The sequence below is a fragment of the Uliginosibacterium aquaticum genome (assembly GCF_012972705.2).
Classification (GTDB): Bacteria; Pseudomonadota; Gammaproteobacteria; order Burkholderiales; family Rhodocyclaceae; genus Uliginosibacterium; species Uliginosibacterium aquaticum.
In genome coordinates, this window is record NZ_JABCSC020000003.1 from 57,672 (window position 1) to 111,974 (window position 54,303).

General features: G+C 64.3%; 59 protein-coding genes (2 of these 59 running past the window's edge). 36 read left to right on the forward strand and 23 right to left on the reverse strand.

Annotation, left to right across the window (positions count from 1 at the left end; genetic code table 11):
• Window positions 1–618 carry the 5' portion of a DNA polymerase III subunit beta gene (dnaN, locus tag HJ583_RS11545; protein ID WP_101940509.1) on the reverse strand. 486 nt of this gene lie to the left of the window's left edge, so the window shows 618 of its 1,104 coding nt (coding positions 1–618); its start codon is at window positions 616–618; its stop codon lies off the left edge, out of view.
• Window positions 619–1,259: 641 nt separating this feature from the next.
• Window positions 1,260–2,684, reverse strand: a complete 1,425-nt coding sequence (dnaA, locus tag HJ583_RS11550; RefSeq protein WP_216821615.1) for a chromosomal replication initiator protein DnaA — start codon at window positions 2,682–2,684, stop codon at window positions 1,260–1,262.
• 272 nt (window positions 2,685–2,956) lie between these two features.
• On the opposite strand from dnaA, the gene rpmH reads away from it, so the two are divergent.
• The 14 genes from rpmH (at window position 2,957) to HJ583_RS11620 (ending at window position 14,117) form a co-directional block, all read left to right on the forward strand.
• Window positions 2,957–3,091, forward strand: coding sequence for a 50S ribosomal protein L34 (gene rpmH, locus HJ583_RS11555; RefSeq protein ID WP_018604832.1), 135 nt, complete (start codon window positions 2,957–2,959; stop codon window positions 3,089–3,091).
• Window positions 3,092–3,093: 2 nt separating this feature from the next.
• Window positions 3,094–3,495 carry a ribonuclease P protein component gene (rnpA, locus tag HJ583_RS11560; RefSeq protein ID WP_328824879.1) on the forward strand — a complete coding sequence of 134 codons (402 nt, stop codon included), beginning with the start codon at window positions 3,094–3,096 and terminating at the stop codon, window positions 3,493–3,495.
• Window positions 3,492–3,701, forward strand: a complete 210-nt coding sequence (gene yidD, locus HJ583_RS11565) for a membrane protein insertion efficiency factor YidD (RefSeq protein WP_101940510.1) — start codon at window positions 3,492–3,494, stop codon at window positions 3,699–3,701. Before rnpA ends, yidD begins: the two co-directional genes overlap by 4 nt.
• A gap of 42 nt (window positions 3,702–3,743) precedes the next feature.
• Window positions 3,744–5,471, forward strand: coding sequence for a membrane protein insertase YidC (gene yidC, locus HJ583_RS11570; RefSeq protein WP_170022672.1), 1,728 nt, complete (start codon window positions 3,744–3,746; stop codon window positions 5,469–5,471).
• Window positions 5,446–6,798 carry a tRNA uridine-5-carboxymethylaminomethyl(34) synthesis GTPase MnmE gene (gene mnmE / locus HJ583_RS11575; protein ID WP_170022081.1) on the forward strand — a complete coding sequence of 451 codons (1,353 nt, stop codon included), beginning with the start codon at window positions 5,446–5,448 and terminating at the stop codon, window positions 6,796–6,798. The genes yidC and mnmE overlap by 26 nt, the downstream gene beginning before the upstream one ends.
• A 1-nt stretch (window position 6,799) precedes the next feature.
• Entirely contained in the window at window positions 6,800–7,132 is a 333-nt protein-coding gene (locus tag HJ583_RS11580; protein WP_170022082.1) for a hypothetical protein, read from the forward strand.
• Window positions 7,133–7,156: 24 nt separating this feature from the next.
• Window positions 7,157–7,909: a sulfite exporter TauE/SafE family protein gene (locus HJ583_RS11585; protein ID WP_170022083.1), complete on the forward strand. Its 753-nt coding sequence runs from the start codon at window positions 7,157–7,159 to the stop codon at window positions 7,907–7,909.
• 140 nt (window positions 7,910–8,049) lie between these two features.
• Entirely contained in the window at window positions 8,050–9,957 is a 1,908-nt protein-coding gene (gene mnmG, locus HJ583_RS11590; protein ID WP_170022084.1) for a tRNA uridine-5-carboxymethylaminomethyl(34) synthesis enzyme MnmG, read from the forward strand.
• Window positions 9,954–10,580: a 16S rRNA (guanine(527)-N(7))-methyltransferase RsmG gene (gene rsmG / locus HJ583_RS11595; protein WP_170022085.1), complete on the forward strand. Its 627-nt coding sequence runs from the start codon at window positions 9,954–9,956 to the stop codon at window positions 10,578–10,580. Before mnmG ends, rsmG begins: the two co-directional genes overlap by 4 nt.
• Window positions 10,581–10,584: 4 nt before the next feature.
• The gene (locus HJ583_RS11600) at window positions 10,585–11,355 is read left to right on the forward strand and encodes a ParA family protein (protein ID WP_170022086.1); all 771 of its coding nucleotides are present in this window, start codon (window positions 10,585–10,587) and stop codon (window positions 11,353–11,355) included.
• Between the two features lie 13 nt (window positions 11,356–11,368).
• Window positions 11,369–12,223: a ParB/RepB/Spo0J family partition protein gene (locus tag HJ583_RS11605; RefSeq protein ID WP_101940517.1), complete on the forward strand. Its 855-nt coding sequence runs from the start codon at window positions 11,369–11,371 to the stop codon at window positions 12,221–12,223.
• Window positions 12,224–12,546: 323 nt separating this feature from the next.
• Entirely contained in the window at window positions 12,547–12,879 is a 333-nt protein-coding gene (locus HJ583_RS11610; protein WP_170022087.1) for a cupin domain-containing protein, read from the forward strand.
• A 30-nt stretch (window positions 12,880–12,909) separates the two neighbouring features.
• On the forward strand, window positions 12,910–13,308 hold the full coding sequence (locus HJ583_RS11615; RefSeq protein WP_170022088.1) for a hypothetical protein: 399 nt from the start codon (window positions 12,910–12,912) through the stop codon (window positions 13,306–13,308).
• On the forward strand, window positions 13,305–14,117 hold the full coding sequence (locus tag HJ583_RS11620) for a polysaccharide lyase family 7 protein (RefSeq protein ID WP_170022089.1): 813 nt from the start codon (window positions 13,305–13,307) through the stop codon (window positions 14,115–14,117). Before HJ583_RS11615 ends, HJ583_RS11620 begins: the two co-directional genes overlap by 4 nt.
• 96 nt (window positions 14,118–14,213) lie before the next feature.
• On the opposite strand, the gene HJ583_RS11625 is transcribed toward HJ583_RS11620, so the two are convergent.
• From HJ583_RS11625 to HJ583_RS11635, 3 genes are all read right to left on the reverse strand, one after another.
• A complete protein-coding gene (locus tag HJ583_RS11625) occupies window positions 14,214–14,705 on the reverse strand; it encodes a GNAT family N-acetyltransferase (RefSeq protein WP_170022090.1) in 492 nt (163 codons plus the stop codon).
• A 99-nt stretch (window positions 14,706–14,804) separates the two neighbouring features.
• Window positions 14,805–16,010, reverse strand: coding sequence for a radical SAM family heme chaperone HemW (gene hemW, locus HJ583_RS11630; protein ID WP_170022091.1), 1,206 nt, complete (start codon window positions 16,008–16,010; stop codon window positions 14,805–14,807).
• 4 nt (window positions 16,011–16,014) lie between these two features.
• Window positions 16,015–16,881, reverse strand: a complete 867-nt coding sequence (locus tag HJ583_RS11635) for a spermine/spermidine synthase domain-containing protein (protein WP_170022092.1) — start codon at window positions 16,879–16,881, stop codon at window positions 16,015–16,017.
• Between the two features lie 89 nt (window positions 16,882–16,970).
• On the opposite strand from HJ583_RS11635, the gene HJ583_RS11640 reads away from it, so the two are divergent.
• The 3 genes from HJ583_RS11640 to HJ583_RS11650 are packed head-to-tail and all read left to right on the forward strand — an operon-like array spanning window position 16,971 to window position 20,149.
• Window positions 16,971–17,324, forward strand: coding sequence for an STAS domain-containing protein (locus tag HJ583_RS11640; protein ID WP_328824907.1), 354 nt, complete (start codon window positions 16,971–16,973; stop codon window positions 17,322–17,324).
• 22 nt (window positions 17,325–17,346) lie between these two features.
• The gene (locus tag HJ583_RS11645; protein WP_170022093.1) at window positions 17,347–19,086 is read left to right on the forward strand and encodes a chemotaxis protein CheA; all 1,740 of its coding nucleotides are present in this window, start codon (window positions 17,347–17,349) and stop codon (window positions 19,084–19,086) included.
• 7 nt (window positions 19,087–19,093) lie between these two features.
• Window positions 19,094–20,149: a protein-glutamate methylesterase/protein-glutamine glutaminase gene (locus HJ583_RS11650; RefSeq protein WP_170022094.1), complete on the forward strand. Its 1,056-nt coding sequence runs from the start codon at window positions 19,094–19,096 to the stop codon at window positions 20,147–20,149.
• A gap of 12 nt (window positions 20,150–20,161) precedes the next feature.
• On the opposite strand, the gene HJ583_RS11655 is transcribed toward HJ583_RS11650, so the two are convergent.
• On the reverse strand, window positions 20,162–21,163 hold the full coding sequence (locus tag HJ583_RS11655; RefSeq protein WP_170022095.1) for a sodium-dependent bicarbonate transport family permease: 1,002 nt from the start codon (window positions 21,161–21,163) through the stop codon (window positions 20,162–20,164).
• A 94-nt stretch (window positions 21,164–21,257) separates the two neighbouring features.
• Here HJ583_RS11655 and HJ583_RS11660 point away from each other — a divergent pair, with 94 nt between their 5' ends.
• Window positions 21,258–22,175: a LysR family transcriptional regulator gene (locus HJ583_RS11660; RefSeq protein WP_170022096.1), complete on the forward strand. Its 918-nt coding sequence runs from the start codon at window positions 21,258–21,260 to the stop codon at window positions 22,173–22,175.
• Between the two features lie 56 nt (window positions 22,176–22,231).
• On the opposite strand, the gene HJ583_RS11665 is transcribed toward HJ583_RS11660, so the two are convergent.
• Entirely contained in the window at window positions 22,232–23,791 is a 1,560-nt protein-coding gene (locus HJ583_RS11665) for an amino acid permease (RefSeq protein ID WP_217423399.1), read from the reverse strand.
• 151 nt (window positions 23,792–23,942) lie between these two features.
• The gene (locus tag HJ583_RS11670; protein ID WP_170022098.1) at window positions 23,943–24,374 is read right to left on the reverse strand and encodes a copper chaperone PCu(A)C; all 432 of its coding nucleotides are present in this window, start codon (window positions 24,372–24,374) and stop codon (window positions 23,943–23,945) included.
• An 89-nt stretch (window positions 24,375–24,463) separates the two neighbouring features.
• On the opposite strand from HJ583_RS11670, the gene crcB reads away from it, so the two are divergent.
• The 6 genes from crcB (at window position 24,464) to HJ583_RS11700 (ending at window position 28,229) form a co-directional block, all read left to right on the forward strand.
• Complete coding sequence (crcB, locus tag HJ583_RS11675; RefSeq protein ID WP_101940534.1) at window positions 24,464–24,847, forward strand: fluoride efflux transporter CrcB; 384 nt, start codon at window positions 24,464–24,466, stop codon at window positions 24,845–24,847.
• Between the two features lie 67 nt (window positions 24,848–24,914).
• Window positions 24,915–25,232 carry a DUF190 domain-containing protein gene (locus HJ583_RS11680; RefSeq protein ID WP_170022099.1) on the forward strand — a complete coding sequence of 106 codons (318 nt, stop codon included), beginning with the start codon at window positions 24,915–24,917 and terminating at the stop codon, window positions 25,230–25,232.
• 66 nt (window positions 25,233–25,298) lie between these two features.
• Window positions 25,299–26,342 (forward strand): permease, encoded by a 1,044-nt coding sequence (locus HJ583_RS11685; RefSeq protein ID WP_170022100.1) that lies wholly within the window; start codon window positions 25,299–25,301, stop codon window positions 26,340–26,342.
• Between the two features lie 12 nt (window positions 26,343–26,354).
• Entirely contained in the window at window positions 26,355–26,585 is a 231-nt protein-coding gene (locus HJ583_RS11690; protein ID WP_170022101.1) for a thioredoxin family protein, read from the forward strand.
• Between the two features lie 19 nt (window positions 26,586–26,604).
• A complete protein-coding gene (locus HJ583_RS11695; RefSeq protein WP_170022102.1) occupies window positions 26,605–26,946 on the forward strand; it encodes a hypothetical protein in 342 nt (113 codons plus the stop codon).
• A 125-nt stretch (window positions 26,947–27,071) separates the two neighbouring features.
• On the forward strand, window positions 27,072–28,229 hold the full coding sequence (locus tag HJ583_RS11700) for an HPP family protein (protein WP_170022103.1): 1,158 nt from the start codon (window positions 27,072–27,074) through the stop codon (window positions 28,227–28,229).
• Here HJ583_RS11700 and HJ583_RS11705 read toward each other — a convergent pair.
• On the reverse strand, window positions 28,214–29,137 hold the full coding sequence (locus HJ583_RS11705; RefSeq protein ID WP_170022104.1) for a DMT family transporter: 924 nt from the start codon (window positions 29,135–29,137) through the stop codon (window positions 28,214–28,216). The two genes, HJ583_RS11700 and HJ583_RS11705, sit on opposite strands and share 16 nt — an antisense overlap.
• A gap of 190 nt (window positions 29,138–29,327) precedes the next feature.
• On the opposite strand from HJ583_RS11705, the gene HJ583_RS11710 reads away from it, so the two are divergent.
• Together HJ583_RS11710 and HJ583_RS11715 are read left to right on the forward strand one after the other, a co-directional pair.
• Window positions 29,328–29,840, forward strand: a complete 513-nt coding sequence (locus HJ583_RS11710) for a disulfide bond formation protein B (protein ID WP_170022105.1) — start codon at window positions 29,328–29,330, stop codon at window positions 29,838–29,840.
• Between the two features lie 21 nt (window positions 29,841–29,861).
• On the forward strand, window positions 29,862–30,770 hold the full coding sequence (locus HJ583_RS11715) for a LysR family transcriptional regulator (RefSeq protein WP_170022106.1): 909 nt from the start codon (window positions 29,862–29,864) through the stop codon (window positions 30,768–30,770).
• Between the two features lie 96 nt (window positions 30,771–30,866).
• Here HJ583_RS11715 and HJ583_RS11720 read toward each other — a convergent pair whose 3' ends face one another.
• Together HJ583_RS11720 and HJ583_RS11725 are read right to left on the reverse strand one after the other, a co-directional pair.
• Window positions 30,867–31,970 carry an NADH:flavin oxidoreductase/NADH oxidase gene (locus HJ583_RS11720; RefSeq protein WP_170022107.1) on the reverse strand — a complete coding sequence of 368 codons (1,104 nt, stop codon included), beginning with the start codon at window positions 31,968–31,970 and terminating at the stop codon, window positions 30,867–30,869.
• 75 nt (window positions 31,971–32,045) lie between these two features.
• A complete protein-coding gene (locus HJ583_RS11725; protein WP_170022108.1) occupies window positions 32,046–32,747 on the reverse strand; it encodes a type 1 glutamine amidotransferase domain-containing protein in 702 nt (233 codons plus the stop codon).
• A 100-nt stretch (window positions 32,748–32,847) separates the two neighbouring features.
• Between HJ583_RS11725 and HJ583_RS11730 the strand changes: the two genes are divergently transcribed.
• The 3 genes from HJ583_RS11730 to HJ583_RS11740 all read left to right on the forward strand — a co-directional run bounded on the left by HJ583_RS11730 (window position 32,848) and on the right by HJ583_RS11740 (window position 35,243).
• Window positions 32,848–33,717: a LysR family transcriptional regulator gene (locus tag HJ583_RS11730; protein ID WP_170022109.1), complete on the forward strand. Its 870-nt coding sequence runs from the start codon at window positions 32,848–32,850 to the stop codon at window positions 33,715–33,717.
• Between the two features lie 144 nt (window positions 33,718–33,861).
• Window positions 33,862–34,374, forward strand: coding sequence for an SRPBCC family protein (locus tag HJ583_RS11735; RefSeq protein ID WP_170022110.1), 513 nt, complete (start codon window positions 33,862–33,864; stop codon window positions 34,372–34,374).
• Window positions 34,375–34,376: 2 nt separating this feature from the next.
• A complete protein-coding gene (locus HJ583_RS11740; protein WP_170022111.1) occupies window positions 34,377–35,243 on the forward strand; it encodes an NAD(P)-dependent oxidoreductase in 867 nt (288 codons plus the stop codon).
• On the opposite strand, the gene HJ583_RS11745 is transcribed toward HJ583_RS11740, so the two are convergent.
• Window positions 35,230–35,943 (reverse strand): winged helix-turn-helix domain-containing protein, encoded by a 714-nt coding sequence (locus HJ583_RS11745; RefSeq protein ID WP_170022112.1) that lies wholly within the window; start codon window positions 35,941–35,943, stop codon window positions 35,230–35,232. The two genes, HJ583_RS11740 and HJ583_RS11745, sit on opposite strands and share 14 nt — an antisense overlap.
• On the reverse strand, window positions 35,940–37,334 hold the full coding sequence (locus HJ583_RS11750) for an ATP-binding protein (protein ID WP_217423400.1): 1,395 nt from the start codon (window positions 37,332–37,334) through the stop codon (window positions 35,940–35,942). Before HJ583_RS11750 ends, HJ583_RS11745 begins: the two co-directional genes overlap by 4 nt.
• Before the next feature lie 152 nt (window positions 37,335–37,486).
• On the opposite strand from HJ583_RS11750, the gene HJ583_RS11755 reads away from it, so the two are divergent.
• The 3 genes from HJ583_RS11755 to HJ583_RS11765 are packed head-to-tail and all read left to right on the forward strand — an operon-like array spanning window position 37,487 to window position 43,263.
• Entirely contained in the window at window positions 37,487–38,653 is a 1,167-nt protein-coding gene (locus HJ583_RS11755) for an efflux RND transporter periplasmic adaptor subunit (RefSeq protein ID WP_170022114.1), read from the forward strand.
• Between the two features lie 12 nt (window positions 38,654–38,665).
• Window positions 38,666–41,800 carry an efflux RND transporter permease subunit gene (locus tag HJ583_RS11760; RefSeq protein ID WP_170022115.1) on the forward strand — a complete coding sequence of 1,045 codons (3,135 nt, stop codon included), beginning with the start codon at window positions 38,666–38,668 and terminating at the stop codon, window positions 41,798–41,800.
• On the forward strand, window positions 41,797–43,263 hold the full coding sequence (locus HJ583_RS11765; protein WP_328824881.1) for an efflux transporter outer membrane subunit: 1,467 nt from the start codon (window positions 41,797–41,799) through the stop codon (window positions 43,261–43,263). The genes HJ583_RS11760 and HJ583_RS11765 overlap by 4 nt, the downstream gene beginning before the upstream one ends.
• A gap of 19 nt (window positions 43,264–43,282) precedes the next feature.
• On the opposite strand, the gene HJ583_RS11770 is transcribed toward HJ583_RS11765, so the two are convergent.
• From HJ583_RS11770 to HJ583_RS11805, 8 genes are all read right to left on the reverse strand, one after another.
• A complete protein-coding gene (locus HJ583_RS11770) occupies window positions 43,283–44,599 on the reverse strand; it encodes a hypothetical protein (RefSeq protein ID WP_170022116.1) in 1,317 nt (438 codons plus the stop codon).
• Window positions 44,592–45,155 carry a sigma-70 family RNA polymerase sigma factor gene (locus HJ583_RS11775; protein ID WP_170022117.1) on the reverse strand — a complete coding sequence of 188 codons (564 nt, stop codon included), beginning with the start codon at window positions 45,153–45,155 and terminating at the stop codon, window positions 44,592–44,594. Before HJ583_RS11775 ends, HJ583_RS11770 begins: the two co-directional genes overlap by 8 nt.
• Before the next feature lie 50 nt (window positions 45,156–45,205).
• A complete protein-coding gene (arsC, locus tag HJ583_RS11780; protein ID WP_170022118.1) occupies window positions 45,206–45,625 on the reverse strand; it encodes an arsenate reductase (glutaredoxin) in 420 nt (139 codons plus the stop codon).
• Between the two features lie 129 nt (window positions 45,626–45,754).
• Complete coding sequence (gene arsB / locus HJ583_RS11785) at window positions 45,755–46,780, reverse strand: ACR3 family arsenite efflux transporter (RefSeq protein ID WP_170022119.1); 1,026 nt, start codon at window positions 46,778–46,780, stop codon at window positions 45,755–45,757.
• Window positions 46,781–46,906: 126 nt separating this feature from the next.
• The gene (locus tag HJ583_RS11790; RefSeq protein WP_170022120.1) at window positions 46,907–47,401 is read right to left on the reverse strand and encodes an arsenate reductase ArsC; all 495 of its coding nucleotides are present in this window, start codon (window positions 47,399–47,401) and stop codon (window positions 46,907–46,909) included.
• Between the two features lie 19 nt (window positions 47,402–47,420).
• Window positions 47,421–47,831, reverse strand: coding sequence for a VOC family protein (locus tag HJ583_RS11795; RefSeq protein WP_170022121.1), 411 nt, complete (start codon window positions 47,829–47,831; stop codon window positions 47,421–47,423).
• Window positions 47,828–48,169, reverse strand: coding sequence for a VOC family protein (locus tag HJ583_RS18980; protein WP_217423401.1), 342 nt, complete (start codon window positions 48,167–48,169; stop codon window positions 47,828–47,830). The genes HJ583_RS11795 and HJ583_RS18980 overlap by 4 nt, the downstream gene beginning before the upstream one ends.
• Window positions 48,166–48,501, reverse strand: a complete 336-nt coding sequence (locus HJ583_RS11805) for an ArsR/SmtB family transcription factor (RefSeq protein ID WP_170022122.1) — start codon at window positions 48,499–48,501, stop codon at window positions 48,166–48,168. Before HJ583_RS11805 ends, HJ583_RS18980 begins: the two co-directional genes overlap by 4 nt.
• Before the next feature lie 77 nt (window positions 48,502–48,578).
• Between HJ583_RS11805 and ybaL the strand changes: the two genes are divergently transcribed.
• The 3 genes from ybaL (at window position 48,579) to HJ583_RS11820 (ending at window position 51,301) form a co-directional block, all read left to right on the forward strand.
• The gene (gene ybaL, locus HJ583_RS11810) at window positions 48,579–50,267 is read left to right on the forward strand and encodes a YbaL family putative K(+) efflux transporter (RefSeq protein WP_170022123.1); all 1,689 of its coding nucleotides are present in this window, start codon (window positions 48,579–48,581) and stop codon (window positions 50,265–50,267) included.
• A 223-nt stretch (window positions 50,268–50,490) separates the two neighbouring features.
• Entirely contained in the window at window positions 50,491–50,904 is a 414-nt protein-coding gene (locus tag HJ583_RS11815; protein ID WP_170022124.1) for a helix-turn-helix domain-containing protein, read from the forward strand.
• Between the two features lie 103 nt (window positions 50,905–51,007).
• Window positions 51,008–51,301: a hypothetical protein gene (locus tag HJ583_RS11820; protein WP_170022125.1), complete on the forward strand. Its 294-nt coding sequence runs from the start codon at window positions 51,008–51,010 to the stop codon at window positions 51,299–51,301.
• A gap of 6 nt (window positions 51,302–51,307) precedes the next feature.
• On the opposite strand, the gene gcvA is transcribed toward HJ583_RS11820, so the two are convergent.
• Window positions 51,308–52,252 carry a transcriptional regulator GcvA gene (gene gcvA / locus HJ583_RS11825; RefSeq protein ID WP_170022126.1) on the reverse strand — a complete coding sequence of 315 codons (945 nt, stop codon included), beginning with the start codon at window positions 52,250–52,252 and terminating at the stop codon, window positions 51,308–51,310.
• A gap of 108 nt (window positions 52,253–52,360) precedes the next feature.
• Between gcvA and HJ583_RS11830 the strand changes: the two genes are divergently transcribed.
• Window positions 52,361–52,645 (forward strand): DUF2917 domain-containing protein, encoded by a 285-nt coding sequence (locus HJ583_RS11830; protein ID WP_170022127.1) that lies wholly within the window; start codon window positions 52,361–52,363, stop codon window positions 52,643–52,645.
• Window positions 52,646–52,754: 109 nt separating this feature from the next.
• On the opposite strand, the gene pta is transcribed toward HJ583_RS11830, so the two are convergent.
• On the reverse strand, window positions 52,755–54,303 hold the 3' portion of the coding sequence (gene pta, locus HJ583_RS11835; RefSeq protein WP_170022128.1) for a phosphate acetyltransferase. 503 nt of this gene lie beyond the right edge of the window; only the last 1,549 of its 2,052 coding nucleotides appear in the window; the start codon falls outside the window, past its right edge; the stop codon is at window positions 52,755–52,757.

The following is a 54,303-nucleotide window of genomic DNA, read 5'->3' on the forward strand; positions in this document are numbered from 1 at the left end:
GCGGGTGAGTTCCAGCACTGTCTTGCGCGGCAGGATCACCTCGGTTTTCTGGAATTCCTCTTCGAGTGTGTTGGACGACAGGGCCAGGCGGTGGCCATCCGTGGCCACCAGACGCAATTCGGTGCCCATCACCTGCATCAGCAGGCCGTTCAGGTAGTAGCGGATATCTTGAGCGGCCATAGCATAGGCTACTTGGGCCAACTGGCGGCGGAAATCTTTCTGCGGCAGACGCAGGGTGAGGCTTTCACCCGTGTTGAGCTGCATGCGTGGGTAATCGGCGGCAGGCAGGGTCTGCAGGTTGTAGCGGCTCTTACCGGCCTTCAGCGTAAGGCGCTTATCGTCCAGCAGCAGGCTCACTTCGCCATCAGGCAGGGCGCGCAGGATGTCCTGCAGTTTGCGTGCGCCCACAGTGATCGACGCATCCTCACCACCACCCTGAGAAATCTGGTGGGTGGTGATCTGGATCTCGATGTCTGTAGCCAGCAGGGTGAGCGTGTCACCCAGCTTCTCGATCAGCACATTCGACAGGATCGGCAGGGTATGGCGTTTTTCAACGATGCCTGAAACCGACTGCAAAGGCGCCAGCAAGGCATCACGACTGCTTGTTAACAAGAGCATTTATATAAACCTCCTATTATTTATATATCGCGCCATTTTCTGTGGATAAGCACAAAAAAAGCAATTAATTCAAAAGCTTGACCGTGTTCATGAAGCTGTTGGAAAGGGTAGGGACAAGTGTGTGTGCAAATGTGGAGCGTTTTTGCCTGACTAGCTTGAAACCTACTTGTTCACAATTCCTTCCCAGGGCTTGCCTGCTCTTGTCCACATTCCTGCCGCGTTCCGGAGCTTGTTCATGATCTTACTGCGAGGTAGCGATCGGGAGTTCCGGGCCGTTCTTCATTGCGCTGAAGATTTCTTGCGATAGATCGTCAGCAGTCTTTCAGGAATTTTCAGTTTGCCAATCCACTCACCTAGCTTCTATCTGGATGGAGCCTGCAGGCTTTGCAGCTGACTGTTCTGTTGTTAACAAGAGTTCTTATATAAACCTATTACTACTAATATATCAGCCACTTTTCTGTGGATAAGCCTTTAAATCCTTTTTTATTCAATAGCTTAACCCTGTTCATTAGCCTGTGTGCAGGAGTACTTGAAGCTTGTGGGGGAGTGGGGATGATTTCTGGCACAAGCGGCAAACCCGTTCTTGTCCACATTTGCTCCGCTGCCATTCCCATGCTTGTACACAGGCTGTTTGTCGCTTTTTATCCCCTCAAGGTCTGGGTCAGGACGTGCAAATCATGGTTGAGTTGCTGGTCGCCGAGGCGTAGTTCAGTCACCGTGCGGCAGGCATGCAGCACCGTTGTATGGTCACGCCCGCCAAAAGCGTCACCAATGGCCGGCAGTGAAGCCGGGGTGAGCTCCTTGGCAAGGTACATGGCGATCTGGCGCGGACGGGCGATGTTGCGCGTACGTTTCTTGGAGAGCAGCTCGGCAAGCTTGATCTTGTAGAAGTCCGCCACGGTCTTCTGGATCAGTTCAAAGGTGATCTGACGGTTATGGGCTGCGAGCAGGTCGCGCAGTGCTTCACGGGCCAGCTCCAGGCTGATTTCGCGGCCATGGAAGCGGGCGTAAGCTACGACCTTCTTAAGCGCACCTTCGAGTTCGCGCACGTTGGAGCGCAGGTTCTTGGCGATCAGGAAGGCCACGTCATCCGGTAACGGCACGTTGTCGAACTCAGCCTTCTTCTTGAGGATGGCAATGCGCATCTCGAGCTCAGGCGGCTCGATCTGCACCGTAAGGCCCCAGTCGAAGCGGGAGATCAGGCGGTCTTCCAGACCCTGGATATCCTTCGGATAGGTATCACAGGTGATCACGATCTGCTTCTTGGCTTCAGTCAGCGCATTGAAGGCGTGGAAGAATTCTTCACGCGTACGATCCTTGTTGCCGACGCCGAGGAACTGGATGTCGTCGATCATCAGCAGATCCAGCGAACGGTAGTAGCGCTGGAATGCGTCGAAGTTCTTTTGTTGATAGGCACGCAGCACGTCGGAGAAATAGTCCTCCACATGTACATAGCGCACCACGGCCTTCGGATTGTGGCGCAGCACTTCGTTGCCGATGGCGTGGATCAAGTGCGTCTTGCCCAGCCCAACACCGCCATATACGAAGAGCGGGTTGTAACTGCTGCCAGGGTTGTTGGCGACCGAAATGGCGGCTGCGCGGGCCAGATCGTTGGCGCGGCCGGTCACCAGGGTGTCGAAGGTGAAGGCCGGGTTGAGGCGGGTCTTCTCGTAGGCAGTACTGCCACCGGTATGAATTGCCGGTGCTTCGATCACATTGCCTGAAGCCTGGCTTGCAGTCTTGGGCAGGCTGTTGGAAATGGACTGTGGAGAACTTGGTGCCGCAGCCGGGCGGGCTGGTGTTGCGGTTGGCTTCTTGCCGGGAGTACCAAGTTCCAGACTAAGTACGGTGGGGGCGCCGAAAAATTCAGCTGCCAGTTCTTCAAGGCGGCGCTGATAGCGCTCACGCACCCATTGGAGGACGAAACGGTTGGGCGCGCAGAGTTTGATACCGCCCGCTTCTCCAGCTTCGGCTACCTCGAGCGCACGGATCCAGGTGTTGAACTGCTGTGCGGGCAGTTCATTCTCCAGGCGGGCCAGACAGGCATTCCAGAAAGCTTGACTCACGGTTTGTTCGGATCTTGTTCTTGTGTCCAGCGCTGCTGCGGCTGGAGGGGGCTGCCCCGGGTTGATCAATCCAGCCCTGCCGTGTGCGGCAAGGGCTGCAGGCTGCGTCTTCCGGCGTGGCGGAAGATTGGTGCCAAGAGGGAGAATTCTACAGTTTTACCCCAGATTTATCCACAGGCAGGCTACGCCGCTGAAGGAAGTCTCTATTGACAAACAGCTTGAGAAAATATCTAATCGCGAGTTCGCCGCATCAGTTCGATTAGGGAAAGATCATGAAACGCACGTATCAACCTTCTGTGGTTCGTCGCAAGCGCACCCACGGTTTTCTGGTTCGCATGGCCACCAAGGGTGGTCGCAAGGTGATTGCTGCTCGTCGCGCCAAGGGCCGTCATCGCCTGGCAGTCTGAGCGTGCTCGTCGCGGGTTCGGAGCTGCACTTGGCACCGGCCGGTTCAGTCCAACCGCAGACAGGGGCACGGTCTTTCAGACCTGCCTATCGCTTGTGCAAAACGGATGAGTATTCATCCGTTTTTGCTTTCAGGAAGGCGGTGCGTGGGCGCTACTTTGTGCTCCACTACCGTCCTTCTGAAAGCCCCACTGCCCGTCTCGGTGTCGTCGTGGCCAAGAAACTGGCCCGTCGCGCCGTGCTGCGCAATCTGATCAAACGCATGGCCCGTGAATGGTTTCGCCATACGCGTGAAACCTTGCCGCACCATGATCTGATCCTGCGTCTGAATGCTCCGGCCAAAGACGTGACGCGCGCCGATCTGCGTCAGGATCTGGCTGCTCTCTTCAAGCGTCTGCCGAAGTGAAAACACTCCTGCTTGCGCTCATCAAGATCTATCAATATCTCGTCAGTCCATGGCTGGGCAGTCGCTGTCGTTTTTACCCCAGTTGTTCGGCCTATGCGGCCGAAGCCTTGCAGCGGCACGGCTTGCTGAAAGGCCTTAAACTGGCGGTCTTTCGTCTGGCCCGTTGTCACCCTTGGTGCGATGGCGGCCACGATCCGGTTCCCTGAATCAGGTTTCAAACATCCCTCACCCGAGTCTTCATCATGCAGATGGATTTCAAGCGTCTTATCCTGATGGCAATCTTTGCCTTCTCCCTGGTCATGCTGTGGGAGCGTTGGCAGGTCTACAAGAATCCGCCGGAAGTTCCAGTAGCTGCCCAGTCTGCTGTGCAGGATGGGTCTATTCCGGCACCGATGGCATCGGCTACGGCTGCTAATGCTCCAGCTACCGGTGCAGTACCCGGTGCGACCGACAGCAAGATTGGCGTCTATGCCAGTGCTGCGAAGGCGGTGGTGAAGACCGACACGATGATCGCGACGGTTTCCGCTCAAGGTGGTGACATCATTCGCGTCGAGCTGACTCAGCACAAGACCAACGAAGACCACCGCAGCTGGCTGAATCTGGCCAAATCGATCTTTGGTCAGGGTTCTCAGGAAGAGGATGGCCGCAAGAATTTTGTGGTGCTGCAGGAAGAGGGCGCACATTTCTATGTCGCCAATACGGGTTTGATTGGCGAAGGTTTGCCGACCCACAAGACCCTGTTTGATCTCAAATCGGGTGAATACACGCTGCAGGATGGCAAGGATGAAGTGCAGCTGCGCATGAGCGCGCCAGCCGTCAATGGCGTGGCTGTAACCAAGGTGCTGACTTTCAAGCGCGGTTCTTACCTGATCGATGTGAGCTACGAAGTAAACAACGCTTCAGCCAATCCGCTTGCCACGACGGCCTACTTCCAGCTGGCGCGCGATGACAAGGCGACCGAGCAAACAGGTGGCATGTTCGGTGGTATTGGTACTTTTACTGGCCCCGCCGTATTCACTCAGGAAGGCAAGTTCCAGAAGATCGATTTCAAGAAGATCGCCAAGGATGAAGCCAAATATGTGAAGAGCGCCAAGGATGGCTGGATGGCCATGGTGCAGCACTATTTCGTGAGCGCTTATCTGCCGGCTGAGGGCCTGCAACGCGATTTCTATACCCACAAGATTTCCGAGGGTGTATTTGGTGCCGGCATCAAGCTGCCGCTGACTGCTGCAGCTGGTCAGACCGCTAAGCTGTCGGTACCGCTGTATGTGGGCCCGCAAGAGCAGGACAAACTCAAGGCACTCGCCCCCGGCTTCAATCTGGTGGTGGATTATGGCTGGGTGACGGTGATTGCCGAGCCGCTGTTCTGGGTGCTGTCCGTGATCCACAAGCTGGTCGGCAACTGGGGCTGGGCCATCATCATCGTGACCCTGTTGCTCAAAGCGGCCTTCTATCCGCTGTCTGCTTCCAGCTACAAGTCCATGGCCAAGATGAAGAACGTGATGCCGCGCATGAAGGCGCTGCAGGAGCGTTACAAGGACGACAAGATGAAGCTCAATCAGGCCATGATGGAGCTCTACAAGACCGAGAAGGTCAATCCGATGGGTGGTTGTCTGCCGATTCTGGTGCAGATGCCGGTGTTCATCGCGCTGTACTGGGTGCTGCTGGGTGTGGTCGAGATGCGTCAGGCGCCCTGGGAATTCTGGATTACTGACTTGTCGGTGAAGGATCCCTACTTCGTGCTGCCGATCATCATGGGCGTGACGATGCTGATTCAGACCAAGCTCAACCCGACGCCGCCGGATCCGGTTCAGGCCAAGGTGATGATGCTGATGCCGATCATGTTTACCTTCATGTTCCTGTGGTTCCCGTCCGGTCTGGTGCTGTACTGGGTGCTCAACAACGTGCTGTCGATTGCGCAGCAGTGGTACATCACACGGTCCATCGAGAATGCAGGTGCCAAGCCAGCAAAGTGATGTAATTGCCGCCATCGCGACCGCTCCCGGTCGCGGTGGGATCGGCGTGGTCCGGGTGTCAGGCCCGGATCTCGCCGGCTTTGCACAGACCCTCACCGGGCGTTCTCCCAAGCCTCGCCACGCTTCGCTGGCCAATTTCCTTGATGCGCATACGCAAGCCATCGATCAGGGCTTGCTGCTGTATTTTCCTGCGCCGCATTCCTATACCGGTGAAGACGTGATTGAGCTGCAAGGTCACGGAGGTCCGGTCGTCATGCAGATGCTGCTCGCACGCTGTGTGGAACTAGGGGCGCGAATCGCCGAGCCTGGGGAATTCACCCGCCGAGCCTTTCTGAACGAACGCCTCGATCTGGCTCAGGCTGAGGGTGTAGCAGATCTGATCGATGCGACGACCAGCGCGGCTGCGCGTTCAGCCGTGCGCTCTCTGTCTGGCCGTTTCTCTGGCGAAATCCATACCTGGCGCGACAAGCTGGTCGATCTGCGCATGCTGGTTGAAGCCACGCTGGACTTTCCCGAAGAGGAAGTCGACTTCCTCGAAGCTGCGCGAGCGATTCCACGTCTTGAAGCGCTGGGTGTCGAGCTGCAATCGATCCTGGTTCGGGCCAAACAAGGGAGCTTGCTGCGCCGGGGACTGCAGGTGGTGCTGGCGGGTCAGCCCAATGTGGGCAAGTCCAGCCTGCTCAATCAGCTTTCGGGTGAGGATCGAGCCATTGTTACAGACGTGGCCGGCACGACTCGTGATGTGTTGCGTGAAGCTATCCAGATCGAGGGTATTCCGCTCCACATCATTGATACGGCGGGTTTGCGTACAACCGAGGATGTGGTCGAGAAGATCGGTATCGAACGTTCATGGCAAGAGATTGCCGGGGCAGATGTCATCCTGCGCATGGTGGATGCCGGTGTCGGCATCACGGATGCTGACCATCAGATTGATGCTCGCTTGCCGGCAGGTGTGCCGGTAATCTGGGTTTTCAACAAGATTGACCGTAATGGTGAGTCGCCTCGCAAGGATGCACTTGAAGGTGGAACAGGTGTATGGCTGTCTGCCAAGCAGGGTAGTGGTGTCGAACTACTGCGTCAGACCCTGTTGCAGATTGCCGGTTGGGAGTCACATGGCGAAGATGTGTATCTCGCCCGTGAGCGTCACCTGATTGCCTTGCGCGAGGCTGCTGAGCATGTGAGTCTGGCCTTGCAACTCGTGAAACAACTTGATCTGCTGGCCGAGGAATTGAGATTGGCTCAAGAAGCTGTGAATACCATTACTGGTGAGTTCGGCGCCGACGATCTGCTCGGTGTGATCTTCTCCCGTTTCTGTATAGGCAAGTAAGATGTCTGAACTTGAAAACCAGCAGGCGGATGCTCTGCAGATTTCCAGCGAACTAGCGCGTTGCCTGATCGCCTTGAATGTCGACTGGAGCAATCACACGGAGCTACGCAAGCTCGCGCGTGGAGCACTGAGCTACAAATCTGAACAGATCGGTCAGCATCTTGAGGCGACTGATTTCGAGGCTCATGCCCGTTTGAAGTTTTATGGTCTGGTGGCATTGATGTTTCAGACCATGGAAGAGGGAGCACAGGAGGGCGAGCATATTCACGGCACTGAGTTGTGGAAAGCTGTTGCCCGTGCTCTCTGGGCAGAGAAAGAAGCTGCTGCGAAGTAGATGTTCCACGTGAAACAACTCTAAGTGGAATACGCGCTTCTGCTCTGCGGAGCTTTTCTTGCTGGTCTGATTGATGCTGTGGTTGGTGGCGGTGGCCTAGTTCAGCTGCCTCTGTTGCTGGCTGTTTTTCCTGGAATATCGATCCCGGTGCTGTTTGGCACCAATAAGCTTTCCAGCATTGCGGGTACTGCCAGTGCGGTCTGGCAGTACTCGCGCAAGATTTCGATTCCCTGGAAACTTGCCTTTCCAGCAAGTGCTGCAGCACTGATTGGTGCTGCCTCAGGGGCAGCGACGGTTTCCTTTCTGCCGCCTGCGGCTTTGCGCCCGATGGTGCTGATTCTATTGATCGTGGTTGGTGCCTACACCTGGTTCAAGCCTGATTTCGGCAAGAACAGAGTGGAACATGAACGGCGCCATCCTCGTGTGCTGGCTAGTTTGCTGGGAGCGGGGATCGGTTTCTACGATGGATTTTTCGGGCCAGGAACTGGCAGCTTTCTGATCTTCGGTTTTGTGCGCCTGTTCGGAATGGACATGCTGCATGCTTCAGCCAGCGCCAAACTGGTGAACTTCGCGACCAATCTGGCAGCGCTGAGTTTCTTCCTGCTCCACGAAGGTGTGATGTGGAAGCTGGGTCTGGCCATGGCCTGTGCCAATGTGCTTGGGGCTCAGATTGGCACACGCCTAGCAGTGCGTCACGGTAATCGTTTCATTCGCTGGTTGTTGCTGGCCGTGGTTTCGGTCTTAATCATGAAGCTGGCTTGGGATCTCTTTAAATAATGTTCCACGTGGAACATCGCTAAATCTTCGGGTTATCCCGCGCTTATACAGCGCAACACACAGCTTTTCCACAGACCTATCCACTAGGCCCTAAAACCCCTGCGGCGTATCATTGCGAGCCCTTTTGTGGATTTGAACCAATGCTGTATCCCGAACGTTTCGATGTGATTGTGGTGGGTGGTGGCCATGCCGGCACCGAGGCTGCGCTGGCGGCCGCCCGTTCCGGTAGCAAGACGCTTTTGCTGACGCACAACATCGAGACCCTCGGTCAGATGAGCTGCAACCCTTCCATCGGCGGCATCGGCAAGGGCCATCTGGTCAAGGAAGTGGATGCGCTGGGCGGCGCCATGGCCGAAGCCACGGACGAAGGTGGCATCCAGTTTCGCATCCTGAATGCGTCCAAGGGCCCGGCGGTGCGTGCCACGCGCGCTCAGGCCGACCGCATCCTGTACAAGGCCGCGATCCGTCGCCGCCTCGAAAACCAGCCGAACCTGACCTTGTTCCAGCAGGCCGTGGATGACATCACGGTGGCTGGAGAACGCGTTACTGGCGTGGTTACGGCCATCGGCCTGCGCTTCGAGGCGCCGACCGTAGTATTGACGGCCGGCACCTTCCTGAATGGCAAGATCCACGTTGGCCTGGAAAACTATTCCGGTGGGCGGGCAGGGGATCCGCCCGCGATCTCGCTCTCCCATCGCCTGCGCGAACTGGCCTTGCCGGTAGGACGTCTGAAGACCGGCACGCCGCCGCGCATCGATGGCAAGACCGTCGATTTCTCGGTGATGCAGGAGCAGCACAGCGATGATCCGCTGCCGGTGTTTTCATTCCTCGGCAACGCGGCTCAACACCCGAAGCAGATGCCTTGCTGGGTGACCCAGACCAATGCCCGCACGCACGAGATCATCCGCGGCGGGCTGGATCGCTCGCCGATGTACACCGGCGTGATCGAGGGCGTAGGTCCGCGTTACTGCCCCTCCATCGAAGACAAGATCCATCGCTTTGCGGACAAGGACAGCCACAATATCTTCCTTGAGCCGGAAAGCCTGACTTCCCACGAGATCTATCCGAACGGGATCTCCACCTCGCTGCCTTTCGATGTGCAGCTGGCGCTGGTGCGCTCGATCCGTGGCATGGAGAATGCGCACATCCTGCGTCCCGGCTACGCCATCGAGTACGACTACTTTGATCCGCGCAACCTGAAGTCCAACTTCGAGACCAAGTCCATCGCCGGTCTCTTTTTTGCTGGCCAAATCAATGGCACGACCGGTTACGAAGAGGCTGCCGCGCAGGGCCTGTTGGCGGGTGTGAATGCCGCGCTGCTGGCGCAGGGCAAGCCGGCCTGGTGCCCGGCGCGCAGCGAGAGCTATCTCGGTGTGATGGTGGATGACCTGATCACGCGCGGCGTGACCGAGCCTTACCGCATGTTCACCTCGCGGGCCGAGTTCCGTTTGAGCCTGCGCGAAGACAACGCCGATCTGCGTCTGACTGAACAAGGCCACGCCCTCGGCCTGATCGACGAGCGTCGCTGGGCCGCCTTCAGCGCCAAGCGCGAAGCCATCGAGCGCGAGACTGCGCGTCTGCGTGCGACCTGGGCGATTCCGCACAAGCTGGCAGAGGGTGAGGCCGAAGCCACCTTCGGCAAGTCGCTGGAGCGCGAAACCCGCTTCTTCGATCTGCTGCGCCGGCCGGACATGACTTACGCCGCGCTGATGGCGCTTTCGGTAGCCCCGGAAAATCCCGAAACGGATACGCAAGTCATTGAACAGATTGAAATTTCTGCAAAATACCAGGGCTATATCGAGCGCCAGCAGGAAGAAGTTCAGCGTGCGGCCGGGCAGGAAAACACCGTGCTGCCGCCGGATCTCGATTACAGCGGGGTGAGCGGCCTTTCCAACGAAGTGCAGCAGAAGCTGCGCACTCACAAGCCGGAGACTCTGGGTCAGGCTTCTCGCATTCAGGGCATCACGCCGGCCGCGATCTCGCTGCTGCTGATTCACCTGAAGAAGCTGGAAATCGCGGCGCGCGCCGTCAAAGGAGAGGGCGCATGAGCACGGCCAAGCGTCTGGCTGCCGGCATCGACAAGCTCGGCCTGAATCTGAATGAAGACACCCAGCAGCAACTGCTCGCCTACGGCGCGCTGCTGATGAAGTGGAACAAGGTCTACAACCTCACCGCGATCCGCGATGAAGCGGCGATGATCGATCTGCACCTGCTCGATTCGCTCTCCATCCTGGCGCATCTGGCGCATGTGACGCGCGTCGCCGATATCGGAAGCGGCGGCGGTTTGCCGGGCATTCCGCTGGCGATCTGCCGGCCCGATTGCGAAGTGGCGCTGGTCGAAACCGTCGGCAAGAAAACCAGTTTCCTGCTGCAAGCCAAGGCTCAGCTGGGCCTCGCCAATCTCTCGGTGCACAACCTGCGGGTCGAGAATTTCAAGCCGGCCGAGCTGTATCCGGCGATCAGCTCGCGCGCTTTTGCCAGTCTCTACGATTTCGTCAGCCTGACCGACCATCTGCTCGCCCCCGGCGGCGAATGGATTGCAATGAAGGGTCAGTATCCTCAGGACGAACTCGATGCCCTGCCGCCCGGCATCCAGCTGCGCGAATCGCGCCGCCTGCAGGTGCCCGGCGTCGATGCAGAACGACATCTTCTCTTCCTTACCCGGACCTGATCCCATGGCTCGCATCTTCGCGGTAGCAAACCAGAAGGGTGGCGTTGGCAAGACCACCACCACCGTCAATCTCTCGGCAGCGCTGGCGGCACATGGCCAGCGCGTGCTGCTGGTGGATCTCGATCCGCAAGGCAATGCCACGATGGGCTCGGGCGTGGACAAGCGTACCGTGCCGTCCACGGTGTATCAGGTGCTGATCGGCCAGCACAGCGTGGCGGAAGCTCGCGCGCGCTCCGAATCAGGTGGCTACGACGTGCTGGCCTCCAATCGCGAACTGGCCGGTGCCGAGATCGAACTGGTGGGCATGGATAACCGCGAGAAGCGCCTTAAAGACGCTTTAGCGGCCGTGGATGGCGAATACGACTTCGTGCTGGTGGATTGCCCGCCCAGCCTCTCCATGCTCACGCTGAACGGCCTCTGCGGGGCTCACGGCGTGATCATCCCGATGCAGTGCGAGTACTACGCGCTGGAGGGCCTCTCGGACCTCGTGAACACCATCAAGCAGGTGCATGCCAAGCTCAACCGCGATCTGAAGATCATCGGTTTGCTGCGCGTGATGTTCGACACCCGCAGCACGCTCAGTCAGCAGGTGTCGGCCCAGCTGGAGGAACACTTCGGTGACAAGGTCTTCAAGGCCATCATCCCGCGCAATGTGCGTCTGGCCGAAGCGCCCAGCCATGGCATGCCCGGTGTGGTCTTCGACAGGGCCGCCAAGGGCTCGCAGGCCTATCTGCAATTTGCCGCCGAGATGATCGAGCGGATCAAGACAATCTGAACGGAATTTCCTCATGAAACCCAAGATGAAAGGCCTCGGCCGCGGCCTGGAAGCCCTGCTCGGCGGCGACGCGCTGCCTTCTGACACCGGCAACCTCACCACCCTGCGCGTTGAAGACCTGCAGCCCGGCAAGTACCAGCCGCGCACGCGCATGGATGCTGGTTCGCTCGAAGAGCTGGCCGCCTCGATTCGTGCTCAGGGCCTGATGCAGCCAATCACCGTGCGCCCGATCGCCGGTGGCCGCCACGAAATCATCGCCGGTGAGCGCCGCTGGCGCGCAGCCCAGATCGCCGAGCTGACCGAAGTGCCGGTGATCATCCGCGAGATTCCGGATGAAGCCGCGCTGGCCATGTCGCTGATCGAAAACATCCAGCGCGAAGACCTCAACCCGCTCGAAGAAGCCACTGGCATTCAGCGCCTGATCGACGAATTCGGCATGACCCACCAGCAGGCCGCCGATGCGGTCGGCCGCTCGCGCCCGGCCACCAGCAACTTGCTGCGTCTGCTGCACCTGCCCAAGCCGGTGCAGGAGCTGCTGATGGCCGGTGACATCGAAATGGGCCATGCCCGCAGCCTGCTCGCCCTGCCGTCTGCCGAGCAGATCCTTACCGCCAACGAAGTTGTCGCCAAGCGCCTGTCGGTGCGTGAAACCGAGAAGCTGGTGAACAGCCAGACCAAGCCCAAGGACGACAGCCTCAAGGCCAAGCCCGCCGCTGATCGCGATGTGGCGCGGCTGGAAGAAGAGCTGGCCGACAAGCTCGGCGCGGTGGTGAAGATCAAGGCCAACAAGAAAGGCGCCGGCAGCCTCACCATCGAGTTCGCCAGCCTGGACCAGCTCGACGGGCTGATCGGCAAGCTGCAGGCCTGAAGGTCTGGCCGTGCGAATGGAGCGATGGCTGATACGAACGGGCTGGCTGCTTGTGGTGCCTGGGCTGTTGTTGCTGGGCTTCGATTTTATGCCGATTGAATTCGTGGACTGGCTTTCTCGCGGGTTTTCTTCCAGCCCATCCCCGCATGCTTACGTAAGAGTCGTTCCCGCTGATGCCTCGGGAGCGCTCATTCAAATGGCAGCTCAAGCGCTCGCCGTCATGGGTCTTGGATTGGTTATTTCGGGTTGCTGGTTGCGCTTCCGCAGGCCAAAGTGAGGCAATCGTTTCTGTGCATCCATGTTGTGCGTGAAAAGGCTGTGCCATGCCTTCCAATTTGTTGAACGAGTTGCCGCTTGCGACCGAAGTCGAGCACTTCCAGACCCTGCTGACCCGCCCCGGCCTGCGCATTGAGCGCATCGTGTCGGATGGTCAGGTCAGTCCGCCCGGCTTCTGGTATGAGCAGGCTGAGGACGAATGGCTGCTGCTGTTGGCCGGCAAGGCCGTGCTGGAGTATGAGGATGGCCGGCAGGTGGCGCTGGTGATGGGCGACTCCCTGCTGATTCCGGCCGCTTGTCGTCATCGGGTGGCCTTCACGTCACCACGCAGCGTGTGGCTGGCAGTGTTCTGTGCGGCTGAGGTCGCCGCGGCGCGGTAATATCGCGGCTGCCCTGAAAATCCTTCTTCGATGACCATGATCCGCCACCGCCTGTTCGCTCTTCTTGCCTTGACCTGCCTTGCTGCGGCACAGGCTGCGCCTTTGCCCGAACCCACCTGTTTCGTGCCCGGCAAGAAATTCGACAATCGTCTGGCTGGCAACTGGGAAATTGCTCCGCTCAATGTGCGCTATTCAATTCGTGCCAAGGGGCGTGAGGTGTGTGTGTATGCCCGCGATGTGCAGGCCGATGAGTACTTCGAGATCCCGGAACTGCAATGGGATGGCAAGGTGCTAGAGATCGGCTTCTACCTGGCTTCAACCAAGTGGAGCACGCGTAGCCGCCTGAGCGTTGAGAATGCCGATCTGCTGCGCGACGAATACTCGACCCCGAAGGGGCCGCGCACGGATTTCTGGACCCGTCGCAAGTGAAACGCCCCTTGTGCTGCATGCTGATTGCGATCTGCGGTCCAGCTGCAGCACAGCAAGCCCTGCTGACAACCAGCGAGCTGAGGTACTGGAAGCTCACCCTGCCGCTGGATGCCGACGGTGACGGCAAAGCCGATGAAATTTCCCGTCCGGCTGGCTACCGCAATCCGCCCTGGTTCACGCCAACCGCCGAAGGCATCCTGTTCCGGGCTAATGCCGGTGGCGCGCGTACCAGTGGCAGTACCGCCTACGCACGCGCCGAGTTGCGTGAGCTGGATGAATCAGGACGCCCAGCCGCCTGGGATTGCCTGGGCGATACGCGCCACCTGAAGCTGGAGCAAGTCCTGCTGCACACCACCACGGCCAAGCCCGAGGCCACTATCGGCCAGATCCACGATGCGCGAAACGACAACCTGATGCTGAAATACATCGGCCCCGCGAAAGCCAATGGATACAGCGATAGTGGGCGGATCGAAGTGCTGTGGAATGACGCAGCGCAGCGTGCAGAACTGGATCCTGCCTATATCCTCGGCCAGCCCATGCAGGTGGAGCTGGCGGTGAATAAGGGCTCGGTGCAGGTGAATTACCGCAATCTCGCCAGCGGAGTGGAGAAACACATCGAAGCGAGGCTCGACTCGGCTAGTGTTGTCGGTGCTTGCTTCTTCAAGGCTGGGGTGTATATCCAGGCCTGTAGTCGGCTCGACGCTTACGGCAAGCCGAATACAGTGTGCGAGAAGAAGGGCTGGGAGGCGCGCCGTTACGACGCGCCGGAGGCCTGGGCGGAAGTGCTGATCCGGCGCATCGAAATGTAGGGTGGGCTTTGTTTGTAGGGCCGACTTCAGTCGGCTTGCCACAAGTGCTGTGCGACTGAAGTCGCACCTACGTCGCACCTACGATTTCCCCAGTCTTCAGCCTCTCACCAGTTTGTGGCAAGTGAGGCTCTGACCGCAGCGCTCGTGTTCGCCGCTCTCCACCAGCTTGAAGCCGTGCTTCTCGAAGAAGGGTTTCGAGAGTTCGCTGGCAATGGCGGTGACTTTCTTTGCGCCCATGGCGGCGGCCAGTTCCAGCAGGTCTTCGAGGATCAGGCTGCCCACGCCTTGGCGATTGGCCTCCGGCGTGGTGAACAGCAGGTCGATCTGGCCGGGCATCAGGATGCCGCCGAAGCCGACGATCTCGCCCTCTTCATCCACGGCTACGCGAACCCAGTTGTCCTGCAGGCGGGCGGCCCAAGCGCTGGCGTCGTCGGCTGTGGCGGCCCAGGCGGCGCACTGCTCGGCGCTGTAGGCGTTGCGGCCGGTTTCCAGGATGGCAGCGCGATAGACCGCAGCCAGCGCGGGTGCGTCGGCGGGCTGGTAATCGCGGGTGCTGACTTCGTGCAAGGGTTCGTTGGTATCGGTCATGGTGTTGATCTTGTAGGTGCGACTTCAGTCGCACGCGGAGCGTAATGGCCGACTGAAGTCGGCCCTACATTCTCGCGGGCACAGGTTGTCCCTACAAGGTCAATGCGCCAGAAAGTGCTCCAGCAAATCATTGAGGAAGCGCTGGCCGCGTTCGGTGGGGCGGATCAGGCTGTCGGTAATCTCCAGCAGGCCGCGCTGGCGGGCACCGATGAGCTTGTCCTCGATGGCGTCCAGCGGCAGGCCGGTGCGTTCTTGAAACAGGCTGCGCGGCACGCCTTCGGTGAGGCGCAGGGCATTCATCATGAATTCGAAGGGCAGTTCGTGGGCTTCCACGGTGTGCTGCTCCTGGATGAAATCATCCTGCGCGCTGCGTTCGAGGTAAGTGTTCGGATGCTTGTGACGCATCTGGCGATGCACGCCTAGGTGGTCCGAGAGCTTGCCGTGTGCGCCGGCGCCGATGCCGAGATAGTCGCCGAAGCGCCAGTAGTTGAGGTTGTGGCGGCACTTGTGGCCGGGCTGGGCGAAGGCCGAGGTTTCGTAGTGGCTGTAGCCGGCCGCCGCCAGTTTCGCCTCGATCATTTCCTGCATGTCCGCCGAGGTCTCATCGTCCGGCAGGCTGGGCGGGTCGCGGTGGAAGAGGGTATTGGGCTCCAGCGTGAGGTGGTAGCAGGATAGGTGCGGCGGCGCAAAACTCAGCACCTGGGCCAGGTCGGCCTCGGCTTCGGCGAGCGTCTGCTGCGGCAGGGCGTACATCAGGTCCGCATTCCAGGTGTCGAAGTGGCTGGCGGCCGCTTCGAGGGCCTGGATGGCCTGGCTACGGTCGTGGATGCGTCCCAGAGCCTTCAGGTGCGTTTCGTTGAAGCTCTGGATGCCCACGCTCACCCGCGTCACGCCGGCCGCTCTGAAGGCCGCAAAACGGGCTGTATCGACGGTGCCCGGGTTGGCTTCCAGGGTGATCTCGCAGCCGGGCTCCAGCGGCAGCAGGGTGCGGGTGGTGGTGAGAAGGCGTTCTAGCCCCTCTGGCGAGAGCAGGCTGGGTGTGCCGCCGCCGATGAAGATGCTGTGCACGCGGCGACCCCATACGCGCGGCAGGCTCGATTCGAGGTCGCGCAGCAGGGCGTCGACATAGGCCTGCTCGGGAATGCCCGTTTCTTTCACGTTGTGCGAGTTGAAATCGCAGTAGGGGCATTTCCTCACGCACCACGGGTAGTGGATGTAGAGCGACAGCGGTGGCGGCGCGGCAAGCTGCGGGGCGTGGCTTTTCAGTGCGGCAGCGCGCGGAATGATCGGGATGGTGCGGGGCATTGGTTCAGGGGGCTTCGAAGGCGCCCAGCCAGGGCGGGCAGGCGAGCAGCGCATGATACTGGCTCGCGTTGATCAGGCGCAGGTTGCCGGGCATGGCTTCGATGCGGGTGGCCAAGGTGGCGGTGGGCAGGGTGGTCGGGTCCAGCGTATCGGAGGCTACGGCCATGCTCCACAGGCCGCCGTAGAGCGGGATGCTCGGGAAGAAGGGCGTGACCAGCGCGAAGACCTCGCGTAGGCGGGCGAGCAGGGTGTCGGCTTGTTCGCGCTGCCACAGCGGCGAGCCCAGATGCAGGCTCAGCGCGCCGTGGGGGCCGAGCAGGCGGCGGCAGGCGCGGAAGAAGTCGGCCGTGAAGAGGGGGGCGGCGGCGGTGTCCGGATCGGTGAGGTCGAACACGATCAGGTCGAATGCGCCATCGGCGGGTTGCCAGCGCTGAACGTAAGTGGCTGCATCGCCGAAGGTGATGTGCAGGCGCGGGTCGTCCAGCGCGCCGTCATGCAGTGTCGGCAGGAAGTCGCGCGCCAGGCGCACGGTGGCCGGGTCCAGCTCGGCCAGCACCACCTCGTCCATCTGCGGGTACTTGAGCAGCTCGGCTGCCGAGGCGCCATCGCCGCCGCCCAGCACCAGCGCCCGGCTCGGTTCCGGATGGGCCAGACCGGCGATGTGCACCAGGGGCTCATGGCACAGGAAGCTGTCCGCCTCGCTGGCCATGCAGCGGCCGTCGAGCCGGTAGAGGCGACCGAAGGCGGCGGTCTGCCACACCTCCCAGCTCTGGTAGTCGCTGCGTCCGCCGGCCAGCAGGTGTCCGGCGCAGTCGAGTTCGAGTGCGGGGCCGAGGGCTTCGCGGAAGCGGTCGCTGGTGTCTGGATTCATGCTTTGACTATGTGTTGCGGCTGCGCTGCTTGTGAGCGTCCACAAGGGTAGCGCCACGAAAGGGCAAGGCGCGCGAAAGTTTTCGGCGGCTGTTCCGTAATGAGACTGGCCACGTCTGTGCAAAAGACGGACCGTCATCCAGGGAGAACGATGCCATGAGCTCTGTTGCCGTACCCGAAGAACTGACCCTCCACCAGGTACGTGCGATCACGCCGCACCTGATCGATCTGGCTCGCAGCGGTGATGCGCTGGCGCTGGACCTGTCCGGTGTATGCCATATCGACACGGCCGGCATGCAGTTGCTGCTGGCGATTCGCCGCGAAGCCGCGCGGGCCTGTACCCCGCTGGCGCTGGAGAACCCTAGTCCGGCCGTTAGCGAATTGCTGAGCTTCTACCGCCTGGATCGGGTGCTCGCCAGTTACATCGTGAGCGAACCCGCCTGAAGCCGGAACCAGGGCCGCCAGCATGGATGGCAGCATCGACGAAACCCTTGCCCTCTTCGTGGCCGACAGCACCCAGCAGCTGGACGTGCTGGAAGGCCAGTTGCTGGCGCTGGAACGTGACCCGGCCGACCATGCCGCACTTGATGCGCTGTTCCGTGCCGCCCACACCATCAAGGGCAATGCCGCTGTGGTGCAGCTCGGCGAGGTCGAGTGGTTTGCGCACGTGACCGAGAGCGTGCTGGAGCGCCTGCGCAGCGGTGAGCTGCTGGCCGGCTGCGAGCTGATCACGCTGCTGCTGGCTTGCTCCGATCACCTGCGATATCTGGTTACCAATGCCAGCTTTGGCGCAGATGCCAGCCCGGCCTTCGCGGAGGAAGACCGGGCCCGCCTGATTGGCCTGCTGGTGCCCTGGCTGGGTGACGAGCTGGAGGAGGTGGCGCCGCATTCGGATGCCACGCCTCGGCGCAGCGAGGAAGATTGCTGGCACATCAGCCTGCAGCCGGGCTTCGAAGCCCTGCGTCAGGGGCTGGATCCACTGAACTTCCTGCGCCACCTCGAAACCCTGGGCCGTCTCCACAGCCTGCGTGTGGTGGATGACGAAATCCCGCCCAGCGAGGGCTTTGATCCCGAAGCCTGTTACCTGCGCTTTGAAGTGCTGCTCGACACTGGTGCCGACAAGCAGGCCATCGAAGACGTGTTCTCCTTCATGCGCGATGCCTGCACGCTGCAGATCGAGCCGCCGGCGAGTCAGCTCGATGACTGGGTGGATCGCCTCGATTCATTGCCTGAAGACGAATTGCAGACCGGCGAGATGCTGGTGCGGGTTGGCGCGCTGACGCCGGATGAGCTGGCCAGCGGTCTGCGTGCCCAGCGCGGGGGTGAGGGCTCCGGGCCGATTGGCCGCATCCTGGTCGATGAAGGCTTTGTGCCGCCGCAGGTGGTGGATGCTGCCCTGCGCCGGCAGGACGAGATCAAGACTGCGCTGCAACGGGAGGCGGCCCAGTTGCGCGTCTCCGCCGAACGCCTCGATCAGCTCGTCAATTCGCTGGCGGGCATGCAGGGCTCGCTGGCCCAGCTTGCCCAGCGCGGCACGCGTGTCTCGGCCGTTGAAATGGTGGCCTTGCAGCATGCCCTGGAGAAGGCTCGGCGGCTCGCCGAAGGCCTGCGCATGGCGCGCTTTGGCGAACAGTTCCGGCGTTTTCACCGCCTTGTGCGCGATGCCAGCCTGGAGCTGGGCAAGCGTGCCGATCTGCTCGTTTCCGGCGGTGAAGTCGAGATGGACCGGGCGGTGGCCGATGCCCTCGGTGACGTCCTGATGCATCTGCTGCGCAATGCCATCGACCATGGCATCGAAGCGCCAGATGTCCGCCAGGCTGCCGGCAAGCCCGCCCATGGCAGCCTCAGCGTGAGCATCAAGTCGCAGGCCGACTGGGTCTTGCTGCGGGTCAGCGACGACGGTGCCGGTGTGGATCTGGCCCGTGTGCGGGCGGCGGCTGAAGCACGCGGTCTGCTCGCAGCCGATCAGTTGGCTGACGAGGTGAGTCTGCTGGCCCAGCTTTTCGCCCCCGGTTTCTCTACCGCCGAACGCCTCAGCCACTACTCCGGGCGCGGCGTCGGTCTGGATGCGGTGCGTGCGGCGATCCACGCGCTGGGCGGTGAAATCAAGCTGCAGAGCAGGTCGGGCCAAGGCTGTTGCTTCGAAATCCGGGTACCGGCCGCGCCGCCGCAGAGCGCGCTGCCAGCACTTCACGCCGCTGCCTGAAGCGGCCATGCCGAAGCCGATCCGTGTCCTGATCGTCGACGACTCCGTTCTGGTGCGCGAGGCCGCCCGCCAGGCACTTAGCGGCCAGCCCGGCGTCGAGGTCATGGATACCGCCATGGATCCGCTCTACGCCATGGAAAAGATGGCCAGGGAATGGCCGGACGTGATTGTGCTGGACATCCAGATGCCGCGCATGGATGGCCTCAGCTTCCTGAAGAAAATCATGGCTGAGCGGCCCACACCGGTGGTGATCTGCTCCTCGCTGGTGGGCAATGGTGCCCAGATCGGCGTGGAGGCGCTGAGGGCGGGCGCAGTGAGCCTGATCAGCAAGCCCAAGGCCGGCGTCAGTGCCTTCTTCGAGAACGAGAGTGACAACCTCGTGGCGGCCGTGCGCGCGGCCTCACATACGAATCTTGCCCGTCTGCGTCAGATCGCCACCACCCTGCGCCCGATCCCCCCGCTGGTGAAGCCGGCACGCCCGGGCACGCTGAGTGCTGATGGCCGGGTGATCGCGATTGGCTCGTCTACGGGGGGTACCCAGGCGCTGGAAACAGTGCTTGGCGCACTCGGTACCGATCTGCCCGGCATGGTGATCGTGCAACACATGCCGCTGGGTTTCTCGAAGAAATTTGCCGACCGCCTGAATCAGGAGATCCGGATCGAATTGTGTGAAGCCCGCCACGGCCAGCGTGTCGAGCCGGGTCTCGCGCTGCTGGCTGAGGCCGGCAAACAGATGCGCCTGCAGAAGAGCGGCAGCGGCTACATCGTGGAAGTGTTGGAGGGCCCGGTCATCAATCGTCACCGGCCCTCGGTGGATTGCCTCTTCAGCTCGGTGGCCAAGGTTGCCGGGCTACGTGCCCTGGGTCTGATCATGACCGGCATGGGGGATGACGGTGCGCTGGGCATGAAGGAAATGTTCGACTGCGGCGCCCACACCATTGCCGAGAGCGAGGAGACCTGCGTGGTCTTTGGCATGCCGCGGGTAGCGATTGCGCGTGGTGGTGTGCGCGAAGTGCAGCCTTTGCACAAGATCGCCGAGCGCATCAAGGCCTGGGTGGGCTGAGCGGGAAGTTCCTCAACTGCCCGCCAGACGTTGTGCCACGCCGGCGTAGAGAGGAATGCCCAGCAGAAGGTTGAAGGGGAAGGTCAGCCCCAGCGACATGCCCAGATACAGCGAGGGGCGCGCTTCCGGAATCGCGTAGCGCAGCACGGCGGGCACCGCGATGTAGGAAGCGCTGCCGGCCAGCACCATCAGCAGGGTGGTGTCGCCTGCACCAAGGCCCACCACGCGGGCCAGCAGCAGGGCCAGGCTGGCGTGGCACAGCGGCCCGGCCAGCGCGTAGAGCATCAGCCCGCGCGGCACGTCCTTCAGTTCGCGCAGCTTGCGCGCGGCGAGCAGGCCCATGTCCAGCAGGAAGAAGGCCAGCATGCCCTTGAACAGGTCGCCCGAGAACGGCTGCATGGCGTGCTTGCCGGCTTCCCCGGTGATCAGGCCGACCAGCATCGCGCCGAGCAGCAGCAGTTGCGCACCATCGGTGAAGGATTCGTGCAGCACCTTGCGCAGTGAGAACGACTCACCTGGGCCGCCGAGCGCCGCAGCCCCGCCTCCCACCGTCACCATCGGCGTTGCGCGCTGGCGCAGCGCGTTGGCGAAAAGCACGGCCATCACGATGGCGGGTGACTCCATCAGCGCCATGGCGGCAGCCATGTGGCCGCCATAGGCCACGCCATTGGTTTCGAGATACTGGATGGCGGTGATGAAGCTCACCGCACTCACCGAGCCATAGGTGGCCGCGATGGCGGCGGCATCGAAGCCCGGCAGATAGCGCCTGAGCAGCAGATAGCCACAGGCCGGCACGATGAAGGCCAGGGCTACGGCGCAGGCCAGGCTGGTCGCCACTTCGCTGGTGAGGCCGGAGGCCGCCAGCGCGAAGCCGCCTTTCAGGCCTAGTGCCATCAGCAGGTAGAGCGACAGGAAGCGCGCAATCTGCGGCGGGATTTCGAGGTTGGAGCGTACGGCGCCGGCCAGCAGGCCGAAGGCGAAGAACAGGATCGCCGGGTCGATGAGGTTTTGCATGGCGCAGCCCTGAGGGTGAAGACGGGCTGATCCTAGCGGCTGGAGCGGATCATTAAAAATCTATTATCCTGATGTCAGGAATAAGGATTTACTGATGAATGCAAGTTTCCGCCAGTTGAAGCTCTTTCTTGCTGTGGCCGAGCAGCGCAGCATCACCGGTGCCGCGCGGGTCTGCCATGTGACCCAGCCTTCGGTCTCCATGCAGCTCAAGGAGCTCACCGAATCGGTCGGCCTGCCGCTCTACGAGATGGTCGGCAAGCGTCTGGACCTCACGCCCGCCGGCGAGGCGCTGGCCGAAACCGCGCGCGCCATGGTCGAGGAATGGGCGCGCTTCGAGCAGCAGGTCGACGCCATGAAGGGCCTCACGCGCGGCCGCCTGCGGGTGGCCGTGGTGAGCACCGCCAAGTACTTCGTGCCGCGCATTCTGGGCAGCTTCTGCCAGCGCTATCCCGAGATCGATATCGAGCTGGAGGTGCAGAACCGTGACGGCGTGGTCGCCAATCTGCGCGCCAACCGCAACGATCTCTACATCATGTCGATCCCGCCGGAGGACATCGACATCGAGCGCCACCCCTTCCTGCCCAACCCGCTGGTGGTGATCGCCCCGCTGAATCACCCGCTGGCCAGGCGCCGCAAGCTGGCGCTCACTGATCTGGCGAACGAGCGCTTCATCCTGCGCGAACGCGGCTCCGGCACTCGCACTTCCTGCGATGCCCACTTCCGCAGCGCCGGCTTCAGCCCCAAGGTCAGGCTGGAGCTGGGCAGCAACGAAGCGATCAAGCAGGCCGTGTCTGGCGGGCTGGGCCTGTCGGTGCTGTCGCAGCATTCACTCTCCACCCATCTGGAAGACGACCAGCTCGTCGTACTGCCGGTGGAAGGTTTTCCGGTGCGTTGCAGCTGGTGGATTCTCTACCCGCGTGGCAAGCGCCTGTCCCCGATCGCGCAGGAATTCCTGCGTCATCTGGAAGCGAGCGCGGCAGAGTTGCGCGGGCGTTTTGCGATGCAGCCGTAAGCGCCAGAGTCACGTAGCCCGGATTCCGGCTTTGCCTTCATCCGGGCTAAGGGCGTTCAGCTTGCTCCCACCGGCACCGCTTCGCCGATGAAATCGTCATCATCGTCGTCAACCTTGCTGCGCTGATCCTTGGCGCCGGCAGCTTGAGCATCGCTGGTGAGATCAATGGCGCTGAGCGCAATCAAGCGGCTGCCATGGCGCCAGCGATAGCCGAACCAGATCACGAGGAAGAGCGGGATGCCGATGTAGGTGGCGGCGAGCCCGATCCAGTCGATCTTGTCGGCGCTGAAGGCCTGCCAGTTCTGCCCCAGCGCGATCAGCAGGCACAGGCCGAAGGCGAACAGCGGACCGAAGGGGAAGAAGGCCGAGCGGTAGGGCAGCTCCGCAAGATCGCGGCCCTGCGCCTGCCAGGCGCGGCGGAAGCGGAAGTGGCACACGGCGATGCCGAGCCAGGCGATGAAGCCGGTCATGCCCGAGGTGTTGAGCAGCCACAGATACACCGTCTGGTCGCCGAAGATCGAGGTCAGGAAGCACAGCGCGCCGACCGCCGTGGTGGCGTAGAGCGCGTTGAGCGGCACGCCGTTGCGGCTCACGCGCGCGAACAGCGCCGGCGCCTTGCCCTCGCGGGCCAGCGCATAGAGCATGCGGGTGGAGGCGTACATGCCGGAGTTGCCGGCCGAGAGGATGGCGGTGAGGATCACCGCGTTCATCACGCTGGCCGCAAAGGCGATGCCGGCGCGCTCGAAGACCAGCGTGAAGGGGCTCACACCGATCTCGGTCACGTCGGTCTTGAGCAGGTTCGGATCGGTGTAGGGAATCAAGAGGCCGATGATCGCAATCGCCAGCACGTAGAACAGCAGGATGCGCCAGAACACCTGGCGCACCGCGCGCGGAATGCTCTTGCCGGGATCGTCTGACTCGCCCGCCGCGATGCCGATCAGCTCGGTGCCCTGGAAGGAGAAGCCGGCAATCATCGCCACCCCGATCAGGGCCGTGATGCCGCCTGCGAAGGGCGCGTCGCCGGTGGTGAAGTTCTCCAGCGGCAGTTGCTGACCACCGTGCAAGATGCCGAACACCATCGCCAGACCGATGCCGATGAAGAGGATCACGGTCACCACCTTGATCAGCGAGAACCAGTACTCGCCTTCGCCGAAGCCCTTCACCGAGATCGCGTTGAGGGCAAACATCACGGCTAGGAAAACGCCGCTCCACACCACGCCCGGTATCTCCGGGAACCAGTACTTCATCACGATGCTGGCGGCGGAGAGTTCCACCGCGATGGTCACGGCCCAGTTGTACCAGTAGTTCCAGCCCAGCGCGAAACCGAAGCCTGGCTCCACGAAGCGCGCACCATAGGTGGCGAAGGAGCCGGCCACGGGCATGTAGGCGGCCATCTCGCCGAGGCTGGTCATCAGGAAATACACCATCAGGCCGATCAGCGCGTAGCCAAGCAGGGCACCGCCGGGGCCGGCCTGGGCAACGGTGGCGCCGGAGGCCACGAAGAGGCCGGTGCCGATCGAGCCGCCGATGGCGATCATGGTGAGGTGACGGGTTTTGAGGCTGCGGCGCAGCCCGGGCGCCCCGGAGGGGGCGGATGCGGATGCGGGAGCATTCATGGCATGTTCCATGTGCATGCGTTTCCGGCCGCCGACACCACAAGCCAGCAGGGCACACAAACGCGCGCGGATGCTAGCACCCTGCCGCGCGGTATGCCTTGCTCAGAGCAGGGTCAGATGTCTTGCACAGGCGGTGCGTGGCCTGCTGCGGCTACATCCCGCGCGTGACGACTTCAAGCTTCAGCTCGCGCGTCTCGCCGTTCTTCATGCGCACGCTGAGGATCAGCGGCAGCTTGTCGCCGGCCTTGATCGCCTGCTTGAGGCCTTGCAGCAAGAAGTGCTCGCTGACCGGCGTGAGCTGCACCCGTTTGCGGGCGGGCAGGGTGATCGAGTCGACCTTCACCGGGCGCATCGGGCCGCCATCAAAGGTGATCTGCATGTCGCGCATTTCCACCTGGCTCGCCAATGGCGAGCTGGCCGCAACGATCACGGCTTCTTCCTCGCTGAACAGCTCCATGTAGGCCATGGTGGTGCGCGAGGATTCGAGAATGCCTTTGGCCCAAGGCTGGCTAACCTTGATTTCACCTGCCTGCGCCAGATTGGCGAGCAGCCCCAGTAACAACGCGGCGCCGAGTTTGCGCATGATCTTCCCCTTCAAGCTTTGCGTCGCATGATAAACCGTGCTCGCGCTATGCTTGCGGGCATTCCTGTCCCGATCTCGCCGGAGCCCGCATGCTCAACTCCATTCTCGCCATCAGTGCCGGCGCTTCGCTCGGCGCCGTGCTGCGCTGGCTGTTGGGCACTTCGCTGAACGCGCTGTTCCCGGCCATTCCGCCCGGCACCTTGCTGGCGAACCTGATCGGTGGCTACCTGATCGGCCTCGCGGTGGCCTTCTTCGGCCAGCATGCCGGGCTGGCGCCGGAGTGGCGCCTCTTCGTGATCACCGGTTTCCTCGGCGGGCTGACCACCTTCTCGACCTTCTCCGCTGAAGTCACCACGCTCCTGCAGCAGGGACGGATGCTGATGGCGGGCGGGGCCATTGCCGTGCATGTGCTGGGCTCGCTGGCCGCCACGCTGGCCGGGCTGGCCAGTTTCGCGCTGTTTCGCGCCAACTGAGCCAGCGCGAAGTCTGCGCACAGGCTTTACTGAAAGCAACGCCAGCACTTTCGACAGGAGCTGTGTGATGCAAGGCTTTCAACTGAGTTTCTTCACCCGCCAGGACCACAAGCATGCTGGTCTGCCGCTGGCCGAATGGCTGCTGCAGGAGGCGCGACGTCTTGGCCTCGGCGGCGCTACCCTGATTGCCGCCAGCGAAGGCTTCGGTCATCACGGCAAGCTGCATTCGGTGCATTTCGTCGAGCTCGCCGACCAGCCGCAGGAAGTTACCCTGGCGGTCAGTGCGGCCGATGCCGAACGTTTCTTTGCGCGTCTCGCGGAAGAAGGCATCAAGGTGTTCTATGTGAAGACGCCGATCGAGTTCGGCATCACGGGTGCGGGCTAGCGCATCCTTTTTCACCCTGCTGCGTCTTCCCGGTGAACACACCTGTTTTTCAACGAGGATGCTGCCATGCTGGCCCGCCGTTTTCCCGCCCTGAATCCACTCCATCGCTGGCTCGCTGCGCTCGCGCTGCTGATTCCGCTGTGGTGGTTTGTCTACGGCCAGCTTGATGCCGCCGCCAATGGGCTGGTGAGCGCACTGGGTCTGACGCGTCAGACCCACTTCGGCGAAGCCCTGCATTTCTTCTTCTACGACACGCCCAAGGTGCTGATGCTGCTCTTCGGCGTGGTGTTCGTGATGGGCGTGGTGCAGACCTTCTTCGCGCCGGAACGCACGCGTGCGCTGCTCTCCGGCAAGCGTCTGGGCGTCGGCAATGTCCTCGCCGCCTCGCTGGGCATCGTCACTCCGTTCTGTTCCTGTTCGGCCGTGCCGCTGTTCATCGGCTTTCTGTCGGCCGGCGTGCCGCTGGGGGTGACCTTCTCTTTCCTGATCTCGGCGCCGATGGTCAATGAAGTGGCGCTGGTGCTGCTCTTCGGCCTCTTTGGCTGGCAGGTGGCGGCGCTGTATCTGGGTCTGGGGCTGGCGGTGGCGATCATTGCCGGGCTGGTCATCGGCCACCTGAAGATGGAGGCTCATCTCGAAGACTGGGTGCAGCAGATCGCGCGGGGTGCGGCGCATGTGCCGGATGAGCAGATCAGCTGGGTGGCTCGCTTCGAAACCGGTGCGCGCCATGTGCGTGAGATCGTCGGCAAGGTGTGGCCCTGGGTGCTGGCCGGCATCGCGCTGGGCGCCGGCATTCACGGCTATGTGCCGGAGGATTTCATGGCCGCGATCATGGGCCGCGATGCCTGGTGGTCGGTGCCGGCGGCGGTGCTGCTGGGCGTGCCGCTGTACACGAATGCTGCTGGCATCATCCCGGTAGTGCAGGCCCTGCTTGGAAAGGGCGCGGCGCTGGGCACCGTGCTGGCTTTCATGATGAGCGTGATCGCGCTTTCGGCACCCGAGATGATCATCCTGCGCCGTGCGCTCAAACCACGCCTGATCGCTACTTTTGCCGGTGTGGTGGCGGGCGGGATCATGCTTGTTGGCTATGTTTTCAACCTCGTCCTGTAAGGAGGCATCACCATGAAAGTTACCGTTTACGGACCCGGCTGTGCCCGTTGCCAGAAAACTGCCGAAGTCGTGCAGCAGGTGCTCGTCGCGCGCGGCATCCCGGTTGAGCTCGAAAAGGTCACCGATTACGCGGCGATGGCCGTGGCTGGCGTGATGGCCACGCCCGGTGTGGCGCTGGATGGCCGGCTGGTAAGCACTGGCAAACTGCCGACAGTGGCCGAGGTGGAGAGCTGGCTGGGCTGAAGCGGCTACACTGCCGGGCATGCGCGCTTACCTGCTTCTGCCCGTCTTGTTTCTGCTCGCCTCCTGCATCGTGGTGCCGCGCACCGAGGTGATCTACGATCCGCAGTGCCAGATCCAGTTCAAGCAGATGCGTTTTGACGTGCTGGAGGGCAGCGGCAGTGGTGCGGGCCTGAATTGCCGCACCAGTGCGGATTGCCTTGGATCACTGGTCCTGATCGGCGGGGTGTCGGCCGCCTCGGCGGTGATCTCCGGCAGTATCGTGATCGTCGGCAACACCATCTACTGGCTTGAGAAGCAGGGCCGTTGCCTGGCCGGGCCACCGGCTACGCTGCCGGATGCCGGGCCGGCTCCTATGCCCTGAGCTGGCTGTCGGCCCCGGCGCCCGGGCGTGGCTCTACGCTATCCTGTGGCCCTGAAAAGAGAGGCTGCCGCCGTGATCAGCAGCCCGCATTCCGCACCGCCGGTGCAGCCCTGAAGCAGACGACCATGAACACTCCACAGCGTCCGGACGGCGCCACCGCGCCGGCCTGGTGGCGGGCCTTCCTGCCTGCCCGTACCCCGATCAATGCCCGCGAACGCCTGCGCACCGTCGTCGGCGGCCTGCTCGGCATCGCGCTCACGGCCCTGCTGAGCCATCTGGCCAGTCGCGTTTTCGGCGGCGCGGCGGTGTGGCTGGTGGCGCCGATGGGGGCCAGCGCGGTGCTGGTCTTCGCCGCACCAGCCAGCCCGATGGCCCAGCCCTGGGCGGTGGTGGCTGGCAATACGGTGTCGGCCTTGGTCGGCATTGCGGTGCTGCTGCTCACGGCCGGTCTCGGCTTGCCCGAACTCACTGCCGGCCTCGCTGTGGCCGGTGCAATCGCCGCCATGCTGGCGCTGCGCTGCCTGCATCCGCCGGGCGGGGCGAGTGCGTTGCTGATGGCACTGAACGGCATCAGCAACCCGCTCTTCGCGTTCTACCCGGTGCTGCTGAATTCGGTGCTGCTGGTGGCCGCCGGCATTGCCTACAACCACGCCACGCGGCGTCCTTATCCGCATTCCCAGCAGACCCTGCCGAAGCCGGCCGAGGCCGGGCTGGATGCCGACCTGGACGCGGTACTGGCGCACTACAACCAGGTGCTGGATATCAGCCGCGACGACCTCAAGGCTCTGCTCGCCGAGACCAGCCTGCGCAGCTATCAGCGCCAGCTGGCCGAGCTGCGCTGCAGCGACGTGATGTCGCGCACGCTGATCACTGTCGAGTTCGGCACGCCCTTGCAGGAAGCCTGGAGCCTGCTGCGCGAGAAGCGCATCAAGGCCCTGCCGGTGGTGGACAACTTCCAGCGTCTGGTCGGCATCGTGACCCTGGCGGACTTCATGCGCGCTGCCGAGCTGGACGACTTTGAAGGTATGGACAGCAAGCTGCGCCAGCTGCTGCGCCCCACCCCGGGGCCGAATTCAAGCAAGCCCGAAGTCGTCGGCCAGATCATGACGCGCAAGGTGCGGGTGGCCAGCGAGCAGCGCCACCTCGCCGAGCTGCTGCCGCTCTTCGGCAGCACCGGCCACCACCACATTCCCATCATTGGCGCGGGTGAGCGCCTGGTCGGCATCATCACCCAGTCTGATCTGGTGACGGCGCTGAGCCGGGCCGGTCAGGGCGCGGGCTGAGTGGCCGGGCGTGCGAAGCGGCGCAACTGCCCCGGTTCCAGCAGCATGATCAGGTTGCCGGCCACCGCGCAGGCGATGCCCAACACGGTCCACAGCTGCCACACGAAGCCCTCGAAGAAGGCCGACAGGATCAGCGCCAGGATCGGCACCGCCACCGCCACATAACCGGCGCGCCCGGCCCCGATGCGGCCGAGCAGGGTGAAATAGGCGGCGAAGGCGAACACCGAGCCGAACAGCGCCAGATACAGCAGCGAGAGGATGTAGCCGGGGCGCGTATCGAATTCCAGGCTCTGGCCCTTGGCCAACGCGATCAGCAGCGCGGTGGCGCCGCCGAGGATCATCGCCCAGCCGGTGCCAGCCAGCAGCGGCACGCCCTGCTGGTGATTGCGCTGTGCGACCAGATTGCCGACCGAGGCCAGTACGGCGGCTGAGAGGCCGCAGGCCACGCCGAGCCAGCCGGAAGCGTCATTGACCGTGCTGAGCTCGGGCCAGAACACCAGCACAATGCCCAGCCCGCCGAGGCCTGCGCCGAGCAGGGATTTAGCATCGAGCGGGCGACCGAAAACCAGACGCATGCCGACGAGGTTGAACAGCAGCATGCTCGAATTGAGCACCGCCATCAGGCCCGAGGCGATGTGGCGCTCGGCCTCGTAAGTGAGCGTGTAGCTGATGCCGAACAGCAGCACGCCCTGTAGTGCCACCCAGCGCAGAGTGTGCAGCGGCAACCGGCAGGTTTCACCGCGCCAGCGGCTCCACAGCAGGAACAGCCCGCCGGCAAGCAGGAAGCGGTAGCCCACCGAAGCGGCCGGGTCCACCGTGCCGAGCTGGAAGGTGATCGCCATCCAGGTCGAACCCCAGATCAGGCTGGCGATGGCATACAGGAAGGTACTCGGCAGGACGGCAGGCACGGCGTGCTCCACACACAAAAGCGCAGTCTGCACGTGTGCATGTCTGATGGCTATGGACAGTGGCGCCGCGGTGGCCCGGTCCCGCCGCCGGCACAGTTTGCTGCATTCGCCTGACAGAAGGCCGGAACCATTACGTGGCGTCCGGCTCGAAGCGCAGCAACCCTGCAAACCTTGTTCCGGAGTGGCCTCCATGCTGTCCGAGCTGATTCATGCGCGTCCCCGCCTGGTGCTGCTGGCCCTTGGCATTTTCTGTCTGGCTTCTGTTGGCGCAGCGGTGCTGCTGGGCCATCTCTTCGCGCTCGAAGTCTGTGCGATGTGCTGGTTCCAGCGCCTGGCCTTTCTCACCGCCGGGACTGGCTTTCTGCTTGCGGCGGCCGCGCCCCGTGCTGCAATTCTGACCCAGCGCCTCGGCGAACTGGGCCTGCTGATCGGGCTGGCCAGCGCGGCGCGCCAGAGCTGGTTGCTGCTGCATCCGGCCGAGGCCAGCGGCCACTGTGGTGCCGGCCTGCTCTATTACCTGCAGATCGGCAACTACGAAGCCTTCCTGCAGGCAGGCCTGCTCGGTGGCGTGGAGTGTGCCGAAAACCAGCCCCTGCTGCTGGGCCTGTATCTGCCGCAATGGAGCCTGCTGGCCTTCTGCAGCATTGGCGCCCTGTATCTGATCTGGTGGCTGAGCCAGCGCCGGGCCCTGCCGGCGCGCTGAACGGCAGGCTATCCTGAGGCCATGCGCGACCTCAAAACTACCGACCTGAACCTGCTCAAGGCGCTCGATGCCCTGCTCGACGAGCGCAGCGTGACCCGCGCAGCCGAGCGCTTGAACGTCACCCAGCCGGCCATGAGCGGCATGCTTACGCGGCTGCGCGATGGTTTTGCTGACCCGCTCTTCGTGCGCAGCCAGCGCGGCATTGTGCCGACCGAGCGCGCACTTGAACTGGCCATGCCGCTCAAGCAGATCCTCGGAGAGATCGATGCCTTGCTGCAGCCGGTGCGCTTTGATCCGCTGGCGGCAGATTTCACGCTGCGGGTTGCAGCTACCGACTATGCCTTAAGCGCGGTGGCCGTACCGTTTCTGGCTGCCCTGAGGGTGCGGGCGCCGGGCATCAGGCTGGCCCTGCTGCCGCTGCGTGAGGGCGAACTGTCGGCGCAGCTGGAGCGCGGCGAACTGGATCTGGCCCTGCTCACGCCTGAGAGCAGCCCGCCTGAGCTGCATGCGCGGCGTCTGTTCGACGAAAGCTATGTCTGCGTGATGCGCGCCGATCACCCGGCGGCGCAAGCGCTGGTGCTGAGTCTGGACGCGTTCTGTGCGCTGGAGCACGCCCTGGTGTCCTACACCGGCGGGGGCTTCAGCGGCGTGACCGATGCGGCACTGGCCCAACTGGGGCGCACGCGGCGGGTCAGTCTGTCGGTGCAGAGCTTCCTGGTGTTGCCCGAGATCCTGCTCGCCAGCGATCTCGTGGCGGTGCTGCCGCGCCGCCTGGTGACGGGCTTGGCGGGGCTCGTCCTGCGCGAGCCGCCGCTGGCGATCCCGGGTTTCACCAAGCTGCTGGTCTGGCATCCGCGTAGCCATAGCGACCCCGGTCAGCGCTGGTTGCGTGAGCTGCTGGTGGAGTGCTGTGGCGGGGCGGCGGGCTGAGGGTTCCTGTAGGTGCGGTTTCAGCCGCATGGGTGTTACGTTGTCTCGGCCCGACCGGCGGCTGCCGGCCTTGAGAAAGCCGGTGCGTCACTGCACTCAGTCCGCCTCCAGCCGGTAGCGCTCCAGCCAGTGGGCATAGGGCGCCGGCAGCACCCAGGAGGGTCTGGCCATGCCCAGCTTTTTCGCCAGCGCATAGGGGTAGTGCGGGTTGGCGAGCAGGGCACGGCCGATCATCACCAGATCCATCTGCCCTTCGGCCACCACGCGTTCGGCATCGCTGGCGCGTTCGATGCCCCAGCTCGAGGCCACCGGCAGGTCGGTTTCGCGCTTCACGCGTGCCGCGATCGGTGCGAGGAAGGCCGGGCCCCAGGGCACCTGGGCTGCCGGCGTGCAGAAGTTGACGCTCACATTCAGGAGGTCCAGCCCGCCCGCCCTGAATTCACGCACCAGCTGGATGGAGTCCGCCAGGGTTTCCTCGTCGCGGCCGTCGTATTCGATTACCCCGAAGCGGGCTGTGAGCGGCAGGTTTTCGGGCCATTCGCCGCGCACCGCGGCCAGGGTTTCGAGCAGGAAGCGGGCGCGGCCGGCATGCTCGCCGCCGTAGCCATCCGTGCGCTGGTTGGCATGCGCCGAGAAAAAGCTCTGGGCGAGATAGCCGTGGGCGAAGTGCAGCTCCAGCCACTCGAAGCCGGCTTCGCGGGCACGGCGCGCGGCGGTGGCAAAGTCGCCGGTGACGCGGGCGATATCGGCCAGCGTCATTTCCTTCGGCACGCGTGGCAGGTTGGCGCCGAAGGCGCTGGCCGAGGGCGAGAGGGTGTCCCAGGCGCGGGCGTCGCCGGCCGGGATATGGTCGTCGCCCTCCCAGGGACGGTTGGCACTGGCCTTGCGGCCGGCGTGGCCGATCTGGATGCCGGGCACCGCGCCGGCGGCCTTGATGGCGGCTGCAATGCGCGCCAGTTCGGCGCCTTGGGCATCGTTCCACAAGCCCAGGCAGGCCGGGGTGATGCGGCCTTCGGGTGACACGGCGGTGGCTTCGACGATGACCAGACCAGCACCGCCACGTGCGAGACCGGTGTAGTGGGCGAGATGCCAGTCGTTGGCGAGGCCGTCGCTGGCGCTGTACTGACACATCGGCGGTACGGCGATGCGATTGCGCAGGGTGACGTCCTTGAGCTGGAAGGGGGAGAACAGGGCTGACATGGTGTGTCCTGAGCGGAAAGGTGAACGGGAAAGCCCCGGCATCCGCCGGGGCCTGGTTATCACGCGGATGATGGCTTACCTGGCCTCGCGCAGCGCCTGCAGCACCAGCTCGGCGACCTTGGCGGAGGAGGCCGGGTTCTGACCGGTGACAAGGCGGCCGTCGCGTACGGCGAAGGGCTGGAAGTCCGGGCCGCTCTCATAGTGAGCGCCGAGGGCGCGGATGCGTGTTTCGAGTGCGAAGGGCACGCTCTTGTCCATGCCGGCAGCGACTTCCTCGGTATTGCTGAAGGCGGCCACACGGCGCCCGGCCACCAACGGCTGGCCCTTTTCGTCCTTTGCGTTCACGAGTCCGGCCGGGCCGTGGCAAACCGCTGCCACGATCTTGCCCTCGCCCCAGGCCGTGCTCACCAGGCGTGCCAGTGTGTCGCTCGTGGGCAGATCCCACATCGTGCCGTGGCCGCCGGGCATGAAGACCGCGTCATAGTCGGCGGCGGCGAGGCCATCGATTTTTATCGAGGTGGCGAGGCGCGTGCGCAGCGCTTCATCCTGCAGGTAGCGCTCGACGCTGGCCGGATTTTTGCCGACGGCTTCGATGGAGTGTGGGTCGACCGGTACCTGGCCGCCGGCGATGGAGGCCACTTCGACCTGCGCGCCGGCATCGACGAAGGCGTAGTAAGGGGTGGTGAATTCCTCCAGCCACAGGCCGGTGGCTTGGCCGCTGGTGCCGGCCGTGGCGTGAGAGGTGAGGATCACGAGGATCTTGAAAACGGGGCTCATGCGGATCTCCTGAAGGCAAGTTTGTTTAATCCCTTCAGCCTACGAGCCTGCGAACTTTAGATAAACTGATGAATCCTTATTGAATCCATAAGAGTTCATTGTGTTCAGCCCGCAGTGGATCCACACCTTTCTGGCCATCGCCGAGAGTGGCAGCTTCACCCGTGCGGCCGAGCACCTGGGCCTCACTCAGGCCGCGGTGAGCCAGCATGTGCGCCAGCTCGAGATGCAGCTCGGGCCCTTGCTGCTGCGCCGCCCGCGCGCACTGGAACTCACGCCGGCTGGCCTGGCCTTCCTTGACTACTGCAGGGAGGTTGAGCAGGCCAGCCGGCGTCTGCAGGTGCGTCTCGCCGACGCCGAGGCCTTCAGCGGCGAGGTGGGCCTGACCACTCCGGGCAGTGTTGGCCTGGCCCTGCACGGCCCTTTGCTGGCGCTGCAGGCGGCGCATCCCGGGCTGGTGATCCGTCATCGCTTCGCACCCGATACCGAGATCCTCGCGGCCCTGCTGGAGAAGCAGTACGACTTCGGCGTGGTGACCCTGCGCCCGGATGACCCGCGTTTTGCCGCCAGCGAATTTGCCGCAGAGGTGCTGGAGCTGGTCGTGCCGGCCGGAGTGGCGGTCGAGCAGTGGGAAGACCTCGTGCGCCTCGGCTTCATCGAGCATCCGGATGGCCCGGCGATGGCCACCCGGCTGCTCAGCCGGGCCTTCCCGGCCAATCCGGGGGTGCGCAGCCTGCCGCGCCACGGCTACATCAATCAGGTCAGCCTGATCCTCGACGCGGTGGCGCAGGGCTTCGGCTTCACGGTGATCCCGCGCCATGCTCGCCAGGCCTACGCCCAGCCGGCGGCGATCAGCGTGGCCCTGAGCGGCGAAGCCTATCCGCTGTGGCTGGTGCAGCGCGCCGAATGGCCCCTGTCGGCGCGGGCCAGCTTCGTGCTGGAGCAGTTGCGCGCCGCGATGCGGGAGGCTTGAGGGCGGCAGGCAAAGCCAGATATCTATCCAGCTTATGTATTGAATACTGTTTTGCGATTGGATTGATATCTCGCGGATTTGCATGATGTGAACACGGCCTGCTACCCGACCGGGTGCCAGGTTCCCTCACACAAGGAATCCCGCATGAACGAGATTTTCTGGCCGCAAGGCTATGCCCCCGGCTTCACCGACAACTTCGCCTCCAATGAAATGATCGTGGCCGGCCTCAGCGTGGCCGAGGTCTGGCCTTTCCTCAATACGCCGGCGCTGTGGCCCACGTATTACGCCAATTCGGCCAATGTGCGCTTCTACGATGGCAAGGGCCCTGAGCTGGAAGACGGTGTCCGCTTTTATTTCGAGACCTTCGGTTTTCCGGTCGAGGCACAGGTGGTGGAACACGTTGCGCCCAAGGCCGGCGAGCCGGCACGCGTGGCCTGGCATGGCTGGGCGGGTAGCACGCAGGAAGATCGCCTCGATGTGCATCACGCCTGGCTGCTCGAAGACCTCGCCGGTGGCCGGGTGCGTATCCTGACCCAGGAGACCCAGTGCGGCGAACCGGCCAAGGCGCTTGCTGCGGCCGAGCCGAACCCGATGATCAATGGCCACGATCAATGGCTCAAGGGCATGGTGGCGGCAGCGCTGAAGGCGAAGGGCTGAACATGGCACGCATCGCTTTTCTGGGCCTGGGCGCCATGGGCAGCCGCATGGCCGCCAATCTGCTCAAGGCCGGTCATGCGCTGACGGTGTGGAATCGCAGCCCGCAGGCCGCTGAAGCACTGGTCCAGGCAGGTGCGCGGCTTGCTGCCAGTCCGGCCGAGGCGGCTGTCGAGGCTGATTTCGTGATTGCCATGTTGCGCGACGATGAGGCCTCCCGCGCCGCGTGGTGCGATCCGGAGTCGGGTGCGTTCAGCACGATGGCGACCGGCGCTGTGGCGATCGAGAGTTCCACCCTGTCGCTGGAAGGCATCCGCGCTTTGGGCGAGGCGGCTCAGCTGCGCGGCATAGCCCTGCTTGACGCCCCTGTTTCGGGATCACGCCCGGCGGCCGAGGCCGCCAAGCTGGTTTATCTGGTGGGGGGCGAGGCGGCTGTCCTGGGCCGGGCCGAAGCCGTTCTGGGTGCCATGGGCGCGGCCATCCGGCATGTTGGTCCGCTCGGTGCCGGTTGCATGGCGAAGCTGGCGACCAACGCCTTGCTGGGGATCCAGGTCACCGCACTGGCTGAGCTGATCGGCTGGCTGCAGCGCAGTGGCGCTGACGCGGCCCAGGTTCTGCAGGCGGTCGCCGCCACGCCGGTATGGTCACCGGTGGCGCAGGTGCTGGCGGGCAGCATGTTGCAACAGGATTTCCGGCCACAGTTCCCAGTCGAGCTGATCGAGAAGGACTTTGCCTATCTGCTGGCTACTGTCGGCACCGAACAGGCGGCCCCGACGTTTGTTGCAGCCCGTGGGGTATTTCAGCGTGGCATCGGGCAGGGCCTCGGGGGCCAGAACATGACGGCAGTTGCCAGCTTGTTCAGCCCGGCGTAGCAGGCTTGTGCTCCGGCCACTGGAAGCGGTAGCCAACACCGTAGATGGAGTGGATCGGGTCGCTGCCGCAGGCCGTACCGAGCTTGCGGCGCAGGTTCTTGATGTGGCTGTCCACGGTGCGGTCGGTGACGGCGCGGTGATCGTCATGGAGCTGATCGAGCAGTTGCTCGCGACTGAAGACCTGCCCCGGTGCTGCGGCCAGCACCCGCAGCAGGCGGAACTCGGCAGGGGTGAGATCCAGCAGTTGCCCATTGAGGCTGGCCTGCCAGGCGCCGTCATCGATTCGCAGCTGCGGCGTGCTGGGCAGGGCGGCAACCCGGCCCTGAGCCCGGCGCAGCTGGGCGCGCACGCGGGCCATCACTTCGCGTGGGCTGAAGGGGGTCTTGCCGATGTAGTCGTCGGCACCGCCATCCAGGCCGGCGAGGCGGTCCGCTTCTTCGCTGCGGGCCGTGAGCATGATGATCGGCACCGCGCAGAAGGCGCGCAGGGCGCGGCATACGGCAAGGCCGTCGAGCCCCGGCAGCATCAGGTCGAGCAGGATCAGGTCCGGCGGGCTGGCGCGCACGACGGCCTCCACCCCGGAGCCTTCGGCCAGATGGCGCGGGTGGTGGCCTTCGGCGCGCAGGTAGTCCAGCAGCAGGCCGGCCATTTTCGGTTCGTCTTCGACGACCAGGATGTCGGCCGGGCGGGGTGCGTTCACGCGCCACTCCGCGCCAGCGGCAGCCGGATCGTGATGGCCAGGCCACCGAGGCTGGAGGTGGCCGCTTCGATCTGGCCGTCGTGGGCCTGCACGATGTTGCGGCAGATCGCCAGGCCGAGGCCGGCACCGCCACTGGCGCGGTTGCGTGAGCCTTCGACACGGTAGAAGCGGTCGAACAGGCGTGGCAACAGCTCCACTGCCACCCCCGGTGCCGAATCCTCACAGCGCAGGATGGCTTCGGCCGGGTGGCCAGTGGTGTCGAGGCGCCATTGCAGCTGACCACCGGAATCGGTGTAGCGGCAGCTGTTTTCGAGCAGGTTGTGGAGCAGCTGGCGCAGGCGGGCCGGGTCGGCGAAGACCATCACCGGCTGCGTTGGTAGTGCGCACTGCAGCTGCAATGCGTGCTGGGCCAGACGGGGTGCGTAGCGCTCGGCCACTTCGGCCACGCAGGCGGCGAGATCGATGTTTTCCTTGCGATAGGCGAGGGCGGCGACATCGGTGAGGGCCAGATCATTGAGATCGCTGACCAGCTTGTTGAGCTGGCCGACTTCGCTCTGCAGCGAGTGCAGGGCTTCGCGGCTGAAGGGGCGGATGCCGTCCTCGATGGCTTCCAGCTCGCCGTGCAGGATGCCCAGCGGGGTGCGCAGCTCGTGGGCGATGTCGGCCATGAATTCGCGCCTGAGGGTTTCGTTGCGCTCCAGCGTGAGGGCGAGGTGGTTGAAGTCGCGCGAGAGCTGGCCGACTTCGTCCTCGCCGATCTCGGGTACGCGGCGGGCATAGTTGCCGCCGGCAAGTTCGTGGGTGGCCCGGGCCACCCGGCGGATCGGCAGGAGTACGGCACGTGCCACCCACCAGGCAATCGCGGCGGCGAGCAGGATGGCCGCCGCCACGATGAGCCAGGTGGCACGCTGCTGGGCGCGCTCGAAGCGCTGCGCGCCGACTTCGGTGACGCTCTGGAAGGGCGCCAGCGAGAGCCAGCCGACGATCTGGCCGTTCACGCGGATGGGCCGCTCGATGCGGTCGTCATCAAGCTGGCCGGGGTAGCCGATCACGAAGAGGTGCTCGGCATCGAGCAGGGTGACGCGCAGGAAGGCGCCGGTGAGATCCGAGATCGGTGGTGCCTCGTGTTCGGCGCGCAGATCGTCTTCCGCATTCCTGATCATCAGCCGAATCCAGTTGCGCGGCTGCTCGCGCAGGAACTCCCAGCTGCCATGCTCGGCGTAAGCCGCTTCGAGGCGCGGCAGGGCGCTATCGATGCGCTCAATGGCGAGCTTGTTCAGATAGCCGAGGAAGCCATGAGTGAAGCTGCGGTGCGAGGCAAAGCCCGCGGCAACGACCGCCGCAGCGGCCACGGCCAGCACGGCGATGAAGAGTCGGGTCGAGATGGACATGCGCGCTAGCCGGTTCATGCCTGAATTGGAGCGCCTGGCCGGCATTCTGGCAAGCGCGACGGCTACATCGGGCGGTTTTTCCGCATCTTCAATATCGCTCCACAATTGCCGCGCAAGCTCGGCGCCATCCCTGAACAAAGCCGGATTGCGCCATGTACAAGATTTCCTTCCCCACCCGCCCGGGCCTCTTCCTGGGCCTCCTGGCCTGCAGCGTGCTGGCCGCCTGCGACGGTGCTGGTTCGCAAGCCGCCTCGGCCGCTGCCACGCCGCCGCAGGTGGGCGTGTTCACCGTGGCCGCTGCCGACACTACGGTCAGCACCGAGCTCGCGGGGCGCGTAGCAGCCCGGGTCAGCGCCGAGATCCGCCCGCAGGTGGGCGGCATCCTGGCCCAGCGCCTGTTCACCGAAGGCGAATCCGTGAAGGCCGGCCAGGTGCTCTACCAGATCGAGGCCTCCAGTTACGAGGCGGCGTATGCCAGTGCCAAGGCGGCGCTGGCCAAGGCCGACGCTACCCTCAAGGCTTCGGCCGTGACGGCCAAGCGCAATGAAGGCCTGGCGCGCATCGAGGCGATCAGCCAGCAGGTGGCGGACGATAGCCAGGCCGCCGTGGAAGAGAACCAGGCCGCGCTGGACGTAGCCAAGGCGGCGCTGGACACGGCGCGCATCAATCTCGAGCACACCCGTATCACCTCACCGATCAGTGGCCGCGTCGATCTCTCCGCGGTGACACCCGGCGCGCTGCTCACCGCAGGCCAGACCACGGCGCTGACCACCGTGCGCCAGCTCGATCCGGTGGTGGTGGACGTCAAGCAATCGAGCGCCGAGCTGCTGCGCTTGCGCCAGGAGCTCAAGGCGGCCGGCTCGCGCACGCGCGGCCAGGAGGTGGCGGTGAAGCTGCTGCTGGAAGATGGCAGCCCTTACGCCCAGAGCGGCCGCCTGCAGTTCGACGGGGTCAGCGTGGATGAGAGCACCGGCATGGTGACCCTGCGCGCCCTGGTGCCCAATCCGGACGGCGTGCTGCTGCCCGGCATGTATGTGCGGGCGGTGGTGGAAGCCGGCAAGCTGGAACAAGCCTTGCTGGTGCCGCAGGAAGCGGTGAGCCGCAAGGCCTCCGGCGAGGCTAGCGCGCTGGTGGTGGACCGCGATGGCCGTGTCGCTACGCGCAAAGTCACGCTGGGGCGTGCGGTGGGCAATCGCTGGCTGGTCAGCGCTGGCCTGCAGCCGGGTGAGCAAGTGATTGTTGAAGGCAGCAAGAAGGTCAGTGTCGGCGAGCTGGTCAAGCCGGTTACGCCTGCGGCCACTGTTGCCAGCAAGCACTGAGGAGGCCGATCCATGTCACGTTTCTTCATCGACCGCCCGATCTTTGCCTGGGTCATTGCGATTGTCATCATGCTGGCCGGCGCTGGCGCGATCAGCCAGCTCTCTCTTGAGCAGTATCCGGACATCTCGCCCACCCGCATTTCGATCAAGACCACCTATCCCGGTGCTTCGGCCGAAACCATCGAGAACTCGGTGACCCAGGTCATCGAGCAGCAGATGACAGGCCTCGATCACCTCACCTACATCTCCTCCAAGAGCCAGTCCGACGGCAGTGCCCGCGTCGAGCTCAGCTTCGAGGCCGGCACCGATCCGGATGTGGCCCAGATGCAGGTGCAGAACAAGCTTCAGCAGGCCGAATCGCAGCTGCCCGACGCGGTGCAGGATCAGGGCCTGACGGTTACCAAGTCCAGCTCGGATTTCATGCTGATGCTGAACCTGATCTCGGAGGATCCGGCCATCACCTCCACCGATATCGCCAACTACATCGCCACCAGCCTGAAGGACACCCTGAGCCGCATCGACGGCGTGGGCGAGGCTCAGGCGCTCGGCTCGGGCTATGCCATGCGGATTTGGCTGGACCCGGCCAAGATGCAGAAATACGCCCTGATGCCCTCCGACATCAGCAGCGCCCTGAGCGCGCAGAACACCGAAGTGTCGGCCGGCCAGGTCGGCGCGCTGCCGGCGGCCGAGGGCCAGAGCCTGAACGCCACGATCACGGCGCGCAGCAAGCTCAAGTCGGTGGATCAGTTTGCCCGGGTCATCATCAAGTCCGCCGCCGACGGCGCCGTGGTGCGCCTCTCCGACGTGGCCCGCATCGAGCTCGGCCGCGAGAGCTATACCGTGAGCACGCGTTACAACGGCCATCCCTCGGCCGGCCTCGGCATCACCCTGGCCTCCGGCGCCAACGCGCTGAAGGTGGCCGCCGCCGTGAAGGCCAAGATTGCCGAGCTGCAGCCCTTCTTTCCGGACAAGATGCAGGCCGTGGTGGCCTATGACACCACGCCCTTCGTGAAAATCTCGATCGAAGAAGTGGTCAAGACCCTGCTCGAAGCGCTCGCGCTGGTGGTACTGATCATGTACCTGTTCATGCAGAACCTGCGCGCCACGCTGATTCCGGCGGTGGCCGTGCCGGTAGTGCTGCTGGGCACCTTCGGGGTGCTGGCGGCCTTCGGTTACTCGATCAACACCCTCACCATGTTCGGCCTGGTGCTGGCCATCGGCCTGCTCGTGGATGACGCCATCGTGGTGGTCGAAAACGTCGAGCGGATCATGAGCGAGGAGGGGCTCTCGCCGCGCGAGGCCACCCAGAAATCAATGGGCCAGATCACCGGCGCACTGATCGGCATCTCGCTGGTGCTCTCGGCGGTATTCATCCCGATGGCCTTCTTTGGTGGCTCCACCGGCGTGATCTACCGTCAATTCACCATCACCATCGTGTCAGCCATGGTCCTGTCGGTGGTGGTTGCATTGACCCTTACACCGGCCTTGTGCGCCACGTTGCTGGAGGCCATCCCGCAGGGCGGCCATGTCAGCCACAAGGGTTGGCTGGGGCGTTTCTTCGGCGGCTTCAACAAGGGCTTCCTGCAGGGCAGCGAAGGCTGCCGCACAGGGGTGGCGGGTCTGCTCGGGCGGCGTGGCCTGGGCGTGCTGGCCTATCTTCTGCTGGTGGCGCTGACGGCGCTGCTGTTCAAGGTCTTGCCGACCTCCTTCCTGCCTGATGAGGACCAGGGCACCCTGATGGCCCAGCTCAAGCTGCCGGCCGGCTCTACCAACGAACGCCTGATGAAATCGCTGACGAGCTTCGAGCATTACCTCTCGCAGCAATCCGAAGTGAAGGCCTACATGACGGTGACCGGCATCGATGGCGACCAGGCCTCGGCGCGCGCCTTCATCATGCTCAAGGACTGGAGCGAGCGTACGGCCAAGGGGCAGGACGCCGCCAGCCTGGTGCGCCGCTATTCGCAGGAACTCGGCACCGAACTGCATGACGCCACAGTCTTCATGCTGCAGCCGCCGGCCGTGCGCGGCCTCGGCTCCAACTCCGGCTTCGATGTGCAGTTGCAGGATCTTGGCGGCCTCGGCCATGAGGCGCTGACGGCCGCGCGCGACCAGTTCCTGCGCCTTGCCCGGCAGAGCAAGCTGCTGGCCCAGACGCGCAGCAACAACCTCGATGACACGCCGCAGCTGCAGGTGGACATCGATGATGCCAAGGCTGTGGCCCAGCGCCTCTCAGCGGGTGATGTGAACAGCACCCTGTCCTACGCCATGGGCGGCAAGTATGTGAATGACTTCATCCATGACGGACGCATCAAGAAGGTCTACCTCCAGGCCGACGCAGCTTTCCGAATGAGCCCGGACAGCGTGCAGAACTGGTTCGTGCGCAATGCCAATGACGACATGGTGCCCTTCTCGGCCTTCTCCGCCGCGCACTGGAGCTACGGCTCGCCGCAGCTCACGCGCTACAACGGCCTGTCGTCCTTCGAGCTGGTTGGCGATCCCGCCCGGGGCGTAAGCTCCGGCACCGCGATGGCCGAGGTCGAGCGCATCGTGGCCCAGCTGCCGCGCGGCATCGGCTACGAATGGACCGGTGCGTCCTATCAGGAACGCCTCTCCGGCCAGCAGGCGCCGCTGCTCTACGCGGTTTCCATCCTGTTTGTGTTCCTGTGCCTAGCCGCGCTCTACGAGAGCTGGTCGGTGCCCTTCTCGGTGGTGCTGGTGGTGCCGCTGGGCGTGCTCGGTGCGGTGTTTGCAAGCTGGCTTGCCGGGCAGCACAACGACGTCTACTTCCAGGTCGGTCTGCTGACCACCGTGGGCCTCTCGGCGAAGAATGCGATCCTCATCGTCGAGTTCGCCAAGACCCTCGAGGAGCAAGGCATGCGCCTGATTGACGCCACCCTCGAAGCGCTGCGCCTGCGCCTGCGTCCGATCATCATGACCTCGCTGGCCTTCATGTTCGGCGTACTGCCGCTGGCCCTGTCCACCGGTGCCGGCTCGGCAAGCCGCCGCGCCATCGGCGTCGGCGTGCTCGGCGGGATGGTCTCGGCCACCCTGCTCGGCGTGTTCTTCATCCCCCTCTTCTATGTGCTGGTGCGCAGTATCTTCAAGCGCCGCGCCCCGGCCACCGCCCCTGCGGAGATTGCATCGTGAGTGCCCTGAAACCCCTGCTGAACCACGCCCCGCGCGTGCTCCCCCTGCTCCTCGGCCTGAGTCTTGCGGCCTGCGTTAATCTCGCGCCGCAGTACGAGCGCCCGGCGGCACCGGTGCCGGCCAGCCTGGGCGGCGCAGCCGTCAGCGGCAGCGCCGCGCTGGCGGCCAGCGAAGCGGTCGATAGCGACTGGCAGGCGGTGATCATCGACGCCCGTCTGCGCGCCGTGATCCGTCTCGCCCTGGAGCAGAACCGCGACCTGCGCGTGGCCCTGGCGAATGTCGACAAGGCCCGCGCCACCTACCGTGTGCAGCGTGCCGAGCAGCTGCCGGGCCTCAATGGCACGGCCAGCGCCAGCCGCGAGCACACCTCGAAAACCGCCAGCAGTTCCGGCCAGGCCGCCACCAGCAGCAGCTTCAAGGCCCAGCTGGGCATCAGCAGCTTCGAACTGGACCTCTTCGGGCGCGTCCAGAACCTCAGTGAAGCGGCCTTGCAGACCTATCTGGGGCTCGAGGAAACCCGCCGTGCCACCCGCCTGAGCCTGGTTGCAGAAGTTGCCACGGCCTGGCTGACGCTTGCCGCGGACCAGCAGCAGCTGGCCCTCGCGCAAGCCACCCTGGCGTCCCGCGAGCGGAGCCTGAGCCTGATGCAGCAGGCCCTGGCCCTCGGTGGTGAATCCGGCCCCAACCTCGCCTCGGCCCGCGCCAGCCGCGAAGCCGCCCGCGCCAGCGTGGCCAGCTATGCCAGCAGCGTTGGCCAGGATCGCACCGCGCTGGAGCTCCTGGTCGGCACCCGTCTTGGTGAAGAGCTGCTGCCGCCGGCCGGAACGGGCGAGGAGGCCGAGCGTGCCGCGCAACTGCTCAGCGTGCCGGCCGAACTCTCCTCGGCAGTGCTCCTGCGCCGGCCGGATGTGCTGGCCGCCGAGCACACCCTGCGGGCTGACAACGCCAACATCGGCGCGGCCCGCGCGGCCTTCTTCCCGAGCATTTCGCTGACCGCCGCCGGGGGCAGCAGCAGCCGTGCGCTGGGTGATCTGTTCAGCGCCGGCAGCGGCGCCTGGAGCTTTGCGCCCGCGATCAGCCTGCCGATCTTTGATGCCGGTGCCAACCGCGCCACCCTCGATGCTCGCAAGGCCCAGCAGGCGGCCGATATCGCCAGCTATGAAAAGGCCATCCAGACCGCTTTTGCCGAAGTGGCCGATGCACTCACAGTGCGCAGCCATGTTGCCGAGCAGCTCGACGCGCAACGCGCGTATGTGGCCGCCAGCCAGCAGGCCCTGGATTTCGCTACCGAACTCTATCGCCAGGGCAGCGGCAGCTACCTCGATGTGCTGGTGGCCCAGCGCGCGCTGTTCACCGCGCAGCAGAGCCTGATCAGCCTGCGTCTGGCCGAGCAGAGCAACCGCATCACCCTATTCAAGGTGCTCGGTGGAGGCAGCGCGGAAAGCGGTGGCGCGGCGGGCTGAGTTGCTGTTGCCGGGGCGCCTATGCCGGCAGTACCCACACCGGTGCGAAGCCACCGCCGGGGCTGCGGAAGTTGGTGGTCTGTCCGCTGTAGAGGCGCGCAGCCAGCAGCAGGATGCGGCCGGCATAGGCGTAGGCGCGGATGTCGAGTTTCAAGCTTGTCGTTGCAGGGCGAGGCTGATTGATCCCACCGCCCGCTGGCGCGAGAGGCGGAGAGGGAAGGGTATTGCCAGCTTCTTGTGGCACCAGGCGTTCGCTTGGTGGAGCAATCCGCTGGGCAACGTATTTGCCGTGCAGGATCTCGCTCCATACGCGGCGGGTGAGCTTGTCGCCGCGGTAGGCGGCGCGGCTGCCGAAGCCCGCGAGCGGCTTGAAGAAGAGCTGCTTGCGCGCAGCCCACAGGCGCTCCGCTTGCGCGGGCGTGACCAGCTCGGTGGGCGGTACGCTGGTCAGCAGGGTCTGGCGGGTGGCTTCGGGCAGGGCCAGCGTTGCCAGAAAACCCGGGTCGGAGAGCAGTGCCAGGTTGCGCTTGTTGGCGTAGCGCGCATGGGCCTGCGGATGCGGGCTCAGCACGATGGCACCGGCTTCATGGGCGCTGTGCAGGGCCGCGTGCGCGGGCTCTTCCAGGCGGAAATCGGTGAGGCGGTTATAGACGAAATCCACGCGCTCCCCGGCATGCCACAGCACGCCCTCGCGCCAGACGAGTTCGGCCGGATCGGCGATCACCGCTTGCCAGCCGGCTTGCGTGAAGAGCTGGCGGTAGAGCAGGAACTCGGGGTAGAGGTACTGGCTGGCGGGATCGCTGTCGACGATCGCGATGCGCGTGGGTTCGCCTGCACGGCCGGCATCTCGCCACTCCTGACGGAACACGTCGAGGATCGCGGCTTCGGCCTGCGGCCAGTGCCTGGCCTGAGTGAGCAGGCCTTCGGTTTCGGCGCAGCAGGCGCGTTGCGCCCGGGCCAGGGCTACGTTGAGCAGAGCGCCGCCGGGGTTGGTGTTGATCTCGATGAGCTGCACGCCCGTGTCATCAAGATGGAAGTCGAAGCCGAGCAGGCCACCGCTCGCCCCCTGGGCGTTGCTGGCCGTGGCGGCGAGCCAGCCTGCCTGCTGGCTGACGGTTTCGACGGCGGCGACCAGGGCCGCCATCTGCGCCAGTTGCGTCGGGCTGATGAAGACGCTGGAAGCTGAGAACAGGTGCGGATGGCTGTGCTGCAGATCGGGGCACAGCCCGGCCAGCGCGGGTTCGCGCGAGAGTTCGCTGCAGAGCTTGTTGCGGTCGAGAAACTGGCAGGCGCAGCCGAGATTGAGGCGGCTCGCCAAGCTGCTGAGTTCAGCCATCGGCAGGCTCCAGCGGTGGGCGCGGCGTGAAGCAGCAGACCTTGCCGGCTTCATCGAGCTGTACTTTGCAGGCGCTGGCGAGTTGCCTCCTGAGGCGCTGGCGGGCGCGCTGCACGCGTGATTTGGCGCCGGGCAGGCTGATGCCGAGGCGGGCGGCGTAGTCGGCCTGACTCATGCCCTCGATGTCGCAACAGGTGATGGCGTCACGGTCGGCCGGTGAGAGTTCGCCAAGTACGCGCGGCAGGCACTGGGCGAGGCTGTCGACGGCCGCTGGCTCGTCATGCTCGAGTTGCAGATCGTCCGGCAGCTCGATGCTGTCGTGCTGGCGGCGCAACTGGTCGTTGAGCGTGTTGCGCGCCACCGCGAAGAGCCAGGCACGCGGGTTCTCCAGCGTGCAGAAGTGCTGGCCCTGGCGCAGGGCCTTGAGGAACACGTCCTGCAGCAGATCGGCGGCCAGCGCTTTGTCGTGCAGCTGATGAATCAGCCAGCCGTGCAACACATGTTCATGGGCATGCCAGGCGGTGAGCAGACAGGGGACGGCGGCGCTCTCGTTCATGCTCTCACCATAGCCGGGCGTGCGGCTGCCGTCCCTGAGCCAGCGCAGGCTTACTTCAGGCGCTGGCCGTCCGCGCCGACTACCGCTTCGCCGTCTTCCTTGCTGAACGCGCCTTGCTGGGCGGCGGGCAGGATGTCCAGCACCACTTCGGAGGGCCGGCACAGGCGGGTGCCTTGCTTGGTAACGACGAAGGGGCGGTTGAGCAGAATCGGGTGCTGAACGATGAAATCCAGCAGCGCTTCGTCGCTGAAGCGGTCTTCCTTGAGCCCCAGTGCTTCGTAGGGCTCGCACTTGTCGCGCAGGGCGCCGCGGACAGTCAAGCCGGCGTCGGCGATGAGCTTCACGATCGTGGCGCGGTCCGGCGGCGTCTTCAGATACTCGATCACAGTGGGTTCGATGCCGGCATTGCGAATCATGGCCAGAGTGTTGCGCGAGGTGCCGCAGGCGGGGTTGTAATAGATGGTGGTCATGGTTTCGGGAGGTGTAGGAGCGGCTTCTGCCGCGAATGGGTGTAAGGCGGGCTGTAGGGCGGGTTTTAACCCGCCATCCACGAAGGGTGTGCGACTGAAGTCGCACCTACGGCCGCATCTGCGGAAAATTCAGGTTTGTCCTTGTTCGTACCAGCCCTTGCTGGCGTTCACGATGCGTACCACCAGCAGCATCACCGGCACCTCGATCAGCACGCCGACCACGGTGGCCAGCGCGGCGCCGGATTCGAAGCCGTAGAGGCTGATCGCGGCGGCCACCGCCAGCTCGAAGAAGTTGGAAGCGCCGATCAGGGCCGAGGGGCAGGCCACGTTGTGGGCCTCACCGAGCTTGCGGTTGAGCCAGTAGGCGAGCGCCGAGTTGAAGAAGACCTGGATCAGGATCGGCACGGCCAGCAGCGCGATCACCAGCGGCTGCTCGATGATGGCGCGGCCTTGAAAGGCGAAGAGCAGCACCAGCGTGGCGAGGAGTGCGCTGATCGACCAGGGGCCGATTTTCGCCAGTGCGGCATCGAAGGCGGCCTGGCCACGGGCCAATAGCGCGCGGCGGATCAGCTGGGCGAGGATCACCGGGATCACGATGTAGAGCAGCACCGAGATGAAGAGCGTGTCCCACGGCACCGAGATGCTGGCCACGCCCAGCAGCAGGCCGACCAGCGGGGCGAAGGCGAAGACCATGATCGTGTCATTGAGCGCGACCTGACTCAGGGTGAACAGCGGCTCGCCATTCGTCAGCCGGCTCCACACGAAGACCATTGCGGTGCAGGGCGCGGCGGCCAGCAGGATCAGGCCGGCGATGTAGCTGTCCAGCTGATCGGCGGGCAGCAGCGGTGCGAACACATTGCGGATGAACAGCCAGCCGAGAAAGGCCATCGAGAAGGGCTTCACCAGCCAGTTCACGAACAGGGTCACGCCGATGCCGCGCACATGCTGGCGCACCTGATGCAGGGCGCCGAAATCCACCTTCAGCAGCATCGGGATGATCATCACCCAGATCAGCAGGCCGACCGGCAGATTGACCTTGGCGATTTCCATCGCGCCGACGGTGTGCACCGCCGCAGGAAAGGCCTGCCCCAGCGCGATGCCGGCGAGGATGCAGAGGAAGACCCAGAGGGTGAGATAGCGTTCGAATAAGTTCATCGGATTTCATCTCCGCAGGGGCACTGTCTTTGTCGACTTCGGCTCGCCGTGCTCAAGCACTGCGCTTCGCCTTGTCTTCGCGACTTCGCCCCTGCGGCGATGAAATCGCGGACACGTCAGAAAGGATCAGAAACTCATTTCGCCGAGCCGGCCCAGCGTGGCACGAATCTGCTCCGGTGCCAGCGCCTCTTCCGGCAGGGCGAGGAAGGCTTCGGTGCGCTGCTTGATCTGGGCAAAGATCTTTTCGAAGGAGGCGCGTTTCTCTTCTTCGGTTTCGCCGTGCGGATCTTCGTAACCCCAGTGGGCGGTGGACGGATGGCCGGGCCAGATCGGGCAGACCTCGCCGGCTGCGTTGCCGCACACGGTGATGATGATGTCCATCTGTGGCGCGTCCGGGCCTTCGAACTCGGTCCAGCTCTTGGAGCGCAGGGCGCTGGTGTCGTAGCCGATCTCATCGAGTAGCGCGATGGCATGCGGATTGACCCGGCCGTTCGGCTTGCTGCCCGCCGAGAAGGTGCGGAAGCGGCCCTTGCCGAGCACGGCGAGCAGGCCCTCGCTCATCACGCTGCGCGCCGAGTTGCCGGTGCATATAAACAGTACGTTGTAGATCTTGTCGCTCATGGCTTCTCTCGTGTTGGGATCAGCAGCAGCCCGAGCCGGGCGCGCAGCTGTTCTTGGGGGTGATCTTCACGGCCACGGGTTTGAGGGCCGGGGTGCAGCAGGCGCTGGCCTCCGCCACGGCCTGCCCCTTGTTGAAGGTGGGGATGCTGGCCAGGGTGTGATAGGCCTCCCAGGCAATGCCGGCCGGGTCGCGCGCCCAGTGCTTGTCGGATTCGCTATAGCAGCAGGCCGTGCCCGGCTCACTGATGCTGGCGGCGTCGGCAGCCTGAAACTGCGCCTGCAGGGTGGCGAGTTCTTCGGCGCTGTCCACCTGAATGCCCAGATGATCGACGCCGACGGCCGCGCCACGCTGGGAAATGGCGAAATTGATGCGTGGGTCAAGGGCCTGTTGCCTGCCATTCGCCGGTCGCGCGCGTTCGAATGCAGTCACAGGGCAAGGCGCAGCAACGAAGACAGGGTGGCCCCCTGTCGAGGCGCTGCAACACAGCCATGTGGTTGCATCCGAGCGCGCCCTTTGGGTTGGATCGTATGGCCCGCCTGACTGCGTTGTGCTCCTTGTGCGGGGGACCCACCCCGCACTGCGTCACACGCCTTGTCACGCAGGCCATACGATCCAACGCGATCCGCTGAATGGCAGGCAACAGGCCCTCGCATCCACTTCGCGTAGTCGGCTTTGACCACCGCCGGCCCGGCGCCGAAGAGGACGCTGTAGAACTTCAGGCTGTGGGCGAGATCCTCGACCGAGACGTGAACGTGAAAACGTTTCATGGTTTCTTCTCCGGGGGACAGCAGGGGGCAGGGGCAATCAGGCAGGGCTCGCCGGCACAGCAGTTCTCGCTGAGAAAACCCAGCAGCGCGTTCATGGCGTCGAAACTGGCCGAGTAGTGGATGAAGCGGCCGTCCTGGCGCGCCTCGATCAGCCCGGCTGTTGCAAGCGTCTTGAGGTGAAAGGAGAGGGTGGCATTCGCCAGCCCCAGCGCCTCGGCAATGCGCCCTACCGCAAGGCCTTCCTGCCCCTGCTGCACGAGCAGGCGGAAGATGGCCAGGCGGTGTTCCTGAGCGAGGGCAGCCAGCTGGTTGACCGCAGTTATTGATTCCATATTTCCAATAATATGGAAATGAACGAATCGACACAAGTGGACTCAGTCTTGCCAAAGAATTGAGGGAAGGGCCGCTGATGCATCACGACTATCCATTGATCACCACACTCGCGGCGGGTTTCGGTCTGGCGCTGGTACTGGGCCTGCTCGCGGTGCGCCTGCGCCTGCCGGCGCTGCTCGGTTATCTGCTCGCAGGGGTGATGATCGGCCCGTTTACCCCGGGGCTGGTGGCCGATGGCCAGATTGCCGCGCAACTGGCCGAGGTCGGCGTGATGCTGCTGATGTTCGGCGTGGGCCTGCACTTCTCGCTGGACGATCTGCTGGCGGTGAAGCGCGTTGCCTTGCCTGGGGCCATCCTGCAGATTGCGGTGGCGACTGCGCTGGGAGCGGGGCTGGCGCTGTGGCTGGGCTGGGCGCCGGGGGCGGCGCTGATCTTCGGTCTGGCCCTGTCGGTGGCGAGCACCGTGGTGTTGCTGCGGGCGCTTGAAGAGGCCGGGGTGCTGGACTCGATGAACGGGCGCATCGCAGTGGGCTGGCTGGTGGTGGAAGACCTCGTGATGGTGCTGGTGCTGGTCTTGCTGCCGCCGCTCGCCGGCGTGCTGGCAGGCGGCGCAGCGGTGTCCTTCAGCGAGTTGTGGCCGGTGCTCGGCAAGACCCTGCTGCAGATCGGCGCCTTCATCGCGCTGATGCTGCTGGCCGGCCGCAAGCTGCTGCCACGCGTGCTGTGGTGGGTGGCGGCGAGTGGCTCGCGCGAGCTGTTCACACTGGGGGTGCTGGTGGCGGCGATCAGCATCGCCTACTTTGCTTCCCAACTCTTCGGCGTGTCCTTCGCGCTGGGGGCCTTTTTCGCCGGCATGGTGATGCGTGAATCCGAATTCAGCCATCGTGCAGCTGAGGAATCGCTGCCGCTGCGCGAGGCTTTCGCGGTGCTGTTCTTCGTGTCGGTGGGCATGCTCTTCGACCCGATGGTGCTGATCCGTCAGCCACTGCAGGTGCTGGCGGTGGTAGCGATCATCGTGTTCGGCAAGTCGCTGGCCGCCGCGATGCTGGTGCTGGCCTTCCGCTATCCGCTCAACACGGCGCTGACCGTGTCGGCGGCGCTGGCGCAGATCGGTGAGTTCTCCTTCATCCTCGCCGGCCTTGGCATGCAGTTGGGGCTCTTGCCGGCTGAAGGGCAGAGTCTGATCCTGGCCGGAGCGCTGATCTCGATTGCCCTGAATCCGCTGCTCTTCCGCAGCGTACGGCCCCTGCTGAACTGGCTGCGTGAGCGCTCGGCCCTGGCGCGCAGCCTCGAAGCTGGGGCAGACCCGCTGGCCGGCCTGCCGCAGGAGACGCGGCCCGAATTTCTCTCCGGTCAGGTGGTTCTGCTCGGCTACGGCGGCTTGGGCCGCAGGGTGGCTGAAGCGCTTGCCGCCCAGGGCGTGCCCTATGTGGTGGTGGAGCAGCAGCGGGAGCGGGTGGCGCGCCTGCGCGAAGCCGGCATCGCCGCCGTGTGGGGGGACGGGGCCGATCCGTTGGCGCTGGTGCAGGCACATGTGGCCAAAGCGGGCATGCTGCTGGTGACCGTGCCGGATGCGGTGCTGGCGCGTCAGGCTGTGAGCTGCGCGCGCGAGCTCAATCCGGGCATTGAATGTGCAGTACTCGCTGACAGCGCGGATGCCGCAGCCCTGCTCACACAGGAGCGGATCGAGCGGGTGTTCTCGGCCGAGGACGAGATGGCCCAGGCGGTCAGCCAGCATGTGCTGGGGCGTTTCGGGCATGCCTGAGAGACTGTCCCCGACCTTTGCTTTGCACAGCAAACCGGCTGCGGCAGCGCGGAGCATGCTCCGTGTTTACCCCCTCGCCCCGCTGACGGTCTCTCGCTACAGATCGTGAACAGTTTCGGCACGCTCTGGCGCTATGCTGACGTGAGACTGGCGGCATTCTGGCGGGATGCCATCCGCGTTTGATGCCGATACTGCCCTCATCTTTCAGCCGGAGGGCAAGAACATGGACCTGATCATGAATGGACAGCAGATTCGCAAACTACGTGAAGCGCGCGCTTGGTCGCAGGAGCATCTGGCGGCTGCTGCCGGCTTGAGTTTGCGCACCATCCAGCGCGTCGAGGCCGAAGGCCGCGCGAGTGCGGAAACCCGTCTTGCGCTGGCCGCAGCATTCGGCGTGGAGGTCAGCGCGCTGACGGCGCAGGAGGCGCCGGCGCCGGTTCAGGAGCCGACACGCTGGCAGCTGAGCCGGGCCCAGTACCAGTTGCTGCGTCTGGCCCTGGTGCTGACCGGTGTGCTGGGTGTCGACCTGTATCGCCATGCCAGCCTGACCTGGTCACGCTGGGTGCTGCTGGGCGCCGTGCTGGTGCTGGGCCTGCGCTGGTTCAAGCGGCATTTCGTGGCGCCGCGCGAGGTCTGAGCGGGCGCAGCTCGTCTTTTCCGGACGGCTTCGGGCCGGTCATGTGCGCTTCGCCCCCTCGGCTCAGGCTATTCTGGTGTTCGAAATCAACGCGCCCTGACGCATGGCTACGACACTTTTCGCCCTCGGTTTTGCGCTGCTGGCCCTCTTCGCGGGGCTGTATGGCTACTGCTGCGCAGAGCGCGGCTGGCGCTTGCGTGCTGGCGGGTACGGGCTGGGCTTTCTTGGGCTGCTGTGTGCCGGCTTGTGGTTGGCGGGCCGTGCGGGCGAGGAGGCACTTGCCTATGGTTTTGGCTTCGCCTTGATGCTCGTGTTGCCCGCGCTGCTGGTGGCTGGCGCGGCGGCGGCGCTGGGGGCCGTCATCCGCCGCCGCAACAGCAGGCCTCCGCAGCTCTGAGTGGGGCTAATGCACGCAGCGATCCAGCTCGGCGTCATCGACCGGTGGGCTGTCCGAAATGGGCGGGCAACGCGCCGCTTCGGCGAATATCCAGGCGTGGAAGCGCCGGGTCAGCGGCGAGATGTCCGGCCCTTCCGGCGTCACGAACCAGTAAGCGCGGCTGTTCGGCAGGGTCAGCGGGAATACCTGCTGCAGGCGGCCGGCATCGAGTTCCAGCTGACACAGGCTGCGCCGGCTCAGGGCGATGCCGCGGCCATCCAGGGCGGCCTGTAGCACCAGCGCCGAATCATTGATGTAGAGCCCACCCTGGGGCTCGGGCCAGTCCAGCCCGGCGCGTTCGAACCAGCCGCGCCAGAATTCGCCATCCGAGCGCAGCAGGCGCCAGTCGCGCAGTGCTTCCGGGTGGCTCAGGCGGCGGCCTGCCAGCAGGGCGGGGCTGGCGACCACCAGCATCTCGTCGCCCATGAGAAATTCGGATTGCTGACCGGGGTAGTCGCCAAAGCCGAAACGGATCGCGACATCCACGCCATCACGCGCGAAATCCAGTACCGAGGCGGTACTGATCACGTTGAACTCGATGTCCGGCTCTTGATCCAGAAAGCTGCCGATGCGCGGCCCCAGCCAGCGCGAGGCAAACGACGGCATGGTGGTGATGGTGAGGCGGCGTGGATTGGCGCGCTGGCGCAACAAGGCCAGTGTGCGTCCGATGCCGCAGAGGGATTCATTGACCTGGCGGGCCAGCTCCTGCCCCAGTGGTGTGAGTTGCACGCCACGACCCTCGCGCAGGAAGACCGCAAACCCCAGCTGTTCTTCGAGGGCGCGGATCTGGTGGCTCACGGCACTGTGGGTCACGGAGAGTTCGCTGGCTGCAGCGCTGAAACTGCCGAGGCGGGCGGCGGCTTCGAAGACTTTCAGCATGCCCAGCGGGGGGAGTCGGGCGGGCTTGTCCATGTGTGAGTTCAGCTCATGAGTGGTGGAGATAATGTCGTTTGTGGGGGGCGCTCCAGCTCTCCACAATCAGGGCATGTGCAACACATTGTCCGGAGTGAGGGTGCCGACATGCAAGATCAAATCACATTAATCAGGAATGGGGAACTGACTGTGCTGGAGGCGGCGGCAGGTACCCTGCTGGCGGTGCTGCAGGGCGAGGTGTGGCTGACCGAGGCTGGCGTGGCGCAGGACTTCGTACTGCAGAGCGGGGCCTGCCATCGTGTGCGGCAGGGCGGACGGGTGTTGATCGACGCGGCGGGTGAGGCGCGAGTGCAGATCAGCCGGGCGGGCGCGTGGGTGGCAGGGCCGGCTTCAGCCAACGGTGCCTGCACCGAAGAGCGGCTCTGCGGCTGAAGCCGCACCGGCTTGCCAGTCGTGGCAGGATTTTGTGCAGACGCGCTGGCGTGCTAATGCAAACGGCCCTCTTGCGAGGGCCGTTCTTCAATCAGCCATCAGGCCAGACTCAGGCTTTTTTCTGAGCGTCCGCCTGGATGGCGGTGAGGGCGATGGTGAACACGATGTCATCGACCAGCGCGCCGCGCGACAGATCGTTCACCGGCTTGCGCAGGCCTTGCAGCATCGGGCCCACGGAGACCACGTTGGCGCTGCGTTGCACGGCTTTGTAGGTGGTGTTGCCGGTGTTCAGATCCGGGAAGATGAACACGGTGGCCTTGCCGGCGACCTTGGAGTTCGGTGCCTTGGAAGCAGCCACGTCGGCCACCGAGGCGGCGTCGTACTGCAGCGGGCCGTCCAGCGCCAGATCCGGAGCCTTTTCCTTGGCAATCGCGGTGGCTTCGGCCACCTTCACCACGTCGGCACCCGCGCCGGAAGTACCGGTGGAGTAGCTGATCATCGCGACCTTCGGATCAACGCCGAAAGCCTTGGCTGAATGCGCGCTCTGCAGGGCGATTTCGGCCAGCTCGGCGGCATTCGGGTCCGGGTTGATGGCGCAGTCGCCATACACCAGCACCTGATCCGGCATCAGCATGAAGAACACCGAGGACACGATGGAGTTGCCCGGTGCGGTCTTGATCAGCTGGAGGGCCGGACGCACGGTGTTGGCAGTGGTGTGCACCGCGCCGGAGACGAGGCCGTCTACGTCATCGGTGGCCAGCATCATGGTGCCGAGCACGACGGTGTCCTGCATCTGCTCACGTGCCTGACCCGGGGTGAGGCCCTTGCTCTTGCGCAGCTCGACCATCGGGTCGACATACTTTTCACGCACGTCGTCCGGATCGAGGATCTCCAGCGTCGGCGGCAGGGTCACGCCCTGGGCGGCCGCCACGGCCTTGATGGTTTCCGGCTTGCCGAGCAGCACGCAGCGTGCGATGCCCTTTTCTTCACAGATCACGGCGGCCTTGATGGTGCGCGGCTCGTCGCCTTCCGGCAGCACGATGCGCTTCTTGGCGGCACGGGCCTTCTGGATCAGCTGGTAGCGGAAAGCCGGCGGGCTCATGCGGGTGGTGCCCGGCAGTTTCACGCAGGTCAGGATGGCGTCGGTATCCAGCTCTTCGGCCACACCGTCGAGCACCTGCTCCATGCGTTCATAGTCGTCTTCCGCCACGGCCGGCGAGAGGCGGCTGATGTTGGTAGCGGTGACGTAGCTGTCGGTATCCACGCGCAGGATCGGCAGGCCGTTATCGAAAGCCTTGGCGGCGAGGTCTTGAATGCGCGGATCGATCGAAGTGGAGTGCGTCAGCAGCAGGCCGGCCAGCTGAATACCGCGCGATGCGGCCAGTGCGGTAGCGAGCATCACATCGTCACGATCGCCGGGGCAGACGACCAGTGCACAGGGGTTCAGGCGGTTGATCATATCGGCGGCGGAGCGGGCCGATACAACGGTTTCGAGCACGCGGCGCTTGGCGATTTCGCCCGGCACCAGGATTTCGGCATTCAGGTGGCGGGCCACGTCCAGGGTGCGCGGGGCGAGCAGGGCCGGGTTGTTGCGGATGGCACCCCACAAAGCGATGTCTTCCAGCGCTGCGGCGGCTTTGGTGGCATCGAACTCCGCG

Excerpts from the sequence above, each read along its gene's own strand:
- rpmH (WP_018604832.1), top strand. The coding sequence starts at position 2,957 with ATGAAACGCACGTATCAACCTTCTGTGGTTCGTCGCAAGCGCACCCAC.
- yidC (WP_170022672.1), top strand. The coding sequence starts at position 3,744 with ATGGATTTCAAGCGTCTTATCCTGATGGCAATCTTTGCCTTCTCCCTG.
- mnmE (WP_170022081.1), top strand. The coding sequence starts at position 5,446 with ATGCAGGTGCCAAGCCAGCAAAGTGATGTAATTGCCGCCATCGCGACC.
- HJ583_RS11580 (WP_170022082.1), top strand. The coding sequence starts at position 6,800 with ATGTCTGAACTTGAAAACCAGCAGGCGGATGCTCTGCAGATTTCCAGC.
- mnmG (WP_170022084.1), top strand. The coding sequence starts at position 8,050 with ATGCTGTATCCCGAACGTTTCGATGTGATTGTGGTGGGTGGTGGCCAT.
- rsmG (WP_170022085.1), top strand. The coding sequence starts at position 9,954 with ATGAGCACGGCCAAGCGTCTGGCTGCCGGCATCGACAAGCTCGGCCTG.
- HJ583_RS11600 (WP_170022086.1), top strand. The coding sequence starts at position 10,585 with ATGGCTCGCATCTTCGCGGTAGCAAACCAGAAGGGTGGCGTTGGCAAG.
- HJ583_RS11605 (WP_101940517.1), top strand. The coding sequence starts at position 11,369 with ATGAAACCCAAGATGAAAGGCCTCGGCCGCGGCCTGGAAGCCCTGCTC.
- HJ583_RS11610 (WP_170022087.1), top strand. The coding sequence starts at position 12,547 with ATGCCTTCCAATTTGTTGAACGAGTTGCCGCTTGCGACCGAAGTCGAG.
- HJ583_RS11615 (WP_170022088.1), top strand. The coding sequence starts at position 12,910 with ATGACCATGATCCGCCACCGCCTGTTCGCTCTTCTTGCCTTGACCTGC.
- HJ583_RS11625 (WP_170022090.1), bottom strand. The coding sequence starts at position 14,705 with ATGACCGATACCAACGAACCCTTGCACGAAGTCAGCACCCGCGATTAC.
- hemW (WP_170022091.1), bottom strand. The coding sequence starts at position 16,010 with ATGCCCCGCACCATCCCGATCATTCCGCGCGCTGCCGCACTGAAAAGC.
- HJ583_RS11635 (WP_170022092.1), bottom strand. The coding sequence starts at position 16,881 with ATGAATCCAGACACCAGCGACCGCTTCCGCGAAGCCCTCGGCCCCGCA.
- HJ583_RS11645 (WP_170022093.1), top strand. The coding sequence starts at position 17,347 with ATGGATGGCAGCATCGACGAAACCCTTGCCCTCTTCGTGGCCGACAGC.
- HJ583_RS11650 (WP_170022094.1), top strand. The coding sequence starts at position 19,094 with ATGCCGAAGCCGATCCGTGTCCTGATCGTCGACGACTCCGTTCTGGTG.
- HJ583_RS11655 (WP_170022095.1), bottom strand. The coding sequence starts at position 21,163 with ATGCAAAACCTCATCGACCCGGCGATCCTGTTCTTCGCCTTCGGCCTG.
- HJ583_RS11660 (WP_170022096.1), top strand. The coding sequence starts at position 21,258 with ATGAATGCAAGTTTCCGCCAGTTGAAGCTCTTTCTTGCTGTGGCCGAG.
- HJ583_RS11665 (WP_217423399.1), bottom strand. The coding sequence starts at position 23,791 with ATGAATGCTCCCGCATCCGCATCCGCCCCCTCCGGGGCGCCCGGGCTG.
- HJ583_RS11670 (WP_170022098.1), bottom strand. The coding sequence starts at position 24,374 with ATGCGCAAACTCGGCGCCGCGTTGTTACTGGGGCTGCTCGCCAATCTG.
- crcB (WP_101940534.1), top strand. The coding sequence starts at position 24,464 with ATGCTCAACTCCATTCTCGCCATCAGTGCCGGCGCTTCGCTCGGCGCC.
- HJ583_RS11680 (WP_170022099.1), top strand. The coding sequence starts at position 24,915 with ATGCAAGGCTTTCAACTGAGTTTCTTCACCCGCCAGGACCACAAGCAT.
- HJ583_RS11685 (WP_170022100.1), top strand. The coding sequence starts at position 25,299 with ATGCTGGCCCGCCGTTTTCCCGCCCTGAATCCACTCCATCGCTGGCTC.
- HJ583_RS11690 (WP_170022101.1), top strand. The coding sequence starts at position 26,355 with ATGAAAGTTACCGTTTACGGACCCGGCTGTGCCCGTTGCCAGAAAACT.
- HJ583_RS11695 (WP_170022102.1), top strand. The coding sequence starts at position 26,605 with ATGCGCGCTTACCTGCTTCTGCCCGTCTTGTTTCTGCTCGCCTCCTGC.
- HJ583_RS11700 (WP_170022103.1), top strand. The coding sequence starts at position 27,072 with ATGAACACTCCACAGCGTCCGGACGGCGCCACCGCGCCGGCCTGGTGG.
- HJ583_RS11710 (WP_170022105.1), top strand. The coding sequence starts at position 29,328 with ATGCTGTCCGAGCTGATTCATGCGCGTCCCCGCCTGGTGCTGCTGGCC.
- HJ583_RS11715 (WP_170022106.1), top strand. The coding sequence starts at position 29,862 with ATGCGCGACCTCAAAACTACCGACCTGAACCTGCTCAAGGCGCTCGAT.
- HJ583_RS11720 (WP_170022107.1), bottom strand. The coding sequence starts at position 31,970 with ATGTCAGCCCTGTTCTCCCCCTTCCAGCTCAAGGACGTCACCCTGCGC.
- HJ583_RS11725 (WP_170022108.1), bottom strand. The coding sequence starts at position 32,747 with ATGAGCCCCGTTTTCAAGATCCTCGTGATCCTCACCTCTCACGCCACG.
- HJ583_RS11735 (WP_170022110.1), top strand. The coding sequence starts at position 33,862 with ATGAACGAGATTTTCTGGCCGCAAGGCTATGCCCCCGGCTTCACCGAC.
- HJ583_RS11740 (WP_170022111.1), top strand. The coding sequence starts at position 34,377 with ATGGCACGCATCGCTTTTCTGGGCCTGGGCGCCATGGGCAGCCGCATG.
- HJ583_RS11750 (WP_217423400.1), bottom strand. The coding sequence starts at position 37,334 with ATGTCCATCTCGACCCGACTCTTCATCGCCGTGCTGGCCGTGGCCGCT.
- HJ583_RS11755 (WP_170022114.1), top strand. The coding sequence starts at position 37,487 with ATGTACAAGATTTCCTTCCCCACCCGCCCGGGCCTCTTCCTGGGCCTC.
- HJ583_RS11760 (WP_170022115.1), top strand. The coding sequence starts at position 38,666 with ATGTCACGTTTCTTCATCGACCGCCCGATCTTTGCCTGGGTCATTGCG.
- HJ583_RS11770 (WP_170022116.1), bottom strand. The coding sequence starts at position 44,599 with ATGGCTGAACTCAGCAGCTTGGCGAGCCGCCTCAATCTCGGCTGCGCC.
- HJ583_RS11775 (WP_170022117.1), bottom strand. The coding sequence starts at position 45,155 with ATGAACGAGAGCGCCGCCGTCCCCTGTCTGCTCACCGCCTGGCATGCC.
- arsC (WP_170022118.1), bottom strand. The coding sequence starts at position 45,625 with ATGACCACCATCTATTACAACCCCGCCTGCGGCACCTCGCGCAACACT.
- arsB (WP_170022119.1), bottom strand. The coding sequence starts at position 46,780 with ATGAACTTATTCGAACGCTATCTCACCCTCTGGGTCTTCCTCTGCATC.
- HJ583_RS11790 (WP_170022120.1), bottom strand. The coding sequence starts at position 47,401 with ATGAGCGACAAGATCTACAACGTACTGTTTATATGCACCGGCAACTCG.
- HJ583_RS18980 (WP_217423401.1), bottom strand. The coding sequence starts at position 48,169 with ATGAAACGTTTTCACGTTCACGTCTCGGTCGAGGATCTCGCCCACAGC.
- HJ583_RS11805 (WP_170022122.1), bottom strand. The coding sequence starts at position 48,501 with ATGGAATCAATAACTGCGGTCAACCAGCTGGCTGCCCTCGCTCAGGAA.
- ybaL (WP_170022123.1), top strand. The coding sequence starts at position 48,579 with ATGCATCACGACTATCCATTGATCACCACACTCGCGGCGGGTTTCGGT.
- HJ583_RS11815 (WP_170022124.1), top strand. The coding sequence starts at position 50,491 with ATGGACCTGATCATGAATGGACAGCAGATTCGCAAACTACGTGAAGCG.
- HJ583_RS11820 (WP_170022125.1), top strand. The coding sequence starts at position 51,008 with ATGGCTACGACACTTTTCGCCCTCGGTTTTGCGCTGCTGGCCCTCTTC.
- gcvA (WP_170022126.1), bottom strand. The coding sequence starts at position 52,252 with ATGGACAAGCCCGCCCGACTCCCCCCGCTGGGCATGCTGAAAGTCTTC.
- HJ583_RS11830 (WP_170022127.1), top strand. The coding sequence starts at position 52,361 with ATGCAAGATCAAATCACATTAATCAGGAATGGGGAACTGACTGTGCTG.